Source organism: Maribacter huludaoensis, from assembly GCF_029350945.1.
GTDB lineage: Bacteria > Bacteroidota > Bacteroidia > Flavobacteriales > Flavobacteriaceae > Maribacter > Maribacter huludaoensis.
In genome coordinates this window covers 115,344-170,528 of record NZ_JARKMS010000007.1, presented here as the reverse complement: position 1 = coordinate 170,528, position 55,185 = coordinate 115,344, and the positions used below count along the sequence as shown (strand labels likewise).

Here is a 55,185-nt window from a genome sequence, read left to right as displayed (position 1 = left end):
CCTCGTTTGCGGGGTGCAAATGTACACACATTTCTTAATAACACAAGACTTTTTGAAATAAAATAACCAAAGTTTTTGAACACATACATAACTGCATGATTATGACACATTTGCACACAGAAGAAATTACAGTAGAATTCAACTATTACAAACACTATATTATATAGCTCTCCTTTACCACATAATATTAGAACACAATTTCATTTTAAAACGAGATTATAAAACGGTAAGCGAATTTTAAAAAACTAATTACATACCTTACTTAAACAAAAAATAATTGGAAATATCCCATATTTTATAATCATTCCAATAAATTGAATTAAACATAAAAGGAAAAAAAAGATTTTCATAACCATATTTATGTACCACGTATGGCTTACCATTTATGAAAAAAAGAAAAAAAAAGAGAATCTATTACATTTTAAAACTCAAAAATGGCAGTGAATATAAAAGACAAATACATGCCTCCAAAGTTGGAAGTTATATTTTTATTTAAACTGAAATCACAGACAGTAATATTATCCTCCACTAAATTATTAAAACAAAAAAAGGTCCTGCAAAAGCAAGACCTTAAATTTAAGTGACCTCGAAGGGATTCAACCCCCAACTTTATCTGCCGAATGGCAGACCTCAGAGCCGAAACCTGCCTGCCGGCAGGCAGGTCTGATGCACTAATATTAATTATCAAGAATACTCTTTAAGTACTCGCGACCAACAACTGATTTAAAATATTTTTCTCTAGCCCTTGCCTCTATTCTAGTTTCAAATTCTTCATTGTAAACCAAAATCCAAGGCAGAAATCCCTTTGTTGATTTGTTCTTACCAGAATTATGTTCTTCTATTCTCTTCTGAAGATTATTAGTCATGCCTTTATATAAACAACCATCAACTTCACTCCTTAAAATATACACGTAAAACATAATTTAAAATAAAAAGGTCCTGCAAAAGCAAGACCTTAAATTTAAGTGACCTCGAAGGGATTCAAACCCCCAACCCTCAGAGCCGAAATCTGATGCGCTATTCAGTTGCGCCACGAGGCCATTTTCAGTAATCAATTAGCAAAAAACGCTAATCCTTATTATGCCAATTTTTTCTTTACAATTGTAGCTATTAATTTACCGTCTGCTTGACCAGCTAGTTCTTTAGAAACAATACCCATAACCTTACCCATATCTTTCATACCCGAAGCACCCGTAGCATCTATAGTCTGAACAACTACTTTCTCTACCTCTTCTTCAGAAAGCTGCTCCGGTAAAAATTGTTCTATTACAGCAATCTGCGCTAATTCTGGATCCGCTAAATCTTGTCTTCCCTGTTCTATAAAAATAGCTGCACTATCTTTTCTTTGCTTTACCAATTTCTGCACTATTTGTATCTCATCTTCTTCAGACACATCACCACCACCACTTGTGCTTGCCACCAGTAACGCAGATTTTATGGCCCTAAGCGATTCTAGTGCTACGGAATCCTTTGCTTTCATTGCCAACTTCAACTGCTCCATTACTCTTTGCTGTAAAGCCATATCTAATATATTTTGGTCTGCGAAGATAAAAAATAAAACCCGAAAACTATATTAGTTTTCGGGTTTAAAAAATATCGTAAGCCAACTGCTTAGTCTACATTATCATGTAAAAACGAGTTGTTAGATCTTAATTGAATATCATCACTACTATCTCCACTTAAAGAGGTTCTAGAAATCTTTTTTTCTCTTGAATTTTCGCTCAAATCTACTCCTTGTCTTTGGTATGCCGGCTTTTTCTCGTCATAACTTGTAGGAGCGTTATTTTTGAATTTATAATTGAAATCCTTTAATTTTCTTCTACGTTCATCTGCTCTTTCCCTTAATAACTCTTCAATAGGAGTTTCCATTGGATCCAAAGGCTCTTCTGGATGCACTTCTCTTTTTGGAGCTACGGTTTTTCTCTCAAACACAAGTTCATCCTCTATGACTTTTGGCTCAAATTCTTCAGCTTTAGACTTTGCTCCTGTCAACTTACTCTCCAACTGCATATAGTCATCTAAGCTGTAACGCTTTTCACCATTCTTATTATATTCAAGAACCGGAACTATTTCGATGCTTTCGTTTACATCAATATCCTTTACTTCATCATGCAGATCAAACATGATTACGTTTTCTTTTTCATCTTCACCTTTAGATGAAGGCTCAAAGCTTACCGCAAATTGATCATCCTTTTCCTCGACTTGCAATTCAACCGGATCTACAACTTCCATATCCCTAAAAGCCGATGGCGCATCTACGATGACAAAATCTTCTTCTGAAACATTTTCAGCTAATACTTCCTCATAAAAAACATTGAAATTTTTAATATAGTTCGTTGTAGGTATCAAGTCAAAATCTTCTTCCTCAACGAACTCATACTTTTTTACGGGCTTGACTTGTTTTACCTCCTCTTCCTCATCATCCATTTCTAAAGTATGGACTGTTTTTTGGTTAGACAACAACATGGCCTCTGCACGTTGCCCTTCTTCTAACGTATGAATTATTTTCTTAGATTCCGTATTTACAATATCATCTTGCTGCTCAATGTTAAAACCCGTAGCAATTACCGTTACGGCAATAGCTTCGCCCAAGCTTTCGTCTTCACCGACACCCATAATGATATTTGCTCCGTAGCCTGCTTCTATTTGTATGTGATCGTTGATTTCACCAATCTCGTCAATAGTAATTTCTTGAGCCCCAGAAACTATCAACAACAATACATTCTTAGCACCTTGAATCTTGTTATCATTCAATAACGGAGAATCCAATGCTTTCATTATAGCTTCATTGGCTCTTGCCGAACCAGATGAAATTGCCGACCCCATAATAGCAGTACCACTGTTTGAAAGTACTGTTTTGGCATCACGTAAATCAATATTCTGTGTATAGTGATGAGTAATTACTTCTGCAATACCTCTAGCAGCAGTTGCCAACACTTCATCAGCTTTAGAAAAACCTGCTTTAAAACCAAGGTTTCCGTATACTTCCCTTAACTTATTGTTATTAATGACGATCAGCGAATCTACATTTTTTCGTAATTTTTCAATACCACGTTGCGCTTGTTCAACTCGCATTTTACCTTCGAATTGAAAGGGCATAGTAACGATACCTACAGTAAGAACATCCATTTCTTTTGCAAACTTGGCAATTACGGGAGCAGCACCAGTTCCTGTTCCCCCGCCCATACCGGCAGTAATGAAGATCATTTTAGTAGTCGTATCCAACATACCCTTTATATCTTCCATACTTTCCATTGCAGCTTGTTCACCCACTTCCGGATTGGCACCAGCACCCAAACCTTCTGTCAATGACACCCCTAATTGTATTTTGTTGGGCACCGGACTATTATCCAATGCTTGAGAATCTGTATTACAGATTACAAAATCAACTCCGTTAATCCCTGCTTGGAACATGTGATTGATGGCATTACTACCACCGCCACCTACACCAATGACTTTTATAACGTTACTTTGATTCTTTGGTAGATCAAAGGAGATATTATCAAATTCGCTGTTCTTACTCATATTCTAATTATTACTGGTTATGTATTCTCTTATGCTATGCTTATTACTCTGCGTTATCTAAAAATTCTTTCAATTTTTCAGACCACTTATCAAAAACAGATTTTCTTTCTTTATGCAAGTTAGGACGAGCTACCGCTTCCGTATCTCTTTCTGCGTAAACCAATTCTTCCTCTTCCTCTATATGCTGTTCTTGTAAAACATCTTCTTGCGCAAGCTTCAACTTCTCTTGATTTTTAATGGCATTCATTAAAAGCCCTACAGCTGTTGCGTACAATGGACTAGCAACTTCTTCATCAGAATCGCCCGCTAGATGTTCGTTAGGATATCCAATACGCGTATCCATACCGGTTATATATTCAACCAATTGCTTTAAATGCTTCAATTGGCTACCGCCACCTGTTAACACTATACCTGCAATCAATTTCTTTTTTTGCTCTTCGTGACCGTAATTTTTGATCTCTACATACACTTGCTCAATAATTTCAACAACACGTGCGTGAATTATCTTGGAAAGGTTCTTTAACGAAATCTCTTTTGGTTCTCTACCACGCAAACCTGGTATAGATACAATTTCATTATCTCTGTTCTCACCTGGCCAAGCTGAACCAAATCTTGTTTTCAACAATTCGGCTTGCTTCTCAATAATTGAACACCCTTCTTTTATATCTTCTGTAATAACACCACCACCGAAAGGAATTACAGCCGTATGCCTGATAATACCATCTTTAAAAATGGCTAGATCAGTAGTACCACCACCTATATCGATCAATGCTACACCTGCTTCTTTTTCTTCTTGGCTCAATACAGCGTCAGATGATGCCAATGGCTCAAGTGTAATATTCCCTAAATCCAATCCTGCACTTTTAATGCAACGACCTACATTTTTAATGGAAACTACTTGACCAACCACTACATGAAAGTTAGCCTCAAGCCTACCGCCATACATACCAACAGGTTCACGAATCTCGGCTTGCCCGTCAACTTTATATTCCTGTGGCAAAACATGAATAATCTCTTCACCTGGTAGCATAATCAATTTGTGCACTTGATTACATAGCAAGTCTACATCTTCTTCACCTATTACTTCCTCAGAATCTTTTCTGGTAATGTAATCGCTGTGCTGCAAACTTCTAATGTGCTGACCGGCAATACCAACTACAACAGATCCAATCTTAAGTCCAGAATTTGCTTCTGCCTCCTCAACCGCTTGTTGTATAGATTTTATGGTCTGTGTTATATTATTGACAACACCTCTGTGTACACCTAAACTTTTGGACTTACCGATACCCAAAATCTCAATTTTACCATACTCGTTTTGTTTTCCGATTATGGCAACGATCTTCGTTGTTCCTATGTCTAAACCGACTGAATATTTAGTTTGTTCCATTTTATTATATTTTAGTGCACACCACCTGGTTATTGAATTCTAAACTTACTTCTGCATAATCTTCCAAGGTTTCATCCTTGTTCGCTTTGGCATAAAATGCCTTAAAATTGCTAAACTTGGCCTCTAAATCTTCAATATCGCCTATGTTCACAACAAAATTATTAAGCCTTAACCGCAACTGATATTCTTCTTCACCTTTTATATGAATACCAATTACCGATTCACGAAAAAAATCGTCCTTGTTTATGTGTTCCAATATGACATAGACATCTTCAAGGCTTTTACCACTGATGTTGCCCGTTATAATAGGAACTCTGGCCGAATGATTTTTTGAAAGAGGCATTCTCTTTCCTTCATCATCCAAATAGAACTTTGAATTCCCTTCTATGCGCCCTATTGGTTTCCTTTGAACAATTTTAGACGTTAACTGACCATCTATTGTTAGATAGACTTGTGCACTTTTCACCATTTCATTGGCCTCAAGGGCCTTTTCTACAGTATTCAAAACTATATTTTCTTTGGGCACATTATCAAGGCTACCGTAATTTTGTATTAACAATTTATTAACCGCTCCTTCAGTGAGGTACAAATTTTGGTCGCCAATGAATTCTACTTTCATTCTGGCAACATTTTTAGCACTATTACGCTCATTGGAAAAAGCATATAACCCCATGATTACTAGAACTAAAGCCACTAACTTTATAAAATTCCAATTAACCTGCATACGACATTTCTTTTTTAATTTTTTTAACTTCCAAACCTATATCTCCCGCTCCCATTGTTAGTAAAACATCAGGGTCTTGTTTTTTTATTTCAGAAAGGATTTGTTCTTTCGAAATTAATTTTTTATTACTGCCATCTACCTTCTCCAATAGCCATGCTGAAGTTACCCCTTCAATAGGATCTTCTCTGGCCGGATAGATATCCAACAGGAGAATATTCTTGAATTTCGACAAGCTTTTTGCAAATTCATCTGCAAAATCCTTTGTTCTTGAAAACAAATGCGGCTGAAAAATTGCCAATACTTTTTTATTTGGATGCATTTCTGAAACCGCTTCAAAAACAGCATTGATTTCCGTAGGATGATGCGCATAATCATCAATAAAAATGAATTCATCATTTTTGATTTTATACGAAAATCTTCTTTGCACTCCCTTAAAGGTTGCCAATGCCTCTGCAAGGCGATGCGGTGGGGAACCTGCTTGCATCGCCATTGCGAAAGCTACCAAACCGTTCAACAAATTATGTCTACCAGGTTTGTTGAATTCAACCCCTTCTAGTTTGAGGTCAGGGGTTTCCAAATCGAATATGTAGGTGCCATGTTCTATTTTTATGTTTCGGATGCAATAATCCGAATCGTCTTCTATACCATAGGTCAACCCTTCTAAAGGCAGACCATTACGAACAAATAGTTTACCGCCCGGTTTTAAGCGTTTGGTAAAATCAACAAATGTTCTTTCCAATTCTTGCGCATCACCATAGATATCCAAGTGATCTGCATCCATAGATGTTACGCACGCTACACTTGGTGTCAACTGCATAAATGAACGATCAAATTCATCTGCCTCAACTACCGAATATTCCGTTCCTTCCAACAGGAAATTACTATTGAAATCTTCTGAAATACCACCTAAGAAAGCAGTCATTTTCACTCCTGTTTCTTTTAACAAATGTGCCAAAATACTAGAGGTTGTTGTTTTGCCATGTGTACCGGCCACTGCCAAGCAAAAGGAGTCTTTGGTTATTAAGCCAAGTACTTCCGATCGTTTTTTAATAGTGAATCCGTTATTTAAAAAATACTGATACTCTGAATGTGAAGATGGCACCGCGGGCGTATACACTACCAATGTATGCTCTTTGTCTTCCTTAAATTCTTGTGACACTACATCGATATCATCTGTATAATGAATATTAATACCTGAACGTGCCAATTCTTGTGTAAGCGGAGTATTGGTTTTATCATAACCGGCAACCGCTTTGTTTATAAACGCAAAATAACGCGCCAAAGCAGACATGCCTATGCCCCCTATGCCTATAAAATACACTCTATGTATTTGCGTTACGTTCATATTATTTTATCAATTTTTCTATTTCATCACAGATATCAGACGTGGCATTTGGTAATGCCAACGATTTAATATTCTTTGATAATTCTACTTGCTTTTCTGAGGATTTGAATACCGATTCAAATTCAGCTACAAATTTTTCATCAAGCTCTTTCTCCCTAATCATAATTGCAGCATCATGACCTACAAGCGATAATGCATTTTTGGTCTGATGATCTTCTGCTACTACTGGCGACGGAATAAAGAATGTTGGTTTCCCTACCAAACACAATTCTGATACCGCACCTGCACCTGCCCTTGAAATAATGAAATCTGCGGCAACATAGGCCTTATCCATCGAATTTAAAAAAGCATGCACTTTACTATTCTCTGACTGATGCGGCTTATAGGTTTCATAATACCCCTTACCACATTGCCATATCACCTGTAAGCCTAATTCTTCAAAATAATTTAAATGCTCGGCTACCAATTGATTAATTCGTCTAGCTCCTAAACTACCGCCCAATACCAACAATACTTTCTTATCGGCATTCAAGTCAAAATATCTTAAAGCTTCTTCTTTGGTAGCCTTCAACTCTACCAAGTCTGAACGTACAGGATTACCTGTCAATACTATTTTGCTTTTTGGAAAAAACTTTTCCATGCCATCATAGGCCACGCAGATTTTTTCTACTTTATCTTTTAATAGTTTATTGGTAATACCAGCAAAAGAGTTCTGCTCTTGCAATACACAAGGAATACCTTTTATTGTCGCCATTTTTAACAACGGACCACTAGCAAAACCACCTGTACCAATTACGGCATGGGGTTTAAACTTAGATACGATGCTATTTGCTCTCATTAAACTACTTATCAATTTTATTGGAAAAAGTAGATTTTTAAGGGTCAGTTTTCGCTGAATTCCCGTAATCCACAATCCCTCTATTTTATACCCCGCTTGCGGTACTTTTTCCATCTCCATTCTATCCTTTGCCCCAACGAACAAAAATTCAGCATCTGGATACCTCCTTTTCAACTCGTTTGCTATGGCTATTGCCGGATAAATATGTCCGCCGGTACCTCCGCCCGACAAAATAAACTTATAACTGCCCACTTAAAATCTCTAAAGGGTTAGTCTCGTCTATATCAACATCATTGCCAGAAGCACTCTCCTGGGCTATACTTTTATTACTTGCACTTAATATGATGCCTATTGCCAAACAGGTCATCCAACTAGAGGTACCTCCACTACTAATCAATGGTAAATTTTGACCCGTTACCGGAAATAGTTCTACCGCTACCGCCATATTTATTAATGCCTGAAAAACTATAGGCAATCCTACGCCCAGCACCAACAACTTACTAAAGACCGATGCACAACCATTGGCCACCACCACTATTCTAAATAACAGAAACAGATAAAACAACATGAGAATAAACCCTCCTATTAAACCATATTCCTCCACAATTATCGCATAAATAAAATCTGACGAGCTCTGTGGCAAAAAGTTCTTTTGTACACTCTTACCTGCTCCTTTCCCTACAATACCACCGGTTGCTATTGCAATCTTTGCTCGTTCTATTTGATAAGTGCCTTCTGTATCATCCGGATTGGAGAAACTATCTATACGGCTCATCCATGTATCTACCCTATTTGGGAACAGATCCGGGAATGCTTTAGCGGTTAATATGAAAATGGACAAAAACAATATTCCCGTACCCACGATCCCCAATAAATATTTCATTGGATATCCTCCTAGAAAACACAATACCATCACCATAGAGAATACAATGGCCGCCGTTGAAAAGTTAGCGGGCAATATTAATGCCACCACTAAAAAAACCGGTAACCACAATGGTAGTATACTTTCCTTAAATGTTATTTTAATATCCCTCACCTTGGAAAAATAGCGTGCTACATAGATCATCAATACTACCGCTGCTAAATTAGAAGGCTGAAAACCGAAACCTACCAACGGCAAACGGATCCAACGACTATCATTGGTACCACCACTGGAAGTGCCTTGAGCCAAAACAAATATGAGCAACACCAATACTATAGGCAGGGCGATCATTGAAAGCCCTTTAAAAAAGTGCGTAGGTATTTTATGTACCCCATAAATAATTCCAAAGCCTAAAAACAACAGTATGGCATGTTTTACCAAGTGCCCAACCGGAGTACCACTACCTACTACATATACCAAGTTACTACTGGCACTATATACTGGCAGAAATGAAAACAAGGCCAAAAGTGCCGCAATGGCCCAAATGGCTTTATCTCCTTTTATATTTTGAAATATATTCAACACCTTATAGGTTTTTTACACAGTTCTTAAATTGATCTCCGCGATCTTCATAGTTCTTAAACAAATCGAAACTTGCACATGCAGGGGACAATAAAACGGTATCTCCACGCTCCGCTATTTTATAAGCTACTTTTACTGCTTCTTCCATAGCATATGTTTCTACCAAAAGATCAACGGCATTACCGAACACGTGCTTAATTTTTTCATTGTTCTCACCTAGGCAAATAATTGCTTTTACCTTTTCTCGTACCAATGGCATTAACTCCATGTACTCATTGCCCTTATCTACACCACCTACGATCCATACAGTAGGTGTTTTCATGCTATCCAATGCATAATAAGCAGCATTTACATTTGTTGCTTTTGAGTCATTGATATATTCCACATGATGTATTTTCAACACCTTCTCCAAACGGTGGGGAGCCCCTTGAAAATTAGAAACACAGGCTCTTATCGTCTCCTTACGGATGCCGATTAATTTTGCAATTGTTGCCGCTGCCATTGTGTTCTTTACATTGTGCTGACCTTCTAAGGCCAAAGTGTTCTTCGTCATGCTAATAGTGTCTGTTGTTGTTTTTATTATTATCTCGTTTTGTTCTATAAATGCGCCTTGTTCAAGTACTTTATTCAATGAAAAGGGCATTAATTTTGATTTAACAGGGTGCTTGTTCAGCCATTCTACCAAAACCGTATCATCTGCATCATAAATTAAATAATCGTTTTCGTCTTGGTTTTCCGCAATTCTGAATTTTGATGTGATGTAGTTTTCAAACTCATACTCATACCGATCTAAGTGATCCGGTGTAATATTCGTAATCACGGCAATGTGTGGTTTAAAATCCACTATACCGTCCAATTGAAAACTACTGATCTCAAGTACGTAATACTCAAAATCATTCTCCGCAACCATTTTTGCATAACTATCACCAATATTACCTGCCATACCCACTTTTAATTCGGCACTCGCCAAAATATGGTTGGTTAGCATAGTCGTGGTCGTTTTACCGTTGCTTCCCGTTATACCTATGATTTTGGCATCGGTATATTTAGATGCAAATTCTATCTCTGATATTACCGGTACGCCTTTCTCCACTAATTGCTTTACCAAGGGCACTTTATCCGGTATACCCGGACTCTTCATTACCAAATCGGCTTTTAGTATGCGATCTTCAGAATGCTGTTCTTCTTCCCAATCAATCTCAAAATGTTCAAGAACGTTTTTATACTTCTCTTTTATTTTTCCTTTATCGGATACGAACACATCGTACCCTTTTTTCAATGCTAAAATGGCTGTTCCTACTCCACTTTCCCCTCCGCCTAGTACTACTAAAAGTGCCATTATCTAATTTTTAAGGTCACTATGGTCACAATGGCCAATAAAATGCCCACGATCCAAAAACGGGTTACGATCTTACTTTCGTGATACCCTTTTTTCTGATAATGATGATGCAATGGCGACATTAAAAATATTCGCCTGCCTTCGCCAAATTTCTTTTTTGTGTATTTAAAATATCCTACCTGTATCATTACCGAAAGGGACTCTGCAAAGAAAATTCCGCACAATACGGGAATCAATAATTCTTTACGTACTATAATCGCGATCACGGCAATAACACCACCTATAGTCAAACTTCCCGTATCTCCCATAAATACTTGCGCCGGGAAAGCGTTGTACCATAAAAAGCCGATCAGTGCACCCACAAATGCGGTAATGAACACCAACAACTCACCCACTCTTGGTATGTACATGATATCCAAATAATCAGAGAAAATAATGTTACCCGATACCAGAGCAAAAATGCCCAATGTAAATACTATGATTGCCGATGTACCTGCAGCAAGTCCATCTATACCATCGGTTAAATTAGCACCATTAGATACTGCGGTCACGATCAATATTATAATTGGAATAAACAGCAACCACGCATATTCTTTTGCACCATCGCCAGCCCAAGAAATTAAGCTACCATAATCAAACTCGTTATTCTTAAAGAAAGGAACCGTGGTCATGGTAGATTTTATCTCAGCACCCTTTACCTCTTCTACCGTATATGATTGCGTAATAATGGTTTTATCATGATCGCGCATGGTCACTTCTGGATGAAAGTATAATACTGCACCAACAATAAGACCCAATGTTACCTGACCCAATACCTTAAATCTTCCTTTTAAACCTTCTTTGTTCTTTTTGAATACTTTGATGTAATCATCCAAAAAGCCAATTGCACCCATCCACAACATGGTGAATGTCAATAAAATGATATAGATATTCTCTAACCTTGCAAATAACAACACCGGTATTAGCGTTGACATGATAATAATGACACCACCCATTGTAGGTGTACCCGCCTTTTGCTTTTGACCGTCCAAACCTAAATCACGAATGGTTTCCCCTACCTGTTGCTTTTGAAGAAATAGGATAATACGCTTACCATATACCGTAGCGATCATCAATGAAAACAAGATAGCCATTGCCGCACGGAAGGTACTGAACTGAAACAGCGAAGCCCCCGGCAACTGGTATTGTTTTTCTAAATATTCGAAAAGGTAGGTTAACATATAATTTTTATTCTTGCTTCTAAGCTTTGGTTATTTTTCTAAGCTTGTTAAAAGCTCTTTTACTATTTTAAAATCGTCGAAATCTATACGTACGCCATTGGTTTCCTGGTAGGTCTCATGACCTTTACCGGCTACCAATATAATATCGTTATCATCCGCAAGTTGGCATGCTGTTTTAATGGCTTGCTCCCTATTTTCTATGGATAGAATCTTCTTTACATTCTGAGGTTCTACCCCTGCCTCCATTTCCGCAATAATTTCAGTAGGGGATTCAGTTCTAGGATTATCAGAAGTGAGAATAACTTTGTTACTCATTTCCGATGCGATATTACCCATTACCGGACGCTTTGATCTGTCTCTATCGCCACCACACCCCACAACGGTGATGACGTTTTCATTTCCAGTTCTCAACGTGTTGATTGTCTCAAGCACATTTTTTAGGGCGTCCGGCGTATGGGCATAATCAACTATAGCCGTTATTTTTTTCTTTGATATATAATATTGAAACCTGCCATCTACATTTTCCAACTCGCTCAATAAACGCAAAGTTTCCAATTGCTCCAGACCCAATAAATCCGCTGTAGCGTAAATTGCCAACATGTTATAGGCATTGAAATGACCTATCAACTTGGTCCAAAGTTCATGGTCGTTTATCTTCAACAATTGACCATCGAACTGATTTTCAAGTATCTGCGCCCTGTAGTCCGCATAATTCTGTAGGGCATAACTTGCTTTTCTGGCCTTTGTATTCTGCAACATGACCAAGCCGTTCTTATCGTCTAAATTGGTCAATGCAAATGCCGTTTTAGGCAGTTGATCGAACAATATCTTCTTGGTATCACGGTACTCTGCAAAGGTTTTATGGTAATCTAGATGATCATGAGATAGATTCGTAAAAATAGCCCCTTCAAAAACTAGCCCTTCTGTTCTTTTTTGATGAATACCATGAGAACTTACTTCCATAAAGCAATATTCTACACCGGCATCGTTCATTAACTGTAAATGCTTGTTGATCACCAATGCATCTGGAGTGGTATGTTTAGTGGGATAAACCGTTTCATCTACCATAATTTTAATGGTGGACAACAAACCTACCTTATACCCTGCTTTCTTGAACAATTGATATAACAAGCTAGATACCGTAGTCTTGCCATTAGTACCCGTAACACCTACCAATTTTAAATTCTTAGACGGTGTACCATAGTAGTTAGAAGCCATCAATGCCAAAGCCTGGTTACCACTTTCTACCTGTACATAGGTAACATCATCTATCATTTCCACAGGCAATTTCTCACAAACAATTGCCCTTGCACCAGCTTTTACTACTGCATCAATATATTTGTGACCATCTGTTAAGGTGCCTTTTATTGCAACGAAGGCATCAGATTTTTGAACTTCACGAGAATCAAAACGAACCGATGCTATATCACAAGAAGTAGTACCGCTAACAGCAGTAATACGCACTCCATATAATATGTCCTTTAATTGCATCATATTAATTCCAATACTATTTTCTTCACTGATTTTAAATCTGTGCCTTTGGTGATAGATTGATTTTTCACCTTTCCGTTTCCTTTTACCTCTACCTCTATCCCTAAATTCTCTAAAATGGCAACAGCATCCATACCGCACATACCCTTTACATTTGGTACCGCAGCATATTTTGCCTGTGCTACCTTATAATAATCATGGTGAGAATCTTCAATTTTTGCGATCAATACATCCTTTACATCAACTTCGCTGGTCAATGGAGATGTTGCATATACTTTCTGAGCAACCGATTTAAATACCGGACCAGATACATCCGCTCCATAATACCCAACACTCTTGTCCGGCTTATGAATGACTACGATACAGGAATATTTTGGGTCATCTGCCGGAAAATACCCAGCGAACGAAGAAATGTACTCGTACTTAGATTTATCTTTAGACACATAATTGGTCTGTGTAGTGCCGGTCTTTCCTGCCATAGAAAAATTTCTGGAGTACATACGGTGACCCGTGCCATGCTCTTTCTCCACTACATTTTTCAATATCTGCTGTACCTTCTTTACCGTAGATCGTGAACAAATTTCTGGGTTCAACACTTTTTTATCGAACTTCTCAATGGTCTTGTTCCACTCTTTTACCTCCTTCAACAAACGCGGTTTTACCATTTCACCATTATTTGCAATGGCGTTGTAGAACGCCAATGTTTGCAACGGCGTCATTGAAACTTCATACCCATAGGCCATTTGCGCCAACGAAAGCCCTGACCAACCTTTATCACCGGGGTAACGTAGCACAGGTTTACCTTCACCGACTACAGGCAGACCTAATTCTTTATGAATACCCATACTCATTAGCCTGTTCACATATTTTTCCGGATCGTTTTTATACCCTTCGTGAATCATTTTTGCAAAAGCCACATTTGACGAAACTTCAAAAGCTTCGGACATGCTTATTTTACCATGACCACCACGCTTGGTATCACGAATGGTATGTCTATACAATTTCCAAGCTCCTTTTTCGGTATCTATTACAGAACTGGTATCAATTACCTTATCTTCCAAAGCCGCCACCAAATTCACCAACTTAAATGTAGAACCCGGCTCGTGAGATTCACCAATAGCATAGTTTAAACGCTCATAATATTTACCTTCAGATGTCTGCCCTAAATTTGAAATTGCCTTTACCTCTCCGGTTTTCACTTCCATTACGATTACCGTACCGTGGTCCGCTTGATATTTCTCTAACTGACCCAATAGTGCATGGTGCGCTATATCCTGAATATTAATATCTATGGTAGAATACACATCATACCCATCTTTTGGCTCAACAATATTATCGTTACCTATAGGCTTCCATTGACCCTTTGCTATCTTTTGCTTTAGACGCTTTCCAGAAATTCCCCTTAAATATTCACCAAAGGCACCTTCCATACCTACACGGGTGTAATATCCGTTTTCATCTACACGCTCATACCCTACACTACGCTCGGCAATTTTACCTAACGGATGCTCTCTTTTTGTTTTCTGCTCAATAATAAGCCCGCCCTTGAACGCCCCTTTGTTGAATAGGGGAAACTGCTTTACCGCCATGTATTCAGAATAATCTAGATTACGCACTATTAATGCATACCTATTTTTATTCTCTCTTGCCTTTCTTAAAAGTTGCTGATAGTGCGAGGATGTTTTACCAAATTGCTTTGCCAGGGCATCTGCCAACGGCTTTACATTTTGCCTAAAATCTTCATTGCTTACCGTAACCGCATCAAAACGGATGGTGTATTTAGAAACCGAGGTTGCCAAAAGACTTCCGTCGTCAGAATACAAATTACCCCTATTTGGCTCAATGGTAAACATACGTTCTGTACGTGTGTCCGCCAAAGCCTGGTATTTTTCCCCGTCCACTATTTGTATAGAGACCAGCTTGAACAACACGGCACCCGCAAAGAGCACCATGAAACCGGCCACTATGTAGAGTCTTTTTAATATGCTTTTATCCGTTGCCGCCATTACTCTTCAACGTTTAAAGATTTTACCTTAATTTTCTGCGGGGGATTCTCCGAAGGAAACAAGCCCTTCTCCGATATTTTACCGGTAATGCTCGATTCTAATTTTAACTGCTGCACATCAGATCGCATATCCACAAACTCGTTACGCAATTCTTTTACCTCTTCATTCAATAGAGCAATGCGGTGCACTTTTTGATCGGCGCTATGTGAACTACTGATCATTACCGTTGCCAAAAAAGAAATGAAAATAATGAACAGCCAATTTTTAGGGGCGTCTCCGCTCACCAAAAATTTACCCTTCAAAAGGTCAAATACACCCGTTTTCACTTTATTTTTCGCCATTACGCTCCGCTATTCTCAATTTTGCACTACGTGCCCTGTTATTCAACTTTATTTCTTCTTTCGTCGGTACTATTAAACCACCTACCTTTTTAAATGGCACATCTATATTGCCATAAAAATCTTTCTCCGGCTCTCCTTCAAACTGGCCCGCCCTAATAAATCTTTTTACCAGCCTATCTTCCAAAGAGTGGTAACTAATTACACTTAGCCTACCTTTTTCATTTAACAGACCAGGAGTCTGTTGTAAAAATTCTTTGATCACGGCTATCTCCTGATTCACTTCTATACGAATGGCCTGATAGATCTGTGCCAATATTTTATGCTGCCTATGCTCTGGCAAAAACTGCTTTAACACTGTTTTAAGCGCATCGGTAGTTTGTATCTTCTCTTCTTCCCTATTGGCAACGATCACTTTTGCCATGGCGTTGGCGTTTCTGATATCGCCATACTCGAACAACACCTTACGCAAATCATCATATGAATAGGTATTGACCACCTCAAAAGCTGAAAGCGTATTACGCTTGCTCATTCTCATATCCAAATCTGCATCAAAACGAGTAGAGAACCCTCTTTCCGCTTGATCGAACTGATGCGATGATACTCCAAAATCGGCAAGTATACCATCTACCTTCTTTATGCCATAGAACTTTAAAAACTGGGTGATGTACCTAAAATTTTCCGCTATCAACGTAAATCTTGGATCGCCCAAAGCATTTGCCTGTGCATCTTCATCTTGATCAAAGGCATACAACCTGCCCTCTTTACCCAATCTTTTCAATATCTCTTTGGAATGACCACCACCACCAAACGTTACATCTATATATATACCGTCTTCTTTGATGTTCAAGCCATCTACCGTTTCTTTAAGCAATACAGGGTTATGATACATCTTCGCTTGGTTTTTCACCTAACATTACACGCTTTGCCAACTTCACCTTCTCTTCTTTTGTTGCGCTTATAGATTCATCATAAGCTTTCTTGTCCCAAATCTCCAATCTTTTCCCTATTGGCGCTATGACCACTTCTTTGGTTATACCCCCTAAAGAAATTATGTCCTTTGGTATCAACAACCTACCGGTAGCATCAACTTCTACCTGACGCAGACCTGCCGTATACATTCTTATAAATTGTAGGTTCTCTTCATCGAACCTGCTCTTTTCGTTCAATTCTGCCATTACCCTGTGCCACTCATATGCCGGGTACAACTCCAAACATTCGCTCAAATATGACTTCTTGATAAAAAATCCATCCTTTAGTATTGGTGCAACTTGATTGCGCAGCGCAACAGGGAGCATAATACGCCCCTTGGCATCTGCCTTGCAATTAAATGTCCCAAAGAAAAAGATGTCCAAAATGGTCTGGTTTTCTATTTATAACTCAAATATATAAATATTATTACCACATTTTACCACTAAAAACCACTTTGTTAATAAATTACCCCACTTTTGAGCACGTTTTTGCACTTCATCGATTTTTATGGCTTCATTTTACCACTTGGGCCTTAAATCCTAAAAAAGAGAAATCTTAATGTTTCTTGTTAAAACCTTATCGAAAAGAGTTGTTTGCTATTCTCTGTAATTACCTATATTTGGACAATTACTGATGAGTAGTGCGCATGGAAAACGATTTGATCAACGACGGAGGATTTAAGTATATAGAAAAAGGAGAAGGCAAACCCATAATTATTCTTCATGGACTTATGGGCGGTTTAAGTAATTTTGAGGGTGTAAACACTTATTTTCCACCTAAGGGATACAAAGTTCTTATACCTGAATTGCCTTTGTATTCTATGCCGATGTTAAAAACAACGGTTAAGAATTTTGCCAAATACCTTAAAAAATTCATTGATTATAAAAATCTTGACGATGTTATTCTTTTAGGAAATTCACTTGGCGGCCATATTGGTCTTTTACACACCAAATTATACCCTGCCAAAATAAAAGCCTTGGTCATTACCGGAAGTTCCGGCCTTTATGAAAGTGCCATGGGCGATGGTTACCCTAAACGTGGCGACTATGAATTCATTAAAAAGAAGGCACAAGATGTGTTCTACGACCCAGAGGTTGCTACCAAGGAAATTGTAGATGAAGTTTTTGCAACGGTGAACGACCGTGTAAAATTGGTAAAAACCTTGGCGATCGCTAAAAGTGCCATAAGACACAACATGGCGCAAGATTTACCGAAAATGAAAACCCCTACCTGTATTATTTGGGGAAAAAACGATACCGTTACCCCACCGGACGTGGCGGAACTGTTCGATGAGCTTTTACCAAATTCAGATCTATTTTGGATAGATAAATGCGGACATGCACCTATGATGGAGCACCCAGACAAATTCAATACCATTCTTGATGACTGGTTGACGAAAAACAATTTCTAAACACCCTACGGATGAAAATAAAGTCTGCCGACTTTGTAATGAGCAACTCAGATGTTGCCAAATGCCCGAAAGAGCCTTTGCCAGAATACGCCTTTATTGGGCGATCTAACGTTGGCAAGTCTTCTTTGATCAATATGTTGACCGAGCGCAAAAGCTTGGCAAAAACATCTGGCAGACCTGGTAAGACCCAATTGATCAACCATTTTAAGATCAATGAAAATTGGTTCCTGGTAGATTTACCCGGTTATGGTTATGCCCGTGTATCCAAAAAAGATAAAAACACCTTTCAAAAATATATTACCAATTACTTTCTACAACGAGAGCAGCTTGTATGTTCTTTTGTACTGGTAGATATACGCCATGATCCACAACCTATAGATATGGAGTTCATGCAGTGGATGGGTGAAAACGGAGTACCTTTTGCGATCATCTTCACAAAAGCGGATAAACTAAAACCAAAAGCGATCGAGCGACAAGTAAATCAGTACCTGAACAAACTTACCGCAGATATGTGGGAAGAAGCTCCGCCGCATTTTATAACCAGCTCTAGCCACCGAAGCGGTCGTGATGAACTACTGGGGTATATTGATGATATTAACGAGAAGTTTTTTGAGGCAACGAAGAATGGTTGATGGTTGTTGGTTGTTGGTTGTTGGTTGTTAGTTGTTGGTTGTTGGTTGTTGGTTGTTGGTTGTTGGTTGTTGGTTGTTGGTTGTTGGTTTTTTAACGCTGCGCGTTTTTCTGTATTAAGTACTTGTTCTAGTATTCAGTTGGCAGTATCAGTTGGCAGTATTCTTAACGCTGCGCGTTTTTTTGTATTAAGTAATGAGCACAAAGCTGTTCGTGTTGGTTCTTCGTACTTCGTACTCCGATTGTTTACCTTATTCTATCCACTTCTTAATACTCTTTTACTTAATACTCAGTACTCAGCACTCATTACTTACGACTTAATACTTTGTACTTAATACTTAGTACTTCTTTATCAACGTCATAGTGAGCTAAGCGCGGCTATCTGTTTGTTTGGAACACGACACCCATCTCGTAAACGCATTGTCAGTTCGAGTGATTTTAGCTTGAGTGCAACGAAAGCCTAAAATTGTATCGAGAACCTTCGCGTGTTCCAAACCTGTTCTCGATACCCTCCTTGTCGGCGGGCAAGCAAATTTCTCATGCTTCGAAAATCCACTCGAACTGACAGTGGCACAACCAACTACCGCTCACTGTAACTGTCTACTGAAAACTGGCACTGCTTACTGTTACTGACCACTGAAACCCTAATGTCATCCTGAGCCTGCCTGCCTAAGGATGGCGCAGTCGAAGGGACTGGACCACGCAAACTCACCACACAACCCAAAAATCACTTCGGCCATGCTCAGTGACCGAGTAAGCTCAACGACCGAGTAAGACCAACAACTTACAACCAAAAACCAAGCGAAGCGATCAACACTGCCTACTGAAAACTGTTACTGAATACTGCCAACTGAACTAATAAGTTCCTCCACCGTCTCCATAGCGTTCAACTTCTCGGCAGACACCAACACCTCTAGTTCATGATCCGTTTCTACCAATATAATAGGATAGGTATACTTATGCCCAAATTTACTTTTATAGCGTTCTTGGAATTCATCTTTATGAAAGAACTCTAGTTCATAGCCTTCTGCCAACAAACGTTCCCTAAACGTTTTCCATTGTTTTTTCTCGGTAAAGTTCCCATGTGTCAATGAACACAGGTTGCAATTATAGGTTGTAGGGCTTACAATTTTATGGGCGAAGTCTAACATTTTACTGCCCGTATCACTATTGGCATTATAGATAAATAGAATTTTCTTTGACATGACCATTTGGTCGTAAAAATCCTCTAACCATACATAATTTTTAACCGATTATGGTTTCCCGTAATAGAGTGTAAATTTTTAATTGTAGGTTTATTCTTTAATGGTATATTTAAAACTTCTATTGCACATATCCGCTAAATATAGCGGAATATATGTAATTGTACACATATACATTAGTTACCTGCAAGCTGAATAAACAATGTTACAAAATCATATAACAGTTAAAAACCGACATAAGAAGTTCATAAAAACATTATGTGAAACTGAAATAGTTTACGGACTGAAAAACATAGAAGGATTTGCAACTTCAACTTCTGTCCATTATGATGATGAAAATGGAGAACCTGTTGGAATAATTTGTTTTTGGGCAGAAAAAGCAAGAGCTAAGTCTTGTATAAAAAACGGATGGAAAAAATATGAGCCGACTGAAATTCCATTATCTGAATTTATGGAAAACTGGTGCGTAGGAATGGAAAATGACGGGCTTTTAATCGGAACACAATTTGACCAAAATATGTTCGGATATGAAGCAGAACCTTTGGAATTAATAATAGACTTATCGGCTGAATTAAAATCAATTGGAAAAGATTTGGATTTTAGAAAGTTTAACGGAATATCTGACTTAGAAAAACAAGTGAAAGAAATTATAGGATAATTAAGCCAATGAACTTTGAATTAGAAGATAAACTTAACGAATATGTAAAACAGAATGATTTAGAATCTGCGATACAAATTGCGGAATCTGAATTGAGGAAAATTTCTCAAACTGACTTTCATCAACTGATTGGAATGAATCTTTTGCATTTGGAATCGGAATTAAGTGAATTTATTTCCAAATTCTACTCAAGTGTAAAACTGAAATACACCTTTAGTTTCTCAAAAAAACTAAAAGCTTTTTACTGCGAAATGAACGGGTTTACCATAAATTATGACAGGTGGTTTATAGACTTATTCTCGTTTAGCGAAATCGAAAAAGAAGATTATGAATGGTTAGCGGATTTTGAGCATCATACGAATAAGGACTTGACCATAACCGGATTTGAAAACCTTCAAAAAGTTTACGAAGACGTTTATAAAAATCAAAAACACAACATTCCCGAAATTGAGCAAGCTTATGACGTAGCGGAATTGTTAATCATTTTAAGATTACAAGAACTTTTTAGAGAAACGTATAAAAGTGCTAAATCGAACGGGAAAAAATGGGCTGAATTTCCAATGTTTGTGACGGCACACGATTACGAAATGATTTATAGAACGAAATGAAAAAAGCCAGCAGGTAACAAGGTGTATAGCCAATAGGGCATTTAGAGCTAAATTGAAAGTCCTGTTCTTTGAGCAGGCAACGCCAAAACAAAGTTTTGACGTTTAACAAAAAGAAAATTAAAAGTAAAAACGTTTGTTTTGGCTTAGTGGTAAACCGAAAGTGAAATGCTTTGAATCTGCCCTACTGTCCATACACAGACCGTTACCAGTAATACCAAAACCAAATGCAGAAAGAAGCGAAAATCACCTCTAAAGGAATTAAAAAGGTATTAAAGAACTATAATCCTGCTTCTTCGTTTGCCGAATATATTTGGAATGGTTTTGACGCAAAAGCTACTCAAATTGAAATAAATTATGATTCCAATGAATTAGGACGACTTGATTATATTCAAGTAAAAGATAATGGAACTGGAATTGACCTTGAAAATTTATCGCACAAGTTTGATAATTTCTATGATTCCGAAAAATCAATTCAAATTCAATCACCAAAGCATTCTTCAATTCTACACGGCAAAAACGGAGTTGGTAGACTTACATTTTTCACTTTTGCAAACGATGCTAAATGGACTACATTTTATGAAAAAAAAGGTGTTAAAGGAGGCACAATAAGTATTTCAGCAGAAAATTTAAAAGTTTATGATAACAATTTTGTAAACCCAGATTCAAAATTTACCGGAACTACTGTTTACTTTACCAATTTGCTTATTGGTCTAGATACATTTGAACAAGAATTGACAAACTATATAAAGAAAGAGTTTTGTTGGTTTTTAGAATTAAATAAAAAGTATACAATTCTAATAAATGGAATACCACTAGATTACTCAGATTTAGTTGCAGATAGGGATTTTTTCGAATTAGAAAATAGCAATAGTTTTTTCAAAATAAAATATGTCCAATGGACTGAATCATTAAATAAGGAACACTCTAAGTTTTATTTTCAAGACTCTAGCGGAAAAGAGATATATAAAAACTTCACAACACTTAATAAAAAAGGAGATTATTACTACCACAGTATTTATATTGAAAGTGACTTCTTTTCACATTTCGATTTTACAAAAAATGAAGAAAGCAATCAAATAAGTTTGTTTGCAAAGGCAAAATCATCTGTTGAATACAAATATTTAATTAATAAACTTAACGAATACTTAAAAACCAAACGAAAGCCTTACTTAAGAGCATATGCTGAAAGACTGGTAATGGATTATGAGTTAGATGGTATAATACCAACTTACAATAACTCTTGGGAGCAGATTAGAAGTAAAGAGTTAAAAGATACTATTATTGGATTATACGAAGTCCAACCTAAAATTTTTTCTAATTTAAACCTTGAACAAAAAAAGATATTTGTCCAATTTATAGACTTACTACTTGACTCTAACGAAAGAGAAAATATTTTCAAAATAATCGAAGGCGTTACTAAACTAGAACCAGAAGAAAGAGAAGACTTATCGAATATTTTACATAAAACAAGTTTAAACAGAGTCATAAATACAATTAAATTAATTGAAGACAGATATAAAACATATTACCAATTAAAAGAACTTGTGTTTAATGAAGAACTTGAGGCAAAAGAAATTCCTCACTTACAAGATTTAATAGAAAATCATTATTGGCTTTTCGGTGAAGAATATCATTTAGTCACAGCTGCTGAACCAAAATTTGAGGAAGCATTGAAAAGATATATTTATAAAACAACAGGCGAAATTAAAGACCAAAAAATAGACCATATCGACAAGAATAGAGAAATGGATATTTTTGCTTGTAGACAACATAAAAAAGATGCCAAAATTGAGAATATCGTTCTTGAATTAAAACACCCTAAAATACCACTAGGAGAAAAAGAATACTCTCAAGTAATGAAATACTTAAGTGTAATAAGTTCAAGACAAGAATTTAATGCACCAAATATGTCTTGGAAATTTTATCTCATTGGAAATAAATTTAACACTAGTCAATTTATTGAAAGACAGATTAAGACAAATAAAAACCACGGAGAAGAATCTTTAGTATACAATGATGAAGGTAGAATTAAGGTTTACGTTAAAACTTGGAGCGAAATATTTACTGAATTTGAGTTAAGGCATAATTTCCTTGATGAAAAATTAAAGTTGGAAAGAGAGAAACTTTATGAATTAAATAAAGACGCTGACGAAATAGTAGAGAAATCTAAGAACAACTCAGCAATCAGCAAACCTGAGATTGTCGTTCCTAAATAGAAAGTTTCACGAATATTCCACTAGTATTCTATGACCGAAAACCAATACACTAAAGAAACAGACAAAATTGTAAGTGATTTAATCACAAACCGAATTTTAAGACATACAATCCAGTTTTTCAAAAAAGGTAAGAAACGACTTGAACCATTTGGCTCAGGAGTTTTTGCAAAAATCCACGATGATTATTTCATATTTACAGCATCTCACGTTGCCGATTTTTTCGAGAAGAATCCAACAGAAGATTTAAGAATTCGAGTTGCTGAAAAGTCATTTATAAATGTTCTTGGAGATATAAAATATACTGATATTAGTAAAAGCAAAGGAATTGATTTAGCATATATAAAGGTTGACCAACAAATAATTGAACCTCTATGTAAACCATATATTCCTCTTGAAATTAACCAAATAAGAAGTCATCACAACTTATTTTACGCAATGAATTATTGTGTTTTAGGTTTTCCAGAAAAGAACATTACGAAAGAAAACGAGCCATTTAATACAGGAGCATCATTTTTCTTGACAAGTGCAAGTAAAGATAATCGATATAAATATTTCGGATTCTCAAAGAAAGATTATATCATAGTTGATATGCAAGGAAAGGGAAAGGATATAAAAACAAATAAAAAATCCAAAATTGACACACACTTTTATGGAATTAGTGGTTGCGGACTTTGGCTTTTACTTTTCTATAAAAATCCATTAACTGGAAAAGAGGTAGTCGATTATAGATTAGTGGGAATAATGACAGAATTTAAAAATTCAAAATACTTTTGTCAAATAGCTAATAAAATTCAGCTTTTAATTGAAGCGTTGAAAGTAATTGAAAAACATGAATTTAGAGAAATAAAAATACAGTATTAGAAGAAAGTACTACTGGCAACATTGTATATAAAAAATAGCGCAAGTCGTTGCTTAACCAAAGGTTTGGGTATTTTTGAAAAGTCGCCAAATTTTTAAATTTGACGATTTCCAAGTAAAAAGATAAATAGTAAAATTTAAAAATCTGGCTTGTGCTTAATCCGAAAATAATCGATAATTTACACGCTACGAGCCATAAACAATACCGTTAGTAAGCATAAGATACAGACAAGCAAAATAAATGACACAAGAAGAAAAAAATGAAAAGTTAGAAAATTTCAATTCTTGGATTCAAACTATAGAAGAAAGAATTTTAGATTGGAAACAAACACTTAATCAAGAGACTAAAAATCAATTTGATTATTCTGTCCAATCATTAGATAAAATTGAGAGCTATTTAACCAGTAAATACGAACTCGAAGATCTAAGCAATCAAGAAAATAAGATTGAAATTGATGCTTGCCTAAGTTATGTATTAGACGTGTTTCGTCGGAATTTGCCAACCAATGAATTTTTGATCGAATTAGAAGATGAAAAGAATGTGCTTTTTAATAGACCAGCAGTCAATACAAAACCTAAGGTTGGAATGGATTTTAGTCCGTACTATTTTCTTCCAAGTATAATAAACCTTAAAAGAGTTGGTGATTTTAGAAAACAATTTGAAATTAAAATGAGGAAATATTCTGAGGAATATAGCAACGAAAAATGAATAACGCTTACTAACAATAGATAAGAAGGAAGAAATCCTTCGTCGCTCCTCCTCTTATCATTATCCGTTGTGCGTCATTTTGAGAAAATGAATAATTTTAATAAAATTTCAGAGAAAGATTTTATCAATTGGATAATAGAATTCACTCGAGGTCGAGAAAAATCAAGTGTTTCAATTATTGGGTGGGAAGATGGAACTCATTTTGAGAAATTAAACAAAGAAAATGGCAGAATTTCAGAATCCGATGCTCGATTGTTTAAAGAAAAGTTTATGGGTAAGAAACTTAATTCCAAAAACGAACTAATTGACCAAATTATTCAATTTCAGAAAAAACCATATTTAATGTCGAAAAATGGAAAATATCGATATGATTGGGACTTGCAAATTTGGATTGGAAATAAACTAATAATATATAATGCTGATTTAAAAGAGGCGGAATATTATCACTTAAACTTAATTAAAAAAATGCTAGCAGCTGGTAAAGTACCGAGTTGGATAAAAAATGAAAGTCAACGAACGATGGAAATCTAAACTAGTTTGCGCTGATGGACTTATTAATATTTCGCAATGGAAAAGTGCAAATCTTACGTAAAAAAACTCCGCACAACAATACCTAAACGTAATGCGGACTTTAGGTCAAAACTGAAAGGTCCGTGTATATTTATAAACTCGCTAATCCTGATAGCTATCGGGAGTGGATTTAGCTTTGGACATGAAAAAATAAAACTAAACAATAAGCTTTATCTTCGTGCGTAGACCTGCCTGCCGGCAGGCAGGCGGAAACGAAAAGTTTCCTTCCTTGTCTTACTTGCCATAGCCGTTGTAAATAATTTGAATAAACATCTAACGAAGAATAAATAACATGAACTATAAATATTGGATTACTATTGTCTTTTTACTGATTCTTTCAAATGTAAATTCTCAAAAATGCAAAGAATCAACGGACCCATTCACAAATGAAAAGACTGTGGAATTCCAGTTTAAGGAAAGGCTTGTTTTTTTTGAATTAAAGGATAATGTTGTCAGATTTGAATTTGAATTCAATTTTTCGGGAGAAAGAGATTTCATTTTTGACAAGGGAACTAGTATCTATTTTAAATTTGCAAGTGGGAAAACACTTGAGATTAAATCGGATAGGGACTGTCAGCCAACGATTGAAAATGCAAGAAGAGCTACATCAGCTCCAGGTGGATTTACTTTTCCCGATAAAAATTTCACATCCTACTTCCTTACATTCAAATTAACCAAAGAAGAATTGGACATTCTTTCAAATGAAGTTATAACATATATCAGAACACCCCATGTTAATGGTGGACATGAGGATAAGGAGGCGAAAGGTTGGGTGAAAAAGAAAGCTAAGGCAATTAAACAAGGTGCGGAATGTATAATTTCACATTTGTAAAAGAAAAAACTTTGCCCAAAAATGGCTATAGCAAATAGGGCAAAAAGTGACGTATTTAAATGTTTGGGCTTATTTGCTAAGTCCGCCAAATCTTTTGGATTTGGCAATAAAAAATAATTACAAAACAAAAAGCTCTGGCCAACAGACCAAACGGAAACAAAAAAATTCCTTGCCAGCATTATGTGCCATAGTCCAAACCGTTACAAGCAGACCGAAAAAATTCAATAGATGACCGAATTTACAGAACTTTATAAAAAACTATCCAATTTCGAACTTCTAAAGATTATAGCGGAATCAGACAAATACAATCCAATAGCTGTAGAAACTGCCAAAACGGAAATTGATAGTCGAGAATTATCTACAGAGGAATTAAGAAAAGTTGAAACTGATATAAACGAGCAACAAGAAATAAAGAGACTAGAAATTAGAAAACGGAAACGCCAAGAAGAAAAAATAAAACAAGGTGCCTCAACCTTTCTCGAAACTGTCAATCCTGTTCAAAACGGAATTCAAACGCCGGAAAAAATCATTAGACTTACAACCCTAATTTTTGTGGCAGTTACTGTTTTTACAATTTTTAAGGAATTTGGAATGCTTAGCTATATGTTTTCTGAAGGCGAAGTAAACTGGGATTTAAGTTTGGTTGAGTATTGCTTTCCCCTTATTATATTGCCAGTTGCGATATTTCTATTTTGGAAACGAAAAAAAAGTGGTTGGGTTTTGCTATCCATATATCTAACTTATTCAACAATCTCCGCTATAGGACTATTTTTTATGAGCTTAGGACGGGAACCTTCAGGAATACCAGCCCTTGAATCATTATTCCCAACAGTATCACCAATTACATACATAATGACTATAATATTCTTTGGTGGCACATTATGGTTGATTTGTAAAGAAATAATTAGAAATATTTATAAAATATCTAAACAGACAATGATTATGACCATTGGATCAACAGTAGCTTTGAACGTAGTTTTTATTTACTTAATTATTGGATAATGAATTTAATTTTGAACATTTTAAAATGGATTTTAATACTATTATTTTTTCCATTATCCTTGATCTTTGTAGCTTACTATAAACAGAAGAAAGCGAAAAAAGAATACTATAAAAAATGAACAGAAAGCCAGCAGGTAATAATGACTATAATTAATATAGGTTTTGGTATTTAAACCAATGTTCAAAACTATAAAATACGTCCTCCAAATCTTCATTGGCTTTTAAAACAAAAGGATAAAACAAAAAAATGGCCAACCCTATTAATCAAAAGTGAAATACCTGAAATGAAATATTTTTTAGTCATAGTTTTATTATTATTAACTCATTGCTCAAGTAAAATGAATATCCAATCTATTCCTTATAACAATCAACTAAAGAAAGTAGAACTTGTAGACATTATATTTAATACCATTGCATTAAAAGAGATTCCAGAACCCTACTTTAAAGATTACTCTAATCATAAAAGTACCACCGCAAGAGACTATAAATCTTATGACAAAATGGGATTTAGAGATAGTCTGTTAAAGCATTTATCCGAAAAATTTGAGCATACAGTTCTTAAACTAATTATCATTACACCAAAAGACGATAAGTTATATTATAATGCTTTCGTTTATTTATCTGATAAAAGCATAATAGGAATGCATGTAAAGGATGAAGGTAACTTTAAGTTATGGATGGATATAATCTTCAAAGATCAATATCAAAAACTGGAAAAATATAAAGACAACGGTCAATTTGAAAGACAACCTGAGCTTAATCCTAACCCACAATTTATGCTTACTTTAGGGAAAGGACTGTTTTCTCAGAAATGGGTAAACTCTGGAATGCTGATCGATCAAAAACCTTATGAAAATACTGGAGCTTATCTGTATAAAAATGCTCCTAAGCAATACAATGAAGCTAAAATTGCCAAAGAAAAGCAAAACTATATTAAAAAGTATATTAACACTACCCGCCCCTCTGTAGTAGACAAAGCTCTTTTAAGAGAGTTATTCCAAGAATTCATAAAAGCCAAAAACATTAAACCAAACTTATCTAAGAATAATGAAAAAGTATATGAAGAGTTTGAAAATTCAGCAGGCTATGCATTCCCTGAAGAATTAAAACTATTGCTCACTTTGCATAACGGAATTGAAAACACGGGATTTTTGACTGCGGAACAAATACTTGACGAATGGAACAACTGGAAAAAAATTTATGATAGCGTTGATTGGATGTTGACAGATTTAACAGGAAATAGTTATGCAGATGGAAGAAAAACAATAGGAATGTACACTAATCCTTATTGGATTCCTTTTTTAAGCACTGGTAGCGGAAACTTTATTGCAATAGATTATGCACCTGGCAACAAAGGAACATCTGGACAAATAATTGCCTTTGGAGCAGATGAAAACAAAATTCGTTTTATAGCTGACAACCTAGAAGATTTTTTCCGAAAATTGATAGATAATAAAGATATTTTGAATAATGGTTTTTAAAGTAACCACCCCTAAAACAAAATATAGTTTGTAGCGGCTTAAATGATAAAGCGCAAGTATAAAAATAACTATAGGTTAGTATAATACTATAAAGTTGACGAGCACAAATATGCAACTTCTTCTAAAAGATAACGTTGACCAATATTTGAATAATATTTGAAAGCACAAAAAACATATCTAAAAGGAAAATCAGTTTTTATAGTTTCCTTAGTTGTAATAGGAATTACGATACTTACCGTTTATTTGACTGGCGAAAATTATAACCGTACGGTAACTTCAAATCTTTACTTGTCCCTATCAATAATTGGGACTGTACTTTTTCTGTTTATGACTTACGGATTGTATAGCGGAATTGGATTAAAAGATGACTTTCCAAAGTTTCGCGATTTTAAAACTGGAGAATTTATCACCAACGCTGGCACCACGCCCAATTTACCTAGTATTGAAGCTGGAGATGGAATTGGCGGATTTATAATGTCAATAGTACTCTGGATAGGAATGTCGATATTGATTTTTGTACTTCTAATTTTATTAGAAGCTTTTTTTTGGGTTTCTATTTCTATAATATTAGCGATGCTTTACTGGGTGTTTTTTAGAGCCTTAAGATTGGTGTTTTCAAAATCACCGAAAACAAAAGGAGATATTGGAATTTCTGCTATCTATTCGCTAACCTATACTGCATTATATTTGGGCTGGATTTTCGTAACTGTATATTTGACCGAATTATTACGTTGAAAATTCTAGTAAGGAGCTGTGGATAATCTTATTTTTAATCCGTTGGACCAATCCTAAATTAATACGCAAATTAAAAATGAGGTTTGAATTTAATCCGAAACGTTGTCCCTAATTTATAAAGTAACTTTCCTTTTAATGAGCCATTAGCAGTAATAGGATAAATTAGACTATTAATGAAGAAATCCTTAGGAAAAAGCGTTTTGACTTCTTACATAATTGGCCTCCCAATTGGACTTTTATTTATTGCTTCTACAATTATACTTCCTCCTCTTTTATCGGGAGAAGGTCTATTAAGCTTTATAATATTGAGTTTATATGGCAAATCTATAGTTGGACTTGTCATATCTTTTATAATTGCACTATGGTTTGGCGGTATTTTAGCTCAAAAAAGTATAGAAAAAGGAAACTCACTATTGCTAACGTCATTTAAGTATTCGCTACTAATCAACTTAGTTATTTGGACAGTTTTTTCTGCTATTGCTTCCTTCAACCAAGAAAATGAGTTCGGTTTTTTTGTCTTACCTTTTATTGCATTTATATTTTGTACTACTATAAAAACATTTACAATTGGACTTGTAATAGCTTTTAGAACTAGAACCGTTATACGTAACATACTAAACGAAGATAATTACAGTACCAATAAAAATCTGCGGTAAGAAATAATTTTGAACCTTTTTGATTTCCATTTTTTAAGGACAACTAATCCTTTATTAATACGTTATAAAATCTAAATAGCACTTACACATAATGAAATTAAAATCTTTTCTATATTCTATATCTATCCTATTAATTACCAGTTGTTCTTCCCACAAAAAAATAAACAAATTAGCTTCTAATTTAGATTGCAGTAAATCATTTGAATTCACTTTCGACAATGAAAGTAATTATGCTAAAATTGAGAAAACAGGACCAAGTATTGGTGAATCAAAAATTCCTGATTATGAATCAACATTTGTAGCCGCAATTGAGGAATTACAACAAAATATGAGCACCAATCTAAGTGTAAAAAACTCTTTTGGCTTTCCTAATGATAATGTGGTAAACGTAATTGTTAAAATTGAACGAATTGAATGGCACTTTAGAACTGCTGATGCTATAATGAATACCGATTTAAGCTTTAAAGTCGAAGACAAGGAATTTCTTATTACTGGCACAAACACAGTTTATTGGCATGGTACTAAAAAAGGTAACTTACATAAAAGTTTAAAAAATGGAATTTATCAATTCTTAAGTTCATTTTGTACTCCCTAAATTCACCGGCTAATCTTAGAAAATACTATTTAAAATAATTAATCATTCCCAAACACGTTAGCTATAATTCAAAAAAAGTATTAAAAATGGCAAATAGAAGTTACCTATACAATCTTGATTTCAATAGACTAGATAGAGCAAAAACTCCAGAAGACTCTGTATTAAGCGTTTCTGAATACGCTTATGAAATTCCGTTGTCTTACAAGATATTACTAAGCAACGATACACTAAATAGCAAATCTGTTCTATGGGATTACGAACACCCAATAACCATAAGTGGAGACGCCAAAAAAGGGAAGGACAGTCTATTTAAATTCTTGGACAGATTGCAAACCTTAAATTTATTTGAACCCGAGTATCTTAAATCTGAAATTGAAAAAACAAAACAGTTTTTCAACGACAACAAATTCGATTTAAAATACTTCTTTCTTGAAGGTGGTGAATTGTATGAAATGGGAAATGAACCATTTGAAGAACAAAACCTTGAAGTATTTAATGAAGTTACGCAAATAGAAAAAACTATTGAAAGCTTCATAAAACAGGTAGAATCCTTAAATAAAGAAATAACGGCTTTGGTATCCCAAAGAGATCAGATGACAAAGAAAAGTTGGTTCAAAAAATCAGTACCTGTATTGTCAGAGACAGAAAAAGCACCTATTAAGAAAGCTATAGCAAATAAACAAGCTGAAAAAAGATCGCTCTTAGGCATTGACAATTGGTCAACAATACTTTACTTTCAATTCGATAAATAAAAACTAACGTTATACTTACTTCCCTCAAAAACAAAACATGGAACAACAAGGCTCCGATTTAATTAAAAACAGGTACAAAAGATTTATACAGACAGTTTGTAAAACAGACGTTGTATATGCGCTACAAAACCAAGATGGGTTTGCCACCTCTGCCTCTGCCCATTATGAAAATGAACAAGGCAGGCCTGTAGACATTTTGTGCTTTTGGGCAGAAGGTGAAAGAGCAAAATCTTGCACTATAAACCATTGGGCCAATTATATAATTACTGAAATTGCATTAGTTGATTTTATAGAGAATTGGGGCGTAGGCATGGAAAATGACGGTATACTTGCAGGTATTGGGTTTGATCAAAATATGTTCGGCTATGAAGCCAAACCTTTAGATTTAATTCTTGATTTAGTTGCAAAGATAAAAGCGACCAACAAAGAATTGCCGTTTCAAAAATTTAAAAATATTGCCGATTTAGAAGAGCAGGCTAAAGAGGCGAATAAGTAATTAATACCGACCATACTTATTGATAAACTTAAAATTTTAAAAGAAGCTAGGACAGACAAAATTTCATACTTACGTTTTCATAGATAGTATTGGACAAAACCATATTCCCAATACCAAAAAGACCAATTGGTAAGATTTTATTTACAAACCTGATATAATATACTTAAATTATGCGGGTATAAAATCATTTTAATAGCACATACACCAATTAAGCTTCTCTATAAACCAGATTATATCTATGAAAAATCTACTAATTCTATTACTAGTTATTGGTTTAACATCTTGCAAGGAAAATAAAACTCCGCAAAAAACAAATGTTGAAAATGGAACACCCAAATTAGATGTAGATGTAACTATTTTAGAATCCGATTTTATAAAGTGGTGGACATATCATGAAAATAACATTCTTTTATCCTCAGAATTTATTGCGATAAACGATAAATCTGAAACCATCAGTAAAGACGATTTTCTAACATCTTTAACTACTGGCGATTATATTGCCGTAAAACTTGTTGCTCCAGACAATGTAAAGCAGTACCAACTCTACAAATTATCTAGCTCAGCAGATAAACAGATTTCAAAAACCGTAAAACTTGCTTCTGAAAAAATTTATTCAAAATATAGAATGGAAGGAACTCCATTTCCTGATTTCAATTTTACCGATTTAAACGGAAAAATTTACACCAATGATAATACCAAAGGAAAAACATTAATATTCAAATGTTGGTTCATTAATTGTAAACCTTGTATAGCGGAATTTCCTGAGCTGAATAACTTCGCCGACGAATATTCAAAAAGAGAAGATGTTGAATTTATAAGTTTGGCGCTTGATAACAAAGTTGCTTTAGACAAATTTCTATCTAAAAAAGTTTTTAAATATAATACTGTACCTAACCAAGAAGATTTTATTGAAAACAAACTTTCTATAAATACATATCCCACCCATATTGTCGTCAATGAAAATGGTAACATTGAAAAAATAGTTAGTAAAGTAACCGAACTAATTTCTTTTATAAATAATGGTGACTTATTAACTACAAACAAGAATGTAGGTTCGCCACCACCTCCTGCACCTCCTGCACCTATGTAAATCCTAAAAAAAATCTCTTTTAAAAGAATTAATTATTATGAAAGGAAAAACATTAACCATCAATCAGGCTTTAGAGAAAGAAAAAGCTATTTTATATTTAAGAGAGTACGGTTTTCAGATATTTGAAAAAGATAAGAATAACCTTAAATTAAAATAACCTGGTACTATAATTACTATTACAGGTAAATATCTGCCCAAAAATCTAACAATTAAATTTAATGAAAATAGCACTGAAGTTACATTGACGTATAATGCTTTCGTTTTATTTGACATGGGTGATCTACAAAAAGAACTTGTAAAAATACGTGACGGGTTAAAATAGAAATAACAAACTCTTGTTACATTAAAACACCTGGTCAATTTAATTAAATTTTGATTTAAAAAATAAAAAAAGGCTTTTCAAATTTTAGTATTAAACCTATTTTAAATTATCTGCTGAATATTCAAATTTTAACTAGTTCACCATTGCTGTTTTCATGCTAATGATTTGGTTTTGTGATTATTTTAAAGGCAAAAGGAAATTTTAACAAAACATTTCCGTTAGTCTTTCTGACACATTTTTTTTTCCTCAAACCAAACCACATGAAAACACCATTACTGGTATTAGCCTCTATATTTTTACTCTTAACTTCTTGTAGCGAAAGTAAACCTGCAAAATTTGAAAGAGACGGTGTAGTAATGACCAGTCCTGCGGGTTGGGGCATTACGGATCAAGAGAATATAGATGACCAAGGGTATTACCTATCTATAGAAAAAGATGGTTTTGATTCTAGTGGTATTATTACCATGACATGGCTTAATGGTGAAATTGACCTTGATGAATGGGCATATATTTTTCAAGATGAATTGGAGAATAATATTATCTATAGAAATTCTAATATTCAATTTGAAGATGCCGTTGACAATAATTATAACAACATTGATACATCTTCCATAAGATTTTCCGCAAGTATTCTAGGCTTAGACCATGAAGGCAATATTCACTTCTTTCATAAAGGGAATAAAACTTTTGCCATTCTAATACAACAAGCTATTGAAGACCAAGCCACCAACAAGCCAGGGTTTGATTTACTTGAGAAGAGTTTTAGTGTTCAGTAGAAAATTTTTATAATTAGATTTTTAGTATAAACCATGCTACACCTCATTGTAGGAAATACCGGATCTGGTAAAACTACCTATTCAAACGAACTGAAAAAGAAAACCAAAGGTGTAATTTTCTCTATAGACACTTGGAACAATACCCTATTTCTACCTGACAAAACCGAAACGGACGGACTTGAATGGTTTTTAAAACGTATTGAGCGAGCTGAAAAAATGATATTGAACGTGGTAGCGCAATTAGAACAGTCCGGCACCGATTCTATTTTAGACCTAGGGCTATCAAAATTTGAACATAGAGAGAAATTTCGGGCATTTGCAGCATCTCAGGGTTTTAACATTACGCTTCACTACTTAAATATTTCCAAAGAAACCAGATGGCAGCGCGTACAACAGCGTAACACCGAAAAAGGAGCAACTTTTGAGTTTGAGGTCACCAAAGAGAATTTTAACTTTATGGAAACTTGGTTTGAAAATCCCACTGAAAATGAGCTTATAGGTAGTGTTGTTATCAATGAATAATACTAATTTTACCGCAGCTTTTCGCTACACACCAATAAAAAACCATAGCCCAAATCAAATCAGTTACTTGAACTTAAAACATACCTTCTTCAATCTTTTTCTTAGATCCAGCAGCAAGCATGAATGCCATGAGGTACTCAGCAAGTGGAACTCGTATTATACCGCTTTATCAAAAAAGCACCAACAGTCGTTCGTAATTAGAACCTTACTATTTTTGAATACCACAAATTTTGGTTCTAAGGAAGGTTTTAAACTTACTACAGAAATGAAACTGGTTATTTCAAGTGCTTTTGTTGAAATAACATTTGGGTTAAAACAAGATGTATTGAATATCTTTAAAACAGTATTCGTCACCCCGTCTTCATATGCATATAAAGGTAGAGATGTTTTATACGATGGCGATGTAAATACAGTGACCAAGCAAGTAAACATGTCTTGGCCTGCCGTAGAAAAAGGATTCATAATCACTAATGATGGGTTGAATATTGCCATACACGAATTCAGTCATTGTTTGATTATAGAGCATGTTAAGGGCTCCTACTTTTCAAAGATATTCAATGATGCAGATCTTAACTCCTGGAAAGAACTGGCAACTACGAAACTACCACTTATCCGTGAGGGCAAATACACCATATTCAGGGATTATGGCGGCACTAATCTAATGGAACTTTTTGCCATTACGTTAGAGACCTTTTTTGAGCAACCTCATGAATTTTATTCTTACTCCCCTACCTTTTATCGAACTACCGCCAAGGTGCTTAAACAGGATCCTAGAAACGGTACAAACCCAAAGTAAATCTCCCCCCATTTGCAACTTACAAATCACCTAATTGAAAACACACCCATCATCCTAGCCCAAATTCAAATTCACACTGTTAACTTAAAAGAACAGAAATATTAGTTAATGCTTTTGGCACCAAAAGTTAAAAGGGCAAACTAATAATTTAGTACATTACGCAATAGATCAACGGCTTCTAAAAAATCTATTTCTAATGCCTGCCTAGAATTCAAATAACACATGTTTTCATTCCTTAAAAAAAACCGACCAAAGCCAATACATATTGTTGGCACAAATGAGCATCTGTTAATAAATGATGTAGCCATTGAATTTCCTACCAACTATGAAACCTTAGTCAATGCCTTTGGCGAACCTTCTAGAACCGGAAAGACGAAGCTTTCTAAAAGTCCGATAATTTGTTGGGATACGGAAGGTATATACTGCTCTTGTGGCAGCTATAGTCACATCTATGGTTTTAGTCTTATTTTTTCTAAAAAACATCAACTTGACCTGGCTCCAAAAAACAACTTTTCAGGCACTATTCTCATCAATGACGAAAATGTTCAGTTCGGTGATTTTTTAGACATTGCGCACCCTAAATATGTAGTGGGCAAACTAACTTATAAAAATGAAGCGGAACCATACGCACTTTCATTTAGGATCAATACAGATGCTAAAAAAGAAATTCCTAAAGGTAAATATATACTAGAACCGTTAAAAGAAGAGCATATAGAGTTTATGGACTTCGGGTTTAAACTAGCGGTTATAGGTGAACTGATGTATAACCAAGAAGTACTTCACCCAAAGTTTGAACTTTATGAATTTGCAGAATGGTATAACAAACGAAAAATAGCTATTGAAGAAGAGGGATACGCGCCTATTGCAGAGGTAACACAATTCTTTAAAGATATTCAAATACCCAAAAGTATGGTTGGCCTTTTAACCGAGATTTACCAAGATGGCGGAAACGAAATTTATGCGAATTTGCTACGCTTTGGTAATGGTGATGAAGATTATTGGGATATTAAAAGTGCGGAAGACGCCAAGCATTTTCCCAATCTTAAAAAAGTAACACTCTGCTATGCCAAAAATGCCGTGTACGATGGTATGATTTCCTTAGGTATTGATACGCACCGTTTATAGACTTATTAAAATATTGAAAGAACATATGTGCGTTATCCCATGAATAAATATAATCTGTAGTTTTATATAGCATAATTGATACTTATAGTGGCTTAAATATATAAATTATGATGACGGCTATTGTAGTTCTTATAGTTTCTGGAGCCCTAATCTTAGGGGCTGTTTGGGGACTTTACGGTAATATGTCCAAAAGATTGGAAGGTTTTTTAGTTGCTCTGGCCGGCGGAGCGCTTTTAGTGTCAGCAATATTAGAACTAATTTACCCTGCGCTTGAGAAAAACTCGGTACCTATTGCATTGACCACGGTCTTTGTAGGCGCTATAACCTTTACCGTATTAGATTATTTGGTAAAGGAAAAATGGAACTCACAAAGTGGCGGCGGCCTACTCGCAGCCATCACCTTAGACGGAATACCCGAAAACTTGGCATTGGGAGTTTCCTTAATTGGTGCAAGTCCGTTATCCATTGCGGCATTATCCGGATCTATACTTTTGTCCAATTTACCCGAAGCTGCAGGTGGCGCAAAGGAAATGGCTGAAAATGCCGATTCTAAAAAGAAAATACTTTGGCTATGGATCGGTACCGCGCTGATATTATCTGCGTCCGCTTTACTGGGGCATTATCTACTTGCCAATGTATCTACCAAATATTTAAACTACATTAAATGCTTTGCAGGTGGAGCAGTAGCCGCTTCGTTGGCGCTAGAAGTATTTCCAAAAGCGTATAAAGAAGATAAATATTGGACCGGTCTAGCTACCGCAATAGGTTTAGTTTTGGCGCTGTACTTAAATACATTAGGGGAGTGATAACAGCTGAACAAACATTACTTTTGTTAGAAATATCCTAAATAATGTAATGAGCCAAATTACCAATAAAGATGATGTAAGCCTGCTAGTGCATACGTTTTATGATAAAATAAAACAGCACGAATTTTTAGGGCCTATTTTCAACGGACATATTACCGAAGAACAATGGCCGGTACACCTCAGCAAACTCACTGATTTTTGGGAATCTAACTTATTTGGGGTACGCACTTTTAGAGGTAGCCCCTCTAAAGCTCATGTCAACGTCGATAAAAATCTAAATCATACAATTGCTCAAAATCATTTTGCACAATGGTTACAACTTTGGTTTGAGACCATCGATGAACTCTTTGAAGGAACATTAGCGGATAAAGCCAAAGAAATGGCACGACGTATGTCAACTGGGCAGTATATTCATATTTGGCAGAATAGACCGGAGAACCAGTGATTTTTAAGGAGTTAGTTTGATAGTGAAATAGTGAATAATTGCTACGGGCTACTTAAATATCAAAAATTTAGCAACCAAATACGATTCAATCAAAATAAGCCTATTCTCTTTCCTCTATATTCTATGTTCTCTATTCCAATTTTAAAATTCTCACTTAATACTTTGAACTTAATACTTATTACTGATAAAACAAGTCTATTCTCTATAGTCTATTTTCTCTATTCCACTTTACAATAGTTACTTAATACTTTGTACTTATTACTTAATACTAGCTTTTGGCAATTTGCGACTTACCCCTTAGCGCTTAAAAATTTCTTACCTTAGTCTTTGGCGTATAAATGGATGTATACTACAAATACTTAATTCTATGGATTACCTTTCCCCTACTTACTTTTATGATTTTGAAAGTAATGAAATTCAGGCAATAGTTTCAGAATTTAAAGATGCTTCGTTGTCACAAAAAGAAATAGCCATTGCCCTATACAACAAGGTAAGGGACCATTGGCGCTATGACCCCTATAGCCTAAGTTTTAACAAGGAGAAGTACCGTGCCAGTGAAATTGCAAAACGTACAAATGGGCATTGCATAGATAAATCAATTGTATTGATTGCTTGCCTGCGCGCTATGGATATACCCGCCAGAATACATTTAGCAAAAGTTAAAAACCATATTGGCGTAGAAAGATTAATAGAAAAATTCGGATCTAACGAGCTTACTCCCCACGGTATGGTAGATGCTTTTATAGATGGCAAATGGTTGAAGCTTTCCCCTACCTTTAATACATCTTTATGTGAAATGCTACGTGTGGCGCCTTTAGATTTTGATGGTGAAAATGATGCCGTATTACAAGAATTCAGTGCAGACGGAACACAGTTCATGGAGTACTTAGAAGACTACGGTCATTTTGAAGATGTACCTATGGAATTTATGGAACGGAACGCACGAAAGCACTACCCAAATATTTTTGATGCCAATAGCAACCAGACAGAGTTTCAGTTATAGGCTTTAACAAATTTTAATACGCAATTCTATTGAAAGACAAATTGCGAATCACTATTTATAGTACTTTCGATTTAAAATTGTATCCCGTGAAAAACATTTTTCTAGTACTGACAATAGCATTCTCAACATCATTTGCCCTAGCACAAGAACCCATTGTCTGGAATCCTGATTATGAATTGCAATTAAGCGACTATCAGTCTCCGGAATCGGAAATTAATGCCGCGCTTACCTCCTATTCCATTTATTCAGGATCTAAAATAGATTTTAGTTTTAATATGAATTCGGTTTCTTTTATGTTCACCAAGAATTTCAACGACAAGGTGAAGGCTATTTTTCAGAGAAATTTAGCCGTTTTGGTGGCTCCAGACTCTTTAACAGCAAATCAACTACTTCAATTTGGACGGTATGATTTTGATTTGGTAGAACTATATTCTAGAAAAATACGAAAGAAAATTTATGAGGAAAAAGGAGCCTTTAGCGACGCTAGTCTCTTTCAACCTATTTTCAACGAACTTCAACAAGAAATGAATACCGTTAGTGCCCAAGTGTTCAAAGCAACGGATTTTGGAAAAGATGCCGAAATGTTACAAATAGAACACAACAAGGTCATCAATGAAATAAATACCCTTTCAGATTTTTGTATGACATGTAAGCCTAAAAAAAATAGGAAGTAGTTGTTAGTTGATATTTTTTTCAACGCTGCGCGTTCTTTTGTATTAATTAAGAAGTATTTAGCTGTTCGCAATATCTTTTGTCTATTATAATTGGCACTACGCACCTTTTAATAGGGCATAACGAAATGTCAGTTCGAGCGAATTTTCGAAGTATATGAAAATTAGCCTGCCTGACAGCTGGCAGGTGTTGAGAACCCTCGCGTGTTCCAAACCTGTTCTCGATACAATTTTATGACGCCACTATGCTATGTAAAAAAAACCACTCGAACTGACAATATCACAATTATAACTTGGTATTCAACAGATTGCCACGGCGAGAAAAAAAAATCCTCATAAAGACTTTCTACTTTTTACTTAATACTTGATACTCTTTACTACAACAAAACGAAATGTCAGTTCGAGTGAATTTTCGAAGCATGAGAAAATTTGTATCGAGAACCCTAGCGTGTTCCAAACCTGTTCTCGATACAATTTTATGCCTCCGCTATGCTACATCATAAAACCACTCGAACTGACCATATCACAATTAAAACTTTGTATTCAACAGATTGCCACATTGCTAAAAAGCCCCTCGCAAAGACTTTGTACTTTTTACTTAGTACTTAATACCTCATACTTATCTTCACCACAACTCAGCATCCAAAACTTACAATTGAGTAACTTAACTTATTCTCTAAGCAACAATTCCTCCATCTTTGAGTAACATAAAACCAACCGACCATGGAAAATATTATTAAAATCTTCGTTTACATTCACGCTTTTTTTGGTGGTGTGGGACTGATTACCGGAATAGCGAGTATTGTTGTGAAGAAAGGACAACGAAATCATAAACTATTGGGCAAATGGTTTTCTTGGTCCATGCTTATAAGCTCTGTCATTTCTTTGGTGGTTGCCAGAATGCCCAACCACATCAATACTTTTTTATTCTTGATGGGTATTTTTACCGTTTATATGGTATTGGCGGGTAATAGAGCCCTAACATTTAAAACACCAAAAAAGACAAAAGCCAATTGGACAGATAAGCTGGTTTCAGGAATTATGGCTGTTTCCGCCCTATTGATGATCATATTTGGTATCACAGGACTTTTAAAAGGCTATTCTCACAACATCCTCTTTTTAATATTTGGACTAACGGGTCTCTCTCTAACTTACGGAGATTACAAACTTTTTATAAATACATTAGAAAACAGAAAGTTATGGCTCATAAACCATTTAAGCAGAATACTAGGTGCACTCATTGCTTCGGTTACAGCATTTATTGTTGCCGGCATGCACCAAGATAACTTATGGGCATGGATTACTCCATCCATACTTGGAACTGCCTATATTATCTACTGGATAAAGAAAACAAAAGGTAAAAAGAAATTGAAAACGGCTTAACCTTGATCTTTTAAATTAAGGTTTTCTGCAAAATAATCGCAAAAATCTTTCATGGTAGCAGTCATCTTTTCGTCTTGGGTCGCCTTTAGAAAAGTATCCGATAAAGAAACCAAGGTCTGATGAAAAAATGTTTTCATCTCATCTACGGGCATATCTTTTGTCCACAAATCTATTTTAAGCGATTCTTGGTTCTTACTGTCCCAAACGGATAGTAGCATTGCCTTTGCAGCTTCATTTTCAACACCACCGTCCTGTGCAGACCAGTTTAATGTTTCAGGTATCCTATTCTCATCCAATCCTACGCGCAGTGTAATCTCTGAAGTATGTAAATCTGCCATCTAATTTCTTGGTTTGTAATTTGATTTTTTAAAAATTTCATCTGCAGGCATTGGCATTAATTGTACAATGCTTACGTCATTATTTTCCATAAAGGCACGTACAATTTGCCAGCCTATGTAACGACCTAACCTTCCTGGCGATTCGTTATCCAATTCCAATCCGAATTTAGAAAACGGTGCCGGTTCTAAAAATCGTTGGTTCAGTTTATTATCGGTACTGTATAAATATTCGTTTTCAATAAAATTTCTCCACATTGGTTCTTCATTGGCAATTGCCCAGTCCATTTCCTCTTCAGAATACCCTATCTTTTTACCATCGCTAGCTTCTGGCATCAATTTATCCTTTAAATACAGTTCTTTACCAAAATAAATCATTCTAGCAAGGTAAGAGCGGTCTCTAGGCCTTGGCACCACTTGCTTGGCAAAGGCGCTTGCCACATCGCTCACTAAATAATTACGATCCAAGGTTTTTGCTATATAACGCTGAAAGCCTCCATAATATTTATGTTCCGGACCCAGATAATTATCAAGGCTTATGAACAACAAACTATCCGTTAAAATAATTCTATTGTTATAGTCAACATCATTGGTGACCGTAATTAATTTTGGTACGTTGTACTGCGGAAAATAATATTTAATGTGTTTGAACAATTGCGCCAAACCTTCTTCCTCATCCTCAAAACTACGAAAGGCATTGCCTACTTCTTGAAAAAGTTCTATTTGAAGGGAATCTTTCATTTTCGCAATCCATACGCTGTCAGGAGCCGGAAACAAATATGGATAAGTTTTACGTAATGACGGCAAACCCTTTTCACCCGCAATGGCAAACTCACGATCAAATCTAGAAATTTTCAGGTCCATTGGTATAGCGGCAATCTCCTCTGCCACCTTATCACTATCATTACAGCTAGAAAGAACGAAAAAAACTGACAATAGCATAAAAATAGGTTTGCCCTTAGCAAGTATTTTACAATACATTTTATTATTTACAGTGTTCAACTTATTTTTAGGGCAAAGTTAATTGATTTTACTAAATAATTAGAGTGGTATGCAAACGGAAAAAGTAATTGATCACATTGTAAATTGGTTAAAGGATTATGCTGTAAATGCAAAGCAGAAGGGTTTTGTCATAGGCGTATCCGGAGGAATAGACTCTGCAGTTACTTCTACTCTATGCGCAAAAACAGGTTTAGACCTACTTTGCCTAGAAATGCCCATTCACCAAGCAGAGAACCAAAGTGACCGTGCTTCTAGACATATTGATTGGTTGATAGAAAATTTTCCCAATGTTAGAAGACAACCGGTAAACCTTACGCCTGTATTCGATAGTCTTGTAGCCGCACTGCCTGCAGTAGAAAATGAGGAAGATAGATTTATGTCCTTGGCCAATACGAGAGCTCGTTTGAGAATGACCAGCTTATACTACTTTGCCGCACTAGAAAGATATTTGGTTGCAGGTACCGGAAACAAAGTTGAAGATTTTGGAGTTGGATTTTACACTAAATATGGTGATGGCGGTGTTGACCTAAGCCCGATTGCCGATTTAATGAAGACCGAGGTATATGATATTGCAAAGTCTTTGGGAGTAAACGAAGAGATAATTAAGGCTGCGCCAACAGATGGCCTATGGGGAGACGACAGAACGGACGAAGACCAGATAGGAGCCTCTTATCCAGAGTTAGAATGGGCAATGAACATGAAAGACGAGGGAAAAACAATAGATGACTTTGAAGGTAGAAAAAAAGAGGTGTATGCTATATTTTTAAGGTTAAATACAATGAACCAACATAAAATGTTGCCTATTCCCGTTTGTGAGATACCAAATGAGTTAAAATAACAACTCAACTAAGAATCAAGGTATTAAATCGAAAATAAAGTCCAAAATTTTACGTTAAATGTAAAATAATGCAACTTTGGCTTCTAATTTAGAATTTTAAGCCTTACATTGCATGTTGTCTTTTCAGACAAGATTAGGTCCTGAAATCTATATAAAAAAACAATTAATGATCAAAGTTTTAATAGCGGATAACCATCCTATCATAAGAATGGGAGTTAGGAAGGTTCTAGAATCCGCTGAGGGATTTGAACTGATCGACGAGGTAGCTACTACCGAAGATCTTTTTGAAAAACTCAAAGACACAACCCCCGATGTGGTCATGCTAGAAATGGATATTCCAGATATTAACGGAATAGCGGCATTACGAAAAATCAAGAAAGATTACCCAGACGTAAAAGTACTTATGTACAGTGGTCAATCTGAAGACGTTTATGCTCTTAGCGCCATTAGAGCCGGTGCTTTTGGATATTTATCCAAATCATCTGGTGTAGAATATATTACCGCAGCAGTTACTAAGGTAAGTGAAGGCAGCATGTTCATTACCAACGAACTTGCCCAACGTCTTGCTTTTGACGAAGGAACCAAAAAACCAAGAAGGTTCTTTAGAAAATTATCAACTAGAGAAATAGAAGTTCTTAAACTTTTAGCTAGTGGTAAACGAAACAAAGAGGTTGCTTTAGGGTTAAACCTAAACGAAAAAACAGTTAGTACCTACAAAGCTCGTTTAATGAAAAAATTAAATGTAGATAATATGGTAGATTTATTGCAACAGGCAAAAGCTTTAGAATTGTACTAAATTCTTACAACTGTATAACAAAATAAAAAAAGACCTGCACTTAGCAGGTCTTTTTCATTTATCTCATAAATATTAGGATAATACCCTGTTCAATTTCTTGTTCAGCAATTTATTAAGCTGAATGTAATTCATAATTTCCTCTAGTACTTCCCTATGATCCGTAGTAGAATCTTCAGTAGTATTCTGTAATGTGTTCATTCTTTTCTTGATCAGAAAACAGCGTAGTGTTAATATGGTCTCACTTACCAACTGCGCTACCCCTATTTCCTTACTCTTAGGAAAAATCTCTTTACGCTCCCAGTCATGCAACACATACCGCTCCTCTTCCATTAATATAGAAGATATCTGGTTGGCCATTTCTTGCTCTAGACTATTTACGAACGTGGTTATCGAAAATTCCTCCTTTTCATTTAAAGCTTCTATTAGCTTGGCATACATTTTACGAAAATCTTCGTTCGCCAATTCTATTTCATCTTCTTGCAGATCCAAGTAGATTTTCTCATAGACCTTAATTTCAGATATTTCCGGTTCCAGCACCAAATCTCCGGCATCATTTTCTTTCAACACCAAATCTTCAAACTGTTCTTTATGATTACCGTACAACATAAGCGATTCTATGATTTTTCGCTCTAGCAAATATTGCACGTCTACCTTTTCTTGTTTTTCCTCATTGGTATTCCGAACAACATCAAAAGCTTTTTGCTCCTCTTTTTGTTGCGCCTGTACATTCTTTTCTTCTTTCTTACCTATTTGTGCAAGTGTATTGAACAGAACTGACTCAGATATATTCATGATCTGCGCACACTCTTGAATATAAATTTCCTTTTGAATGCGATCAGGAATTTTAGAAATGCTATTTACGATATCTCTAACGGTATCAGCCCTTTTTATTGGGTCATTATCCGCCTCTTTTACCAATAAAGATGCTTTGAACTGTATAAAATCTTTAGAATTGCCGTTTAAATAGGCCATGACATCATCTAGCTCATTGTTCTTGGCAAAACTATCTGGGTCTTCGCCTTCCGGAAACGTACATACACGCACGTTCATACCCTGCTCCAAAATTAGATCAATACCCCTTAGCGATGCCCTTAGACCGGCAGCATCGCCATCAAATAATACCGTAATATTTTTGGTCAATCTGTTGATCAACCTAATCTGTTCTGGCGTAAGTGCCGTTCCGCTAGAGGACACTACATTGTCGATACCACGTTGTGCAAATTGAATTACATCTGTATACCCCTCAACCAAGTAACAATTATCCTCTTTGGCAATAGCTTGTTTGGCATGGTAAATACCATATAACACCTTACTCTTATGATAGATGTCACTTTCAGGCGAATTCAGGTATTTGGCCGCCTTTTTATCATTCGTTAAAATACGGCCACCAAAACCTAGTACACGGCCACTTAAAGAATGAATAGGAAACATAACCCTACCTTTAAAACGGTCGAATTTTCTAGATCCATTTGGATTGTTAGGATCTTCCTTAACAATGGTCAATCCGGTTTTAGCCAGATATTCCAATTTATATCCTTTATCCAATGCCGCGTTGGTAAATCCGTCCCATTGATCAAGGCAATACCCCAATTCAAATTTTTTGATGGTTTCATCTGTAAAACCGCGTTCTTTAAAGTAGCTTAAGCCAATCGCTTTACCCAACTCAGACTCCCACAGCATTTCTTTAAAATGCGATTGGGCGAATTCAGATACCAGATACATACTTTCGCGCTCACTGGCCTGCTCTTTTTGTTCGTTAGACTGTTCTGTCTCCTCTACTTCAATATTATATTTCTTTGCTAGGTACTTAATAGCCTCAGGATAGGTAAAATGCTCGTGCTCCATTAAAAAAGCAACCACATTACCGCCTTTGCCGCTACTAAAGTCTTTCCAAATCTGTTTTACGGGAGATACCATAAAACTTGGTGAACGCTCATCTGTAAACGGACTAAGACCTTTGAAGTTAGAGCCTGATTTTTTCAGTTGTACAAAATCACCAATTACCTCTTCTAAACGAGCGGTTTCATAAACTTTATCTATGGTAATTTTTGAAATCATATTGCTACCCCAGCCCCTTTGAAAAAGGCTAATAAATTTGTGTAAATTAGAACATCAAAAATAGCAATAATGATTCTATTCTTTGGCACTAGACCCGGAAAGCCCGAAACTAAAAAGCTTTTTAATTGTATATGCCCTTATTGTCAGCAACAGGGAACGTTGACAGCTGTAACCCAAAAGAATTACTTCCATATATTTTGGATCAAGCTTTTTAAAATTTCCAGTACCACTACCGTAGAATGCAGCCATTGTAAACGTGGGTATTAGAAAAATGAGTTTACCGAAGAGATGAACAGAGAACTGTCTAAACTAAATAATTAGCTGTAGTAACCGTTTTTACGAACGGCACCACAGCTAATTTGATTGATGAATTTCTTATTTAAAGGTCGAAGCGAAGACCTAACGAAATGTTTCTTTGCTCTAAAGCTGCATCTTTGAATATAGGATTAAGATCATATTTTACATACAACAACACCCCATCTACACCAGCGTATGCACTTAAACCATACACCAGATCATTGGTATTATAACTACGCTTTAATTTGTCTTTTACCTTTTCGCCATCAATGGTATATTTTAATTTTTGTCGTGTTCCTAAATTGAACCCTGCATAACCACCTACACCAACTCTAAATTTGTTATGCAACGAGTATCTCATGGTCTTTTCTGTAGTAGATAGCTTTGAAGGACCAAATTCAAAATGCATTGGAAATACCAAGTTATCCATTCTAAATTTTGATTTATTCAATTCATATTCAAATTCCTGAAGCTCGGACTGACCGTTATCGAATGACACCAAGTACTGATTATCCTTTGGCTTTAAGCCGTTAAATTGAAATGAAAACCCATAGTTGAACCTTAGGAAATTTGTATTCTTAAACACCCTGGTGCGCCATTGCCATCCCATTTCAAAAAATCTACTTCCGCCAATTTTATAAGGAGAATCATTTAAGGACTGCCCTTCTATAATTGCATTATTTAAACCAACGGCCAAAACAATATCAGAATAAGTTCTTCTGTCATAGACCTGTTCTTTTCTATTTTTATTTTCATTGATACGTATTCCAAACAGTTTGTCATCATCATCCCCTAATCCCAATTCAAAAGCGAACTTATAATTTAAGGTATCCAATTCTATGACCTCGCCGTTATTTCTTTCCAAAAGGGATATTTTATTATCGATAATAGCAATTCTCTCCTCTATATTAAGTGCTCTTTTTTCTGCAGCCTTCATCTTTAATGCATTGGCCTCTTCTTCAGTAATTTCACCATTTTCCAATTGTTTAACTATTTCAGCTATTTCAAATTTTAAGGCTTCCTTTTCCTGTCTAGTTATACTAAGCTTTTGCTCTTTTAAAATTTCTACTTTTTCTATATAATTATCTTGAGCCACTACACTTTGCATTAATAAAAGTGTCAAAATGGCTACTAAATACATGGTAATTGTTCTCATTTCTATTTTGATTTTTTTTGATGAATAAACTCCGCTCCCTGTCCCCATAGTATTTTATAGAGATAAGGAAAAACGATTTGTGATTGATTAATTATTGTGGTCTGCCACAGCAGTACGCACTTTTATGAAACCGGCTTTTAGGGAATCAAAAATTTGGTCTCGGAAGGATTGATCAAGTTCATCCTCAACCTCTGTCAACAAAGCCATAGCATCAACAGATTTATCTTTATTAAATATTTTATCTCTTAAAATTTCATCTTGGGCACGTTTCAGTAATGAATCTACCTCGGCATCGGTCACTGCACTGTTTTGCTCCAGAACAGTTACTTGTGCAATAACATCGGCCACTTTAGAATTAATAATATCATCGGTCACCACTAATTTTTCAACAGATGTACTAGGAGGTACTTGGTTTACCGCAACCTCAATTGCATCTTTCAATACTAAAGGCTCTTGTTCTTTAATTTGTATATTTTCTTCCTCAACTACGTTCTCAATGCTGGTTTCATTTTCTGAATGTGCAACCACCTCTACTTCCTCTTTACCTATAGGCAAAACATCTTTTACAGGAACTTCTTTTAACGTATGCTCTTTTTCAATGTCTACGATTTCTGCTGGTATTTTGGTAGCCTCAGTATTTCCACCAAAATAGAACATTGCTATACCTACCAACACAACTACACTCGCCGCAATACCCATCCATAGATATACGGGTTTCTTTTTAGCATCATCATCATTTAATTCTGATATAATTTTGGACCAAGCATTCGCCGATGGCTGAATTTCGCGCTCTTGTAACTTGGTCTTAATATGTTTTTCAAATTTATCGGTTTCCATACCCTATAATATTTTGTTGCCTTAATTGATCTTGAAGCAATTTTCGAGCTTTTAATAATTGTGTTTTTGAAGTGCTCTCGGTAATCGACAGCATTTCTGCAATTTCTTTATGCTTATACCCTTCTACGGTATACAATACAAAGACCATTTTATATCCTTGGGGCAGCTTGTCTATCAATTGTTGTATATGCTCTGTATCTAAATCAGTACTCTGCGAAATCTCTTCCGACTGATTTTTCTCGTACACCTCATCATCATACACGACAAATTGTTGTTTTCTTAAATAGGATATGCTTTCCCTGATCATAATCCTACGTAACCACCCTTCAAAACTACCTTCAAACTTAAACGTATCTAGCTTGGTGAACATTTTTAAAAAACCCTGCACCATGACATCTTCCGCAAAATGAACATCTTTTATATACTGACGACAAACGCTCAACATTTTTGGCGCATGCTTTTTATACAAACGCTCTTGCGCATCGCGGTTACCCGATGACGCTTTTTTTATGAGTTGGCTCTCGTTTTTATAAAAAGGTATAATTTTCAAAATATTGGTTTGGTCTTCTATTAGCATAGACGCAGAAGAAGAAGGTATGGTTGCCTGAGGGTCAATAAAAATTAAAATTAATTTTTAAAACACTATATTTCAATCACTTAAACAAATGTAAAAAAAAAGAGTAATATTTACTTTTTACGTTCAACTACGTAATTCACCATTAATTCTAAGGCGCTTTTATAATCAGATTCAGGATATGTACTTAGAAGTTTTAAAGCTTCATCTCTATACTGTAACATTTTGGTCACCGAGTAATCTAGCCCGCCTTTATCTTTCACAAAAGCAATGACTTCTTTGACGCGCTTTTTATCCTTATTGTGATTTTTTATGGAATTGATGACCCAACTCTTCTCTTTCTTGCTGCAATTATTTAACGCATAAATTAAAGGCAGTGTCATTTTCTGCTCTTTAATATCTATTCCTGTAGGCTTCCCTATTTTTTCACCACCATAGTCAAACAAATCATCTTTAATTTGAAATGCCATACCACAAAGTTCTCCAAACTTTCTAAAGGTTTCTACATCTGGACTATCCGGTTTTACAGAACAAGCTCCCAAAGAACAACAAGCCGCTATTAAGGTTGCCGTTTTTTGTCTTATAATGTCATAATATACATCTTCGGTAATATCTAAGCGCCTTGCTTTCTCTATCTGCAATAATTCGCCTTCGCTCATTTCACGAACGGCAACAGAGATTATTTTCAGCAAATCAAAATCTCCATTATCAATAGAAAGCAACAAGCCTTTTGAAAGCAGATAGTCTCCCACTAAAACGGCGATCTTATTTTTCCAAAGGGCGTTTATAGAGAAAAAGCCCCTGCGCTTATTACTCTCATCTACTACATCATCATGCACCAATGTAGCCGTATGAATCAACTCGATTACCGATGCACCACGATAGGTACGCTCATTTACTTCGCCATTATTTAACAGTTTTGCCGTTAAAAATACGAACATAGGGCGCATTTGCTTCCCTTTTCTATTTACGATGTAATGGGTAATTCTATTGAGTAATGCAACCTTAGAGGTCATTGAATCTCTAAACTTAGACTCAAACAACTCCATTTCCTGATAGACAGGTTCCTTTATTTGTGCTACAATTTTCAGGCGCTCTTCATTAGAACATCAAAATTAGGCAAAAGCAAGGAAATAACAGTAGCTGGAAGGATAGTTTTAAAGTTGTTGGTTGTTGGTTGTTGGTTGTTGGTTGTTGGTTGTTGGTTGTTGGTTGTTGGTTGTTGGTTGTTGGTTGTTGGTTTTATATAACGCTTCGCGTTATGTAGAATTAAGATATTATATTAGCAATTGCTCCAGTAATTCGTATTACTTAATACCTTCTATCTCTAAAGCTTAGCTTTGCTAAAAAATTTATCTTCTAACAAGTCTATTTTCTATACTCTATTTTCTCTCTTCTAACTTAATACTTAGTACTTTTCACTTTGTACTTCTAACTTTTATTCGCCAACTGGCCACATGCGGCATCAATATCCTTTCCTCTAGAACGACGAACGGTTACGGTGATATTATTACGCTCCAAGGAATTTACATAGCGATCTATAGCTGCATTGGACGCTTGCTTAAATTCACCGTCATCAATAGGGTTGTATTCTATAAGATTTACTTTAGAAGGTGCAAAACGGCAAAACTCCACTAGCGCATCTACATCTTTTTGAGTATCGTTTATGCCTTCCCAAACCACATACTCATACGTAATTCTACTTTTTGTCTTTTGATACCAGTACTGTAGAGACTCCCTTAAATCACTCAAGGTAAACTTAGCGTTAAAGGGCATTATTGACGTACGAATTTCATCAACAGCTGAATGTAAAGAAACCGCCAATTTAAATTTAACCTCGTCATCGGCCATTTTTCGGATCAATTTAGGCACACCAGAGGTAGAGACCGTAATTCTCTTTGGAGACATGCCCAGCCCGTCTGAAGATGTGATTTTATCAATTGCCTTTAATACGTTGTTGTAGTTCATTAAAGGCTCTCCCATGCCCATAAAAACAATGTTGCTTAAAGGTCTGTCAAAATACAATCTGCTTTCATTATCAATAGCGACAACCTGATCATATATTTCATCGGGATTTAAATTTCGCATTCGTTTTAAACGTGCCGTTGCACAGAACCTACAATCTAAACTACACCCTACTTGACTGGAAACACAAGCAGTTGTTCTTGATTTTGTAGGTATTAAAACGGACTCCACAATTAAATCATCATGCAAGCGTACGGCATTTTTTATAGTACCGTCACTACTGCGCTGCATTTGATCTACCTTAATATGGTTAATGACAAAATTGGCTTCTAACATATCCCTGGTTTCTTTTGACAAATTGGTCATTACATCAAAAGAATACGCAGCTTTTTGCCATAACCACTCGTAGACCTGGTTGCCACGAAAAGCTTTGTCACCATTAGAAACAAAGAACTCCCTAAGCTGCTCTCTCGTTAGTGCCCGGATATCTTTTTTCTTTATTTCTTCCATCTATTAAAGGTAGGTATTACTGGTGATAAAAATCCCGCTTTGTCAATATGTAGATAAAGCGGGATTAAAAAAATTTCCTTTTCAAAAAGGATTATATCAACTTATATGATCAACATTGCATCACCATAAGAATAAAACTTATAGCTTTCCAATATTGCTTCTTTATATGCTTTGTTCATTAGATCATGACCCATAAATGCAGATACCATCATCAACAATGTTGATTTTGGCAAATGGAAGTTTGTAATCATGGCATTTGCAATACTGAAATCATAAGGAGGGAATATGAACTTATTTGTCCAACCCTCATAGGTATTCAATGTCTGCTTAGAGGACACCGCACTTTCCAAGCCACGCATTGCCGTTGTACCTACGGCACAAATACGACGTTTTTTGGCTTTAGCATTGTTTACGATCTCTGCCGCTTTTTCATCAATGAACATTTCTTCACTATCCATTTTATGCTTTGAAAGATCTTCTACCTCAACTGGGTTGAATGTACCTAAACCTACGTGCAAAGTCAACTCGGCAAAATCTACACCCTTAATTTCTAAACGCTTCAACAAATGTTTAGAAAAGTGCAAACCAGCGGTTGGAGCCGCCACAGCACCTTCATGCTTGGCATAGATCGTTTGGTAACGATCTTCATCTTCAGGTTCAACATCTCTCTTTATATATTTTGGTAACGGAGTTTCACCTAATTCCCTTAATTTTCTTCTGAAATCAAGGTAAGCACCATCATAAAGAAAACGTAAGGTTCTACCTCTAGAAGTAGTATTATCAATAACTTCTGCCACCAAGGTTTCATCATCACCAAAATATAGTTTGTTACCAATACGTATTTTACGTGCAGGATCAACAAGAACATCCCATAGACGTTGCTCTTCGTTCAACTCACGTAAAAGAAAAACCTCAATACGAGCTCCGGTTTTCTCCTTGTTACCGTACAAACGTGCTGGAAATACTTTTGTATTGTTAAGAACCATAACATCACCTTCATCAAAATAGTCGATCATGTCCTTGAACATTCTATGCTCAATCTTTCCGGTATCTCTGTGGATGACCATTAATTTAGACTCATCTCTATTTTCAGATGGATGCTCCGCCAATAATTCGTCTGGAAGCTCAAAATTAAAATTTGATAATTTCATGTAGCTGTTATATTTAATGTAGCAAATTGCGGCTGCAAATATACAATCTGCAGATAGGCCTTGTCAAGTAAATCGTTAATTATAATTCTTTTATACCGAAATCCAATTGTTTTAGGTCGTTCCAAAAATCAGGATATGACTTAGATACCACCTCTGCATCATTAACAAAAAGTGTTGTTTTCATGGCCAGAGGAGCAAAAGCCATTGCCATTCTATGATCATTATATGTATCTATGGCAATATCTTCAAGAATACCTACAGATGGTATTATGGTCAATGTTTTATCCGTAACGGTTATATTCGCCCCTAATTTAGATAGTTCTGTATGCAAAGCTTCTAAACGATCGGTCTCTTTAATTTTTAAGGTGTGCAGGCCGGTCAAATAACAACCTACCCCTAAACCAAAACAGGTAACCGCAATTGTTTGGGCTATATCCGGAGCATTTGCCAAATCAAACTCATTCTTAGATTCTATCTTTTTATCGGTCTTTTTTAAAGTAATGTTATTATTGCCATAAGTGGTCTCTACACCAAACGAAGTATAAATATTGGCAAGTACGCTGTCTCCTTGAAGACTTTCTTTTTTGTAGGCAGATAACGTTATTTGTGTTCCCGGAGTTGCCAGTGCGCAAATACTATAATAATAAGAGGCAGAACTCCAATCTGATTCTACTACCAATGTTTTTGGCGCTACTTTTTCCTTTGCAGAGACTTTGATGAGGTTACCCTCAAAAGAAGTTTCCACTCCAATTTCCTCTAACAACGCCAAGGTCATTTTTATGTACGGCACAGAAGTGATTTTACCAATCAGTTCCAATTCTAGTCCGTTTTCCAAACTTGGAGCAATCAACAATAATGAAGAAATATATTGGCTACTTACATTAGCCGGTAAACTCACTTTATCTTTTACAATTTGCTGTCCTTTAATTTTTATAGGGGGATATCCCTCATCTTGAATATAAGATATTTCCGCTCCCAGGGTTTTTAAGGCATCTACCAAGATTTTTATAGGCCGCTCCGTCATTCTCTTAGAACCGGTAAGCACTACTTCTTTACCAGCTTGTGATGCAAAATATCCGGTTAAAAAACGCATAGCGGTACCTGCATGATGAATATCTACGGTACCTTCCGTAATTTCCAAACCTTTTGCCATAACTTGGGCATCGTCTGAATTGGAAATATTCTCTATTTTAATATTTGGATATAAAGCCGACAATAATAAACTACGGTTAGATTCACTTTTTGAACCTGTTATAGTAATTGTATCGTTTAGCTTAGTATTGGACGGACCTGTCAATTGAAGTTTCAATGCGTATCATTTTAAAAATAGAACGCCAAATATACGCCTATTTCAACTTTTTATTATTGTGATGACGGTCATGATCACGCTTTGTTTTTAAATCTAACTTTTTATCGAAAGCTTGTTGTAAATCAACACCGGTTTGGTTGGCCAAACACAATACTACGAACATAACATCTGCCAATTCTTCGCCCAGATCCTTGTTCTTGTCAGACTCTTTTTCGCTTTGCTCTCCATAGCGTCTAGCGATTATTCTTGCAACCTCGCCTACTTCTTCGGTAAGCTGTGCCATATTAGTTAATTCGTTAAAGTAGCGAACTCCGTGCTCCTTGATCCAATTATCTACTTCTAATTGTGCGTTTTTAATGTTCATAGTGTATCTTAAATTTTTTCAAAAACAATCAAAGATTGACCTTGACTTTTTACAGCTTCATCAAAAAGTTCTTTCAACCCTTTATAAAATGCGTTACCATAATGCGCAAAATTCAAATCAAAAGTAAAAAATAAATTAAGGGTACCGCTGTTGTTATCAGATACATTTAATTTTAATACACCACCATTTTCAGGAATAACAAAATTTTTATTTTCAGGTAAGGACTTTACGCTATACCCATCCGGAATTTTAACATTTAAAACATACTGATATTTCATTGGGTAACCAAAATCAACTGGGTAATTTCTTTCCGAAGCCGTAAAAGGATTTTTATCGAAAAATTTTAGTACAAAAGGATTTAAATAAATATCATCGCCCTGGAACAAGTTTTCAATTTCAAAATTGAAACGCTCAGTAAGCTTTTTCTCATTAGAATATTTAGATCTCTTTTCATGAGAAATAATATAAAAATCATCTGAAATCTCTTCTTCCAATTTTTCAATATAACTATCTTCATTTGTAGTTGCAAGCAATTTATCTTGTGACACCTTATTATATCCCGTATTCGTTAAATCAAAAATACCTTCCAACTTTTGTTCGGTAGTATTGATAGTCATCTGAGCCCGCAACATTACAGCATTCAAATTTTCCGGCACAATATCATACCAATAACTATCCTTATCAAAATCCATTACTCTACCGTAATAATTCAAACAACGATATGGCAGCATGCCAAAAGGCATATATTTATTAGTTGCGTCCAATAAATAGGACTTTCCTTCAATATCCAGTTTTGCGACGATATAATTAAAATCACTCATGACAGGATGGGTCTTCTTTGGCAATCCTCTTTTACGGGTGGCCATTACCATCATGTTAGCTTTTAAGCCCGCCGCATTTAAAAGATTTATTAGAGCAATATTAATTTCTGCTACATTACCCTTCTTCTCGTCAAAAGCTTTTTTCACCTTATTACCTTGCCAGATACCATATTCCTCATTCCATACAAAATGT

At 35.6% G+C, this 55,185-nt stretch carries 57 protein-coding genes and 1 tRNA gene (1 of these 58 cut by a window edge); 29 read left to right on the top strand and 29 right to left on the bottom strand.

Annotated features, from left to right (window positions below; genetic code table 11):
* Positions 1 to 677: 677 nt before the first annotated feature.
* The 16 genes from PXC01_RS17455 to PXC01_RS17380 form a co-directional block, all read right to left on the bottom strand.
* Entirely contained in the window at positions 678 to 920 is a 243-nt protein-coding gene (locus tag PXC01_RS17455) for a GIY-YIG nuclease family protein (RefSeq protein WP_276473567.1), read from the bottom strand.
* A gap of 46 nt (positions 921 to 966) precedes the next feature.
* A tRNA-Arg gene (locus PXC01_RS17450) sits at positions 967 to 1,040 on the bottom strand.
* A gap of 38 nt (positions 1,041 to 1,078) precedes the next feature.
* Positions 1,079 to 1,522 (bottom strand): GatB/YqeY domain-containing protein, encoded by a 444-nt coding sequence (locus PXC01_RS17445; RefSeq protein ID WP_276473566.1) that lies wholly within the window; start codon positions 1,520 to 1,522, stop codon positions 1,079 to 1,081.
* A gap of 89 nt (positions 1,523 to 1,611) precedes the next feature.
* Positions 1,612 to 3,525, bottom strand: coding sequence for a cell division protein FtsZ (ftsZ, locus tag PXC01_RS17440; protein WP_276473565.1), 1,914 nt, complete (start codon positions 3,523 to 3,525; stop codon positions 1,612 to 1,614).
* A 43-nt stretch (positions 3,526 to 3,568) separates the two neighbouring features.
* Positions 3,569 to 4,912: a cell division protein FtsA gene (gene ftsA / locus PXC01_RS17435; RefSeq protein WP_276473564.1), complete on the bottom strand. Its 1,344-nt coding sequence runs from the start codon at positions 4,910 to 4,912 to the stop codon at positions 3,569 to 3,571.
* A gap of 4 nt (positions 4,913 to 4,916) precedes the next feature.
* The gene (locus tag PXC01_RS17430) at positions 4,917 to 5,636 is read right to left on the bottom strand and encodes a cell division protein FtsQ/DivIB (RefSeq protein ID WP_276473563.1); all 720 of its coding nucleotides are present in this window, start codon (positions 5,634 to 5,636) and stop codon (positions 4,917 to 4,919) included.
* Positions 5,626 to 6,981, bottom strand: a complete 1,356-nt coding sequence (gene murC, locus PXC01_RS17425) for a UDP-N-acetylmuramate--L-alanine ligase (protein WP_276473562.1) — start codon at positions 6,979 to 6,981, stop codon at positions 5,626 to 5,628. Before murC ends, PXC01_RS17430 begins: the two co-directional genes overlap by 11 nt.
* Before the next feature lies 1 nt (position 6,982).
* Positions 6,983 to 8,071 (bottom strand): undecaprenyldiphospho-muramoylpentapeptide beta-N-acetylglucosaminyltransferase, encoded by a 1,089-nt coding sequence (gene murG / locus PXC01_RS17420; protein ID WP_276473561.1) that lies wholly within the window; start codon positions 8,069 to 8,071, stop codon positions 6,983 to 6,985.
* Positions 8,058 to 9,266 carry an FtsW/RodA/SpoVE family cell cycle protein gene (locus PXC01_RS17415; protein WP_276473560.1) on the bottom strand — a complete coding sequence of 403 codons (1,209 nt, stop codon included), beginning with the start codon at positions 9,264 to 9,266 and terminating at the stop codon, positions 8,058 to 8,060. The genes murG and PXC01_RS17415 overlap by 14 nt, the downstream gene beginning before the upstream one ends.
* Position 9,267: 1 nt before the next feature.
* On the bottom strand, positions 9,268 to 10,602 hold the full coding sequence (murD, locus tag PXC01_RS17410) for a UDP-N-acetylmuramoyl-L-alanine--D-glutamate ligase (RefSeq protein WP_276473559.1): 1,335 nt from the start codon (positions 10,600 to 10,602) through the stop codon (positions 9,268 to 9,270).
* Entirely contained in the window at positions 10,602 to 11,822 is a 1,221-nt protein-coding gene (gene mraY / locus PXC01_RS17405) for a phospho-N-acetylmuramoyl-pentapeptide-transferase (protein WP_276473558.1), read from the bottom strand. The genes murD and mraY overlap by 1 nt, the downstream gene beginning before the upstream one ends.
* 30 nt (positions 11,823 to 11,852) lie before the next feature.
* Entirely contained in the window at positions 11,853 to 13,316 is a 1,464-nt protein-coding gene (locus tag PXC01_RS17400; RefSeq protein WP_276473557.1) for a UDP-N-acetylmuramoyl-L-alanyl-D-glutamate--2,6-diaminopimelate ligase, read from the bottom strand.
* Positions 13,313 to 15,319 (bottom strand): penicillin-binding protein, encoded by a 2,007-nt coding sequence (locus PXC01_RS17395; protein WP_276473556.1) that lies wholly within the window; start codon positions 15,317 to 15,319, stop codon positions 13,313 to 13,315. The genes PXC01_RS17400 and PXC01_RS17395 overlap by 4 nt, the downstream gene beginning before the upstream one ends.
* Positions 15,319 to 15,660, bottom strand: coding sequence for an FtsL-like putative cell division protein (locus tag PXC01_RS17390; protein WP_412759662.1), 342 nt, complete (start codon positions 15,658 to 15,660; stop codon positions 15,319 to 15,321). Before PXC01_RS17390 ends, PXC01_RS17395 begins: the two co-directional genes overlap by 1 nt.
* Positions 15,647 to 16,549 (bottom strand): 16S rRNA (cytosine(1402)-N(4))-methyltransferase RsmH, encoded by a 903-nt coding sequence (gene rsmH / locus PXC01_RS17385; RefSeq protein WP_276473555.1) that lies wholly within the window; start codon positions 16,547 to 16,549, stop codon positions 15,647 to 15,649. The genes PXC01_RS17390 and rsmH overlap by 14 nt, the downstream gene beginning before the upstream one ends.
* Complete coding sequence (locus PXC01_RS17380; protein ID WP_276473554.1) at positions 16,539 to 17,012, bottom strand: division/cell wall cluster transcriptional repressor MraZ; 474 nt, start codon at positions 17,010 to 17,012, stop codon at positions 16,539 to 16,541. The genes rsmH and PXC01_RS17380 overlap by 11 nt, the downstream gene beginning before the upstream one ends.
* Positions 17,013 to 17,275: 263 nt before the next feature.
* On the opposite strand from PXC01_RS17380, the gene PXC01_RS17375 reads away from it, so the two are divergent.
* Positions 17,276 to 18,040 carry an alpha/beta fold hydrolase gene (locus tag PXC01_RS17375; protein ID WP_276473553.1) on the top strand — a complete coding sequence of 255 codons (765 nt, stop codon included), beginning with the start codon at positions 17,276 to 17,278 and terminating at the stop codon, positions 18,038 to 18,040.
* Positions 18,041 to 18,051: 11 nt separating this feature from the next.
* Positions 18,052 to 18,672, top strand: a complete 621-nt coding sequence (gene yihA, locus PXC01_RS17370) for a ribosome biogenesis GTP-binding protein YihA/YsxC (RefSeq protein ID WP_276473552.1) — start codon at positions 18,052 to 18,054, stop codon at positions 18,670 to 18,672.
* A gap of 831 nt (positions 18,673 to 19,503) precedes the next feature.
* Here yihA and PXC01_RS17365 read toward each other — a convergent pair.
* A complete protein-coding gene (locus PXC01_RS17365) occupies positions 19,504 to 19,875 on the bottom strand; it encodes a GTPase (RefSeq protein WP_276473551.1) in 372 nt (123 codons plus the stop codon).
* 199 nt (positions 19,876 to 20,074) lie between these two features.
* On the opposite strand from PXC01_RS17365, the gene PXC01_RS17360 reads away from it, so the two are divergent.
* The 24 genes from PXC01_RS17360 to PXC01_RS17245 all read left to right on the top strand — a co-directional run bounded on the left by PXC01_RS17360 (position 20,075) and on the right by PXC01_RS17245 (position 40,979).
* Positions 20,075 to 20,530: a DUF2750 domain-containing protein gene (locus PXC01_RS17360; RefSeq protein WP_276473550.1), complete on the top strand. Its 456-nt coding sequence runs from the start codon at positions 20,075 to 20,077 to the stop codon at positions 20,528 to 20,530.
* Between the two features lie 8 nt (positions 20,531 to 20,538).
* The gene (locus PXC01_RS17355) at positions 20,539 to 21,138 is read left to right on the top strand and encodes a hypothetical protein (protein ID WP_276473549.1); all 600 of its coding nucleotides are present in this window, start codon (positions 20,539 to 20,541) and stop codon (positions 21,136 to 21,138) included.
* 224 nt (positions 21,139 to 21,362) lie between these two features.
* Positions 21,363 to 23,354, top strand: a complete 1,992-nt coding sequence (locus PXC01_RS17350; RefSeq protein WP_276473548.1) for an ATP-binding protein — start codon at positions 21,363 to 21,365, stop codon at positions 23,352 to 23,354.
* A gap of 30 nt (positions 23,355 to 23,384) precedes the next feature.
* Entirely contained in the window at positions 23,385 to 24,215 is an 831-nt protein-coding gene (locus PXC01_RS17345; RefSeq protein ID WP_276473547.1) for a hypothetical protein, read from the top strand.
* Between the two features lie 238 nt (positions 24,216 to 24,453).
* Complete coding sequence (locus PXC01_RS17340; protein ID WP_276473546.1) at positions 24,454 to 24,921, top strand: hypothetical protein; 468 nt, start codon at positions 24,454 to 24,456, stop codon at positions 24,919 to 24,921.
* An 87-nt stretch (positions 24,922 to 25,008) separates the two neighbouring features.
* Positions 25,009 to 25,452: a hypothetical protein gene (locus PXC01_RS17335; RefSeq protein WP_276473545.1), complete on the top strand. Its 444-nt coding sequence runs from the start codon at positions 25,009 to 25,011 to the stop codon at positions 25,450 to 25,452.
* 331 nt (positions 25,453 to 25,783) lie between these two features.
* Positions 25,784 to 26,323, top strand: a complete 540-nt coding sequence (locus PXC01_RS17330; RefSeq protein WP_276473544.1) for a hypothetical protein — start codon at positions 25,784 to 25,786, stop codon at positions 26,321 to 26,323.
* 228 nt (positions 26,324 to 26,551) lie between these two features.
* Positions 26,552 to 27,325: a hypothetical protein gene (locus tag PXC01_RS17325; RefSeq protein ID WP_276473543.1), complete on the top strand. Its 774-nt coding sequence runs from the start codon at positions 26,552 to 26,554 to the stop codon at positions 27,323 to 27,325.
* Positions 27,326 to 27,609: 284 nt separating this feature from the next.
* The gene (locus PXC01_RS17320) at positions 27,610 to 28,806 is read left to right on the top strand and encodes an SMI1/KNR4 family protein (protein ID WP_276473542.1); all 1,197 of its coding nucleotides are present in this window, start codon (positions 27,610 to 27,612) and stop codon (positions 28,804 to 28,806) included.
* A 156-nt stretch (positions 28,807 to 28,962) separates the two neighbouring features.
* A complete protein-coding gene (locus PXC01_RS17315; RefSeq protein WP_276473541.1) occupies positions 28,963 to 29,541 on the top strand; it encodes a hypothetical protein in 579 nt (192 codons plus the stop codon).
* 173 nt (positions 29,542 to 29,714) lie between these two features.
* Positions 29,715 to 30,197, top strand: coding sequence for a hypothetical protein (locus PXC01_RS17310; protein WP_276473540.1), 483 nt, complete (start codon positions 29,715 to 29,717; stop codon positions 30,195 to 30,197).
* A gap of 91 nt (positions 30,198 to 30,288) precedes the next feature.
* Complete coding sequence (locus tag PXC01_RS17305) at positions 30,289 to 30,792, top strand: hypothetical protein (RefSeq protein ID WP_276473539.1); 504 nt, start codon at positions 30,289 to 30,291, stop codon at positions 30,790 to 30,792.
* An 86-nt stretch (positions 30,793 to 30,878) separates the two neighbouring features.
* The gene (locus tag PXC01_RS17300) at positions 30,879 to 31,544 is read left to right on the top strand and encodes a DUF7822 domain-containing protein (protein WP_276473538.1); all 666 of its coding nucleotides are present in this window, start codon (positions 30,879 to 30,881) and stop codon (positions 31,542 to 31,544) included.
* Positions 31,545 to 31,581: 37 nt separating this feature from the next.
* Positions 31,582 to 32,040, top strand: coding sequence for a DUF2750 domain-containing protein (locus tag PXC01_RS17295; protein WP_276473537.1), 459 nt, complete (start codon positions 31,582 to 31,584; stop codon positions 32,038 to 32,040).
* A 238-nt stretch (positions 32,041 to 32,278) separates the two neighbouring features.
* On the top strand, positions 32,279 to 33,130 hold the full coding sequence (locus PXC01_RS17290) for a TlpA family protein disulfide reductase (RefSeq protein ID WP_276473536.1): 852 nt from the start codon (positions 32,279 to 32,281) through the stop codon (positions 33,128 to 33,130).
* 582 nt (positions 33,131 to 33,712) lie between these two features.
* A complete protein-coding gene (locus tag PXC01_RS17285) occupies positions 33,713 to 34,228 on the top strand; it encodes a hypothetical protein (protein WP_276473535.1) in 516 nt (171 codons plus the stop codon).
* A 33-nt stretch (positions 34,229 to 34,261) separates the two neighbouring features.
* Positions 34,262 to 34,750: a P-loop nucleotide/nucleoside kinase family protein gene (locus PXC01_RS17280; RefSeq protein ID WP_276473534.1), complete on the top strand. Its 489-nt coding sequence runs from the start codon at positions 34,262 to 34,264 to the stop codon at positions 34,748 to 34,750.
* Entirely contained in the window at positions 34,743 to 35,546 is an 804-nt protein-coding gene (locus tag PXC01_RS17275; RefSeq protein ID WP_276473533.1) for a zinc-dependent peptidase, read from the top strand. Before PXC01_RS17280 ends, PXC01_RS17275 begins: the two co-directional genes overlap by 8 nt.
* Before the next feature lie 222 nt (positions 35,547 to 35,768).
* Entirely contained in the window at positions 35,769 to 36,671 is a 903-nt protein-coding gene (locus PXC01_RS17270) for a DUF6892 domain-containing protein (RefSeq protein ID WP_276473532.1), read from the top strand.
* Positions 36,672 to 36,778: 107 nt separating this feature from the next.
* A complete protein-coding gene (locus PXC01_RS17265) occupies positions 36,779 to 37,477 on the top strand; it encodes a ZIP family metal transporter (RefSeq protein ID WP_276473531.1) in 699 nt (232 codons plus the stop codon).
* A gap of 49 nt (positions 37,478 to 37,526) precedes the next feature.
* A complete protein-coding gene (locus PXC01_RS17260) occupies positions 37,527 to 37,922 on the top strand; it encodes a group III truncated hemoglobin (RefSeq protein WP_276473530.1) in 396 nt (131 codons plus the stop codon).
* Between the two features lie 367 nt (positions 37,923 to 38,289).
* Positions 38,290 to 38,925, top strand: a complete 636-nt coding sequence (locus PXC01_RS17255; RefSeq protein ID WP_276473529.1) for a transglutaminase-like domain-containing protein — start codon at positions 38,290 to 38,292, stop codon at positions 38,923 to 38,925.
* A gap of 86 nt (positions 38,926 to 39,011) precedes the next feature.
* Positions 39,012 to 39,599, top strand: coding sequence for a hypothetical protein (locus tag PXC01_RS17250; RefSeq protein ID WP_276473528.1), 588 nt, complete (start codon positions 39,012 to 39,014; stop codon positions 39,597 to 39,599).
* Between the two features lie 720 nt (positions 39,600 to 40,319).
* Positions 40,320 to 40,979 (top strand): hypothetical protein, encoded by a 660-nt coding sequence (locus PXC01_RS17245; protein WP_276473527.1) that lies wholly within the window; start codon positions 40,320 to 40,322, stop codon positions 40,977 to 40,979.
* Here PXC01_RS17245 and gldC read toward each other — a convergent pair.
* Both gldC and gldB read right to left on the bottom strand, forming a co-directional pair.
* The gene (gene gldC / locus PXC01_RS17240; RefSeq protein WP_276473526.1) at positions 40,976 to 41,317 is read right to left on the bottom strand and encodes a gliding motility protein GldC; all 342 of its coding nucleotides are present in this window, start codon (positions 41,315 to 41,317) and stop codon (positions 40,976 to 40,978) included. The genes PXC01_RS17245 and gldC overlap by 4 nt on opposite strands.
* Positions 41,318 to 42,295, bottom strand: coding sequence for a gliding motility lipoprotein GldB (gene gldB, locus PXC01_RS17235; protein WP_476703490.1), 978 nt, complete (start codon positions 42,293 to 42,295; stop codon positions 41,318 to 41,320).
* A gap of 70 nt (positions 42,296 to 42,365) precedes the next feature.
* Here gldB and nadE point away from each other — a divergent pair, with 70 nt between their 5' ends.
* Together nadE and PXC01_RS17225 are read left to right on the top strand one after the other, a co-directional pair.
* Positions 42,366 to 43,154, top strand: a complete 789-nt coding sequence (nadE, locus tag PXC01_RS17230; protein WP_276473524.1) for an NAD(+) synthase — start codon at positions 42,366 to 42,368, stop codon at positions 43,152 to 43,154.
* A gap of 166 nt (positions 43,155 to 43,320) precedes the next feature.
* Positions 43,321 to 43,950 carry a response regulator gene (locus PXC01_RS17225; RefSeq protein ID WP_276473523.1) on the top strand — a complete coding sequence of 210 codons (630 nt, stop codon included), beginning with the start codon at positions 43,321 to 43,323 and terminating at the stop codon, positions 43,948 to 43,950.
* 72 nt (positions 43,951 to 44,022) lie between these two features.
* Here PXC01_RS17225 and dnaG read toward each other — a convergent pair whose 3' ends face one another.
* Entirely contained in the window at positions 44,023 to 46,008 is a 1,986-nt protein-coding gene (gene dnaG / locus PXC01_RS17220; RefSeq protein ID WP_276473522.1) for a DNA primase, read from the bottom strand.
* A 69-nt stretch (positions 46,009 to 46,077) separates the two neighbouring features.
* Here dnaG and PXC01_RS17215 point away from each other — a divergent pair, with 69 nt between their 5' ends.
* On the top strand, positions 46,078 to 46,275 hold the full coding sequence (locus PXC01_RS17215) for a zinc-ribbon domain-containing protein (protein ID WP_276473521.1): 198 nt from the start codon (positions 46,078 to 46,080) through the stop codon (positions 46,273 to 46,275).
* Between the two features lie 112 nt (positions 46,276 to 46,387).
* On the opposite strand, the gene PXC01_RS17210 is transcribed toward PXC01_RS17215, so the two are convergent.
* From PXC01_RS17210 to PXC01_RS17170, 9 genes are all read right to left on the bottom strand, one after another.
* Positions 46,388 to 47,461 carry a hypothetical protein gene (locus PXC01_RS17210; protein WP_276473520.1) on the bottom strand — a complete coding sequence of 358 codons (1,074 nt, stop codon included), beginning with the start codon at positions 47,459 to 47,461 and terminating at the stop codon, positions 46,388 to 46,390.
* A gap of 87 nt (positions 47,462 to 47,548) precedes the next feature.
* Entirely contained in the window at positions 47,549 to 48,298 is a 750-nt protein-coding gene (locus PXC01_RS17205) for a hypothetical protein (RefSeq protein WP_276473519.1), read from the bottom strand.
* A complete protein-coding gene (locus PXC01_RS17200; protein WP_276473518.1) occupies positions 48,285 to 48,848 on the bottom strand; it encodes an RNA polymerase sigma factor in 564 nt (187 codons plus the stop codon). Before PXC01_RS17200 ends, PXC01_RS17205 begins: the two co-directional genes overlap by 14 nt.
* Positions 48,849 to 48,985: 137 nt before the next feature.
* Complete coding sequence (locus PXC01_RS17195) at positions 48,986 to 49,963, bottom strand: polyprenyl synthetase family protein (RefSeq protein ID WP_276473570.1); 978 nt, start codon at positions 49,961 to 49,963, stop codon at positions 48,986 to 48,988.
* A gap of 340 nt (positions 49,964 to 50,303) precedes the next feature.
* Positions 50,304 to 51,347: a dual-specificity RNA methyltransferase RlmN gene (gene rlmN, locus PXC01_RS17190; RefSeq protein ID WP_276473517.1), complete on the bottom strand. Its 1,044-nt coding sequence runs from the start codon at positions 51,345 to 51,347 to the stop codon at positions 50,304 to 50,306.
* A gap of 101 nt (positions 51,348 to 51,448) precedes the next feature.
* Positions 51,449 to 52,498 (bottom strand): tRNA preQ1(34) S-adenosylmethionine ribosyltransferase-isomerase QueA, encoded by a 1,050-nt coding sequence (gene queA, locus PXC01_RS17185; protein WP_276473516.1) that lies wholly within the window; start codon positions 52,496 to 52,498, stop codon positions 51,449 to 51,451.
* Between the two features lie 79 nt (positions 52,499 to 52,577).
* Complete coding sequence (aroA, locus tag PXC01_RS17180; protein ID WP_276473515.1) at positions 52,578 to 53,807, bottom strand: 3-phosphoshikimate 1-carboxyvinyltransferase; 1,230 nt, start codon at positions 53,805 to 53,807, stop codon at positions 52,578 to 52,580.
* Positions 53,808 to 53,844: 37 nt separating this feature from the next.
* Complete coding sequence (locus tag PXC01_RS17175; RefSeq protein ID WP_276473514.1) at positions 53,845 to 54,171, bottom strand: nucleotide pyrophosphohydrolase; 327 nt, start codon at positions 54,169 to 54,171, stop codon at positions 53,845 to 53,847.
* An 8-nt stretch (positions 54,172 to 54,179) separates the two neighbouring features.
* On the bottom strand, positions 54,180 to 55,185 hold the 3' portion of the coding sequence (locus tag PXC01_RS17170) for a DUF3857 domain-containing protein (RefSeq protein ID WP_276473513.1). It continues 971 nt past the right edge of the window; only the last 1,006 of its 1,977 coding nucleotides appear in the window; its start codon lies beyond the right edge, outside the window — the gene reads right to left on this strand; its stop codon occupies positions 54,180 to 54,182.

Bases quoted from the DNA above. Each gene is read 5' to 3' on its own strand.
- PXC01_RS17455 (WP_276473567.1), bottom strand. From the start codon at position 920: ATGTTTTACGTGTATATTTTAAGGAGTGAAGTTGATGGTTGTTTATAT.
- PXC01_RS17445 (WP_276473566.1), bottom strand. From the start codon at position 1,522: ATGGCTTTACAGCAAAGAGTAATGGAGCAGTTGAAGTTGGCAATGAAA.
- ftsZ (WP_276473565.1), bottom strand. From the start codon at position 3,525: ATGAGTAAGAACAGCGAATTTGATAATATCTCCTTTGATCTACCAAAG.
- ftsA (WP_276473564.1), bottom strand. From the start codon at position 4,912: ATGGAACAAACTAAATATTCAGTCGGTTTAGACATAGGAACAACGAAG.
- PXC01_RS17430 (WP_276473563.1), bottom strand. From the start codon at position 5,636: ATGCAGGTTAATTGGAATTTTATAAAGTTAGTGGCTTTAGTTCTAGTA.
- murC (WP_276473562.1), bottom strand. From the start codon at position 6,981: ATGAACGTAACGCAAATACATAGAGTGTATTTTATAGGCATAGGGGGC.
- murD (WP_276473559.1), bottom strand. From the start codon at position 10,602: ATGGCACTTTTAGTAGTACTAGGCGGAGGGGAAAGTGGAGTAGGAACA.
- mraY (WP_276473558.1), bottom strand. From the start codon at position 11,822: ATGTTAACCTACCTTTTCGAATATTTAGAAAAACAATACCAGTTGCCG.
- PXC01_RS17400 (WP_276473557.1), bottom strand. From the start codon at position 13,316: ATGATGCAATTAAAGGACATATTATATGGAGTGCGTATTACTGCTGTT.
- PXC01_RS17395 (WP_276473556.1), bottom strand. From the start codon at position 15,319: ATGGCGGCAACGGATAAAAGCATATTAAAAAGACTCTACATAGTGGCC.
- PXC01_RS17390 (WP_412759662.1), bottom strand. From the start codon at position 15,660: ATGGCGAAAAATAAAGTGAAAACGGGTGTATTTGACCTTTTGAAGGGT.
- rsmH (WP_276473555.1), bottom strand. From the start codon at position 16,549: ATGTATCATAACCCTGTATTGCTTAAAGAAACGGTAGATGGCTTGAAC.
- PXC01_RS17375 (WP_276473553.1), top strand. From the start codon at position 17,276: ATGGAAAACGATTTGATCAACGACGGAGGATTTAAGTATATAGAAAAA.
- yihA (WP_276473552.1), top strand. From the start codon at position 18,052: ATGAAAATAAAGTCTGCCGACTTTGTAATGAGCAACTCAGATGTTGCC.
- PXC01_RS17365 (WP_276473551.1), bottom strand. From the start codon at position 19,875: ATGTCAAAGAAAATTCTATTTATCTATAATGCCAATAGTGATACGGGC.
- PXC01_RS17360 (WP_276473550.1), top strand. From the start codon at position 20,075: ATGTTACAAAATCATATAACAGTTAAAAACCGACATAAGAAGTTCATA.
- PXC01_RS17355 (WP_276473549.1), top strand. From the start codon at position 20,539: ATGAACTTTGAATTAGAAGATAAACTTAACGAATATGTAAAACAGAAT.
- PXC01_RS17350 (WP_276473548.1), top strand. From the start codon at position 21,363: ATGCAGAAAGAAGCGAAAATCACCTCTAAAGGAATTAAAAAGGTATTA.
- PXC01_RS17345 (WP_276473547.1), top strand. From the start codon at position 23,385: ATGACCGAAAACCAATACACTAAAGAAACAGACAAAATTGTAAGTGAT.
- PXC01_RS17340 (WP_276473546.1), top strand. From the start codon at position 24,454: ATGACACAAGAAGAAAAAAATGAAAAGTTAGAAAATTTCAATTCTTGG.
- PXC01_RS17335 (WP_276473545.1), top strand. From the start codon at position 25,009: ATGAATAATTTTAATAAAATTTCAGAGAAAGATTTTATCAATTGGATA.
- PXC01_RS17330 (WP_276473544.1), top strand. From the start codon at position 25,784: ATGAACTATAAATATTGGATTACTATTGTCTTTTTACTGATTCTTTCA.
- PXC01_RS17325 (WP_276473543.1), top strand. From the start codon at position 26,552: ATGACCGAATTTACAGAACTTTATAAAAAACTATCCAATTTCGAACTT.
- PXC01_RS17320 (WP_276473542.1), top strand. From the start codon at position 27,610: ATGAAATATTTTTTAGTCATAGTTTTATTATTATTAACTCATTGCTCA.
- PXC01_RS17310 (WP_276473540.1), top strand. From the start codon at position 29,715: ATGAAGAAATCCTTAGGAAAAAGCGTTTTGACTTCTTACATAATTGGC.
- PXC01_RS17305 (WP_276473539.1), top strand. From the start codon at position 30,289: ATGAAATTAAAATCTTTTCTATATTCTATATCTATCCTATTAATTACC.
- PXC01_RS17300 (WP_276473538.1), top strand. From the start codon at position 30,879: ATGGCAAATAGAAGTTACCTATACAATCTTGATTTCAATAGACTAGAT.
- PXC01_RS17295 (WP_276473537.1), top strand. From the start codon at position 31,582: ATGGAACAACAAGGCTCCGATTTAATTAAAAACAGGTACAAAAGATTT.
- PXC01_RS17290 (WP_276473536.1), top strand. From the start codon at position 32,279: ATGAAAAATCTACTAATTCTATTACTAGTTATTGGTTTAACATCTTGC.
- PXC01_RS17285 (WP_276473535.1), top strand. From the start codon at position 33,713: ATGAAAACACCATTACTGGTATTAGCCTCTATATTTTTACTCTTAACT.
- PXC01_RS17280 (WP_276473534.1), top strand. From the start codon at position 34,262: ATGCTACACCTCATTGTAGGAAATACCGGATCTGGTAAAACTACCTAT.
- PXC01_RS17275 (WP_276473533.1), top strand. From the start codon at position 34,743: ATGAATAATACTAATTTTACCGCAGCTTTTCGCTACACACCAATAAAA.
- PXC01_RS17270 (WP_276473532.1), top strand. From the start codon at position 35,769: ATGTTTTCATTCCTTAAAAAAAACCGACCAAAGCCAATACATATTGTT.
- PXC01_RS17265 (WP_276473531.1), top strand. From the start codon at position 36,779: ATGATGACGGCTATTGTAGTTCTTATAGTTTCTGGAGCCCTAATCTTA.
- PXC01_RS17260 (WP_276473530.1), top strand. From the start codon at position 37,527: ATGAGCCAAATTACCAATAAAGATGATGTAAGCCTGCTAGTGCATACG.
- PXC01_RS17255 (WP_276473529.1), top strand. From the start codon at position 38,290: ATGGATTACCTTTCCCCTACTTACTTTTATGATTTTGAAAGTAATGAA.
- PXC01_RS17245 (WP_276473527.1), top strand. From the start codon at position 40,320: ATGGAAAATATTATTAAAATCTTCGTTTACATTCACGCTTTTTTTGGT.
- gldC (WP_276473526.1), bottom strand. From the start codon at position 41,317: ATGGCAGATTTACATACTTCAGAGATTACACTGCGCGTAGGATTGGAT.
- gldB (WP_476703490.1), bottom strand. From the start codon at position 42,295: ATGTATTGTAAAATACTTGCTAAGGGCAAACCTATTTTTATGCTATTG.
- nadE (WP_276473524.1), top strand. From the start codon at position 42,366: ATGCAAACGGAAAAAGTAATTGATCACATTGTAAATTGGTTAAAGGAT.
- PXC01_RS17225 (WP_276473523.1), top strand. From the start codon at position 43,321: ATGATCAAAGTTTTAATAGCGGATAACCATCCTATCATAAGAATGGGA.
- dnaG (WP_276473522.1), bottom strand. From the start codon at position 46,008: ATGATTTCAAAAATTACCATAGATAAAGTTTATGAAACCGCTCGTTTA.
- PXC01_RS17215 (WP_276473521.1), top strand. From the start codon at position 46,078: ATGATTCTATTCTTTGGCACTAGACCCGGAAAGCCCGAAACTAAAAAG.
- PXC01_RS17210 (WP_276473520.1), bottom strand. From the start codon at position 47,461: ATGAGAACAATTACCATGTATTTAGTAGCCATTTTGACACTTTTATTA.
- PXC01_RS17205 (WP_276473519.1), bottom strand. From the start codon at position 48,298: ATGGAAACCGATAAATTTGAAAAACATATTAAGACCAAGTTACAAGAG.
- rlmN (WP_276473517.1), bottom strand. From the start codon at position 51,347: ATGGAAGAAATAAAGAAAAAAGATATCCGGGCACTAACGAGAGAGCAG.
- queA (WP_276473516.1), bottom strand. From the start codon at position 52,498: ATGAAATTATCAAATTTTAATTTTGAGCTTCCAGACGAATTATTGGCG.
- PXC01_RS17175 (WP_276473514.1), bottom strand. From the start codon at position 54,171: ATGAACATTAAAAACGCACAATTAGAAGTAGATAATTGGATCAAGGAG.